Origin of the sequence: Kocuria nitroreducens (assembly GCF_042879195.1) — a bacterium.
GTDB lineage: Bacteria > Actinomycetota > Actinomycetes > Actinomycetales > Micrococcaceae > Kocuria > Kocuria nitroreducens.
Genome location: NZ_JBHZTC010000011.1, coordinates 56,403 through 112,518 on the forward strand (window position 1 = coordinate 56,403; position 56,116 = coordinate 112,518).

Below are 56,116 nucleotides of genomic sequence, written 5' to 3' on the forward strand. Positions count from 1 at the left end.
CCGCGTCTCCGTCCGCGCCGAGGCCGCCGCCCGGCAGGTCCGCGAGACCGGATTCCCCCGGGCGGCGATCGTCTGATGTCCCCCTTCCCCCGAACGGAGAGCAGCACCGTGCCCGCACGCACCCTCTACACCCACGCGACCGTCTTCACCGCCGACGGCGCCGATGCCGAGGCCTTCGTCGCCGAGGGCGACCGTTTCCTGTACGTCGGGGACGAGGCCGGTGCCCGGCGCGCCGCAGGACCCGGCGCCGCCGAGGTGCACCTGGGGGGCGGCTTCGTCCTCCCGGGGATCATCGACGCCCACACCCACCTGCTGATGACGGGCCAGTCCCTGCAGAAAGTGGCGCTGCGCGACGCCGCGGACCTCGCCGAGATCCAGCGGCGGCTGCGCCGGGCGGCCGAGGAGAACCCGCACGCGCCCCGGATCCTCGGCACCGGCTGGCTCCACAGCGCCCTCGGCGGCGCCGCACCGACCCGGCAGCTGCTCGACGACGCCGTCCCGGACCGCCCCGTCTACCTCGACGCCAACGACCTGCACTCGGTGTGGGTCAACAGCGCGGCCCTGGCCGAGCTGGGCATCGAGGACACGACCCCGGACCCGATCGGCGGGCGGATCGGCCGCGACCCGGTCACCGGGGCGGCCGACGGGATGCTCCTCGAGACTGCCGCCCAGCAGATCGTCTGGCCCGCCCTGGCCCGGGCGGCCACCGACGCCGACCGCGACGCCCAGCTGGAGTCGGCGTTCCAGCACTACCTGGCCGTCGGGGTCACCGGCGCCGTGGACATGGCCGTCCAGGACGACGACCTCGCCGCCCTCCGCCGTGCCGTCCAGCGCCACGGCGGCTCCCTGCCGCTGCGCGTGAAGGGCCACTGGCTCGTGCACCGCCGCGGCAACGACGCGCAGAACCTCGCCCAGGTCGCCCGGGCGGCGCAGCTGGCCGAGGAGCTCTCCGGGGAGTGGCTGCGCATCTGCGGGATCAAGCTCGTCGTCGACGGCGTCATCGACAGCTGCACCGCGGCCATGAAGGAGCCCTACGCCGACGGCAGCACGTGCGAGCCCATCTGGGACCGGGAGTCGCTGACCCCGGTGGTGGTCGCCGCCGACGCCGCCGGGCTGCAGATCGCCCTGCACGCGATCGGCGACGAGGCCTCCGAGATCGCCCTGGACGCCCTCGAAGAGGCCCACCGGCTCAACGGTCCGCGGGACCGCCGGCACCGGATCGAGCACCTGGAGACGGTCACCGAGGCCGGCGTGCGCCGCCTGGCCGCCCTGGGCGTGGTGGCCTCCGTGCAGCCGGTCCACGCCGACCCGGCGATCCAGGACAACTGGCGTTCCGTGCTGGGCGATCACCGTGTCGAGCGGGCCTTCCCGTGGACCGAGTTCCTCGCCGCCGGCGCCACCCTGGCCATCAGCACCGACGCTCCCACCGCCCCCCACCAGCCGCTGCCCAACCTGTACGTCGCCACGACCCGGAAGTCGGCACTGGACCCCTCGCTGCCGGCCAACCTGCCCCGCTACGCCCTGGACCTGGCCGACGCCCTGTGCCACGCCACCCGCGACGCCGCCTTCTCCTGCCGCGCCGAGCAGCGGGAGGGCCGCATCCGCGCCGGCCACCTCGCCGACTTCACCGTCCTGGACACCGACCCCTTCGCCGCCGAGGCGGCGCAGCTGCTGAGCAACCGGGCGCGGCTCACCGTCGTCGGCGGCCGCACCGCGTTCGCGGCCTCCACCGGCACGCTCGCCGCCATGACCAGCTCGCCCGCCGCCGCGACCGGCGCGGTGACCGGTGCCCCGGTCGCCCCCTGAGCACCACGTCCCCGACCCCTGTCCATCCGACGACCCGAGGAACACCGACCATGCACCCTGCCCCCGAGACGACGACCGGCAGCACCACCGGCACGGCCACCGTGATGCCCGCGGAGTGGGACCCCCACGAGCGGACCTGGATGGCCTTCCCGCCCCCCAACGACACCTTCGGCCCTGCCGGCGGCGAGACCCTCGCCCGCGCCCGGCACGCCTGGGCGGCCGTGGCCCGCACGATCGCCCGGCACGAACCCGTCACCGTGGTGGCGGCCCCCGCCGACGCCGACGCCGCCCGCGCCGCGCTGGGAGAAGGGATCGAGGTCGTGACGGCTCCGCTCGACGACGCCTGGCTGCGCGACTCCGGGCCCACCTTCGCCCACGACCCCGCTGGGGACCTGGTCGCCGTGGACTGGGTGTTCAACGGCTGGGGCGCCCAGGAGTGGGCCGCCTGGGACAACGACCAGCACCTCGGCCGCTTCGTGGCCGAGCAGACAGGGGTGGAGGTGCGGCCCAGCTCGCTGGTCAACGAGGGCGGCGGCTTCCACGTCGACGGCGAGGGGACCGTCCTGCTCACCGAGACCGTCCAGCTCGACCCCGGGCGCAACCCCGGCGCCACCAAGGAACAGGTCGAGGCCGAGATCCACGCCCGCCTGGGCACCACCAGGGCCGTCTGGCTGCCCCGCGGGCTGACCCGGGACTACGACGAGTTCGGCACCCGCGGCCACGTGGACATCGTCGCCGCCTTCGCCGGACGGGGCACCGTCCTGGTGCACCGCCAGGACGACCCGGCCCACCCCGACTTCGAGGTGACCCGGCAGATCCGCGCCGTGCTGGAGGCGGCCACCGACGCGAAGGGCCGCCGGCTGCGCGTCGTCGACGTCCCCGCCCCCACCGTGCTCGACGCCGGTGACGGGTTCGTCGACTGGTCCTATCTCAACCACTACGTCGCCAACGGCGTCGTCGTGCTGTGCGCCTTCGACGACCCGCACGACGCCGTCGCGGCCGGGATCCTCGCCGAGGTGTACCCGGGCCGGGCGGTCGAGCTGGTCGACGCCCGCGACATCTTCGCCTTCGGCGGCGGCATCCACTGCATCACCCAGCAGCAGCCGGCTGTCCGCCGGCCCGCCACGGGCGAGGAGGGCCTCCGGTGAACGCGTTCGGCAGCGGACGGGGCAGCGACCCTGCCGGCATGCCCGCCACCGTGGCAGGGGCCGGGGGTGGCCACGGGTTCGACGTCGTCGAGGCCGGCATCGCGGAGCTGCGGGCCGCTCTGGAGTCCGGCCGGACGACCAGCGAGGAGCTCGTCACCGCCTACCTGCGGCGCATCGAGACCTACGACCGGGGCGGGCCGAAGCTCAACGCCGTCGTCGTGGACAATCCCGCGGCGCTGGAGGAGGCCCGCGCCTCCGACGCGCGCCGCGCCCGCGGGGAGGTGCTCGGGCCGCTGGACGGGATCCCGTACACCGCCAAGGACAGCTACCAGGTCCGTGGCCTCACCGTGGCGGCCGGCTCGCCCGCGTTCGAGCACCTCGTGGCCCAGCACGACGCCTTCACGATCGAGCGGCTGCGCGCGGGGGGCGCGGTGCTGATCGGGCTGACCAACATGCCCCCGATGGCCAACGGCGGCATGCAGCGCGGGGTCTACGGCCGGGCCGAGAGCCCCTACAACGGCGACTGTCTCACCGCGGCCTTCGGCTCGGGCTCCTCCAACGGCTCGGGCACGGCCACGGCCGCGAGCTTCGCCGCGTTCGGCCTCGGCGAGGAGACCTGGTCCTCCGGCCGCGCCCCGGCCTCGAACAACGCCCTGTGCGCCTACACCCCCTCGCGCGGTGTGATCTCGGTGCGCGGGAACTGGCCGCTGGTGCCCACCATGGACGTCGTCGTCCCGCACACCCGGACCGTGGCCGACCTGCTGGAGGTGCTCGACGTGGTGGTCGCCGACGACCCCGAGACCCGCGGCGACTTCTGGCGCGTGCAGCCCTGGATCGAGATCCCGGCCGCATCGTCGGTGCGGCCCGCCTCCTACCCGGCGCTGGCCGTCCCGGACCGCGAGGCCGCCGCGGGCGTCCTGGCCGGCACCCGCCTGGGGGTGCCGCGGATGTACGTCAACGCCGACCCCGAGGCCGGCACCGCCGAGTCCCCGGGCATCGGCGGGCCCACCGGCCGGCGGATCGAGACCCGTCCGTCCGTGATCGCGCTGTGGGAGGCCGCGCGCCGCGACCTCGAGGCCGCCGGCGCCACGGTGGTCGAGGTCGACCTCCCGGTGGTGAGCCACTACGAGGGCGACCGGCCCGGAGCGCCCACGATCGCCACCCGCGGACTGGTGAGCCCGGAGTACCTGCACCGGGAGATCGTGGACCTCTCGGCCTGGGCGTGGCACGACTTCCTCGACGCCAACGGCGACCCCGCCCTGCACCGGCTCGCCGACGTGGACGGCTCCCGGATCTTCCCCCACCCGGCCGGCGCCCTGCCCGACCGCTACGACGGGTTCGACGACGACATCGCCGACTACCCGGATTTCGTGCGGGAGCACGGCGTCCCGGTCCTGACCGGGATCCCCTGCCTGGAGGAGGGCCTGCGCGGGCTGGAGGAGACCCGCCGCACCGACCTGGAGCAGTGGATGGACGGGCTGGGCCTGGACGCCGTCGTGTTCCCGGCCGTCGCCGACGTCGGGCCCGCCGACGCCGACGTGAACCCGGCCTCCGCGGAGCTCGCCTGGCGCAACGGGGTGTGGGTCGCCAACGGCAACCTCGTGCCCCGGCACCTGGGCATCCCCACCGTCACCGTCCCGATGGGCACGATGGCCGACACCGGGATGCCCGTCGGCCTGACGATCGCCGGGCGGGCCTGGGACGACACCTCGCTGCTGCGCCTCGCCGCGGCCTTCGAGGCCACCGGCGAGCGCCGAACCGCCCCGCCGCGCACTCCGCCGCTGAGCGGCTGAGCCCGCCCCCCGGACCGGCCGGCGAGGTGGCACGCGGCGGCCACTGCGACCGCTCATGGTCACGTGGTCGTTGCCACCTCGCCGAGCGGGGAGGGTGGGGTCACCAGATGTTCACGCGCTCCTCGGGGGGCAGCCACAGGCCGTCACCGGGGCGGGTGCCGAAGGTGTCGTGGAACGCGAACATGTTCTGCACCACCCGGTTGCAGCGAAACTCGTCCGGGGCGTGCGGGTCGGTGGCCAGCCTGTTGACCAGCTCCTGCTCCCGGGCGGTCGAGCGCCACAGCGCCGCGTAGGCGTAGAAGAAGCGCTCCGCGCCGGTCAGCCCGTCGAGCACCGGCGCGCCGTCCTGGTCCAGGCCCCGCTCGGCCAGGGACATCCGGTACGCCACCAGGGCGATCTCCAGACCGCCCAGGTCGCCGATGTTCTCGCCCACGGTGAAGGCCCCGCTGACGCGGTGCCGGGCCGGGTCCAGCCCGCGCGGCGTGCAGCCGTCGTACTGGGCGACGAGCGCGGCGGTGCGCCGGGCGAACTCCGCGCGGTCCTCGTCGGTCCACCAGTTCTCCAGGTGGCCCCGGGCATCGTACTTGGCGCCCTGGTCGTCGAAGCCGTGGCCGATCTCGTGGCCGATCACGGAACCGATGGCGCCGTAGCACACGGCGTCGTCGGCGTCGATGTCGAAGTACGGCGGCTGCAGGATGCCCGCGGGGAAGACCACCTCGTTGAGCACGGGGTGGAAGTAGGCGTTGACCCAGTGGGGATAGAGGAACCACTCGCCGCGGTTCACGGGGGTGCCCATCTTCCCGACGGTGCGGTCGTGCTCGAGCGCCAGGCCCGCCCGGACGTTGCCGAGCAGGTCCTGGGGCTCCAGCTCCAGGGAGGAGTAGTCCCGCCAGGTCTCGGGATAGCCGACCTTGACCGTGAACGTGGACAGCTTCTCCAGGGCGCGGGCCCGGGTGGCCTCCGACATCCACTCCAGCCGGGAGATCCGCTCCCGGTACGCGGCCAGCAGGTGCGTCACGAGCTGCTCCATCCGGGCCTTGTGGGCCGGCGGGAACCAGCGGGCCACGTACTCGCGCGCCACGTCGTCGCCCAGGACCCGGGTGACCAGGAACTCGGCCCGCTTCCACCGCTCGCGGGGGCGGGTGATCCCGGACAGGGCCGTGCTGTAGAAGCGGAAGTTCTCCTCGACGAACGGCCGGGGCAGGAACGGGGCGCGCCTGGACACGATCCGCCACGACTGCCAGATCCGGATCTGCTCCTCGGACCACTCCTGCCACAGCCGGCCCAGCTGCGCCACGAAGGAGGGCTGGCGCACGATGACCCGGTCGAAGATCGCCGCGCCGCGCTCCGGGGCGGTGCCCTCGAGCCACGCCGTCCACGGGAAGCCGGGGGCCATGGTCTCCAGGCCGGGCGGGTCCACGGGGTTGTACATCTCCTCGACGTCCCGCGCGGAGACGGTGTCCCAGTGGGCGGCGGCGAGCTGCGTCTCCATGGCGAGCACGGTCGCCGCGGCGTCCCCCGCGGGCACGCCCCAGCGCGCCGGCAGACCGGCCAGCTCGAGCATCGCCTCGACGTGGGCGGTGAACGCCGTGCGCAGCCGCTCGTGCAGGGGGTCCGTGTAGTAGCTGTTCGTGGGCAGGGACAGCCCGTCCTGGCGCAGGAAGAACGAGTAGCGGGAGGAGTCCCGGGAGTCGTTCTCCACGAAGAAGGACAGCGGCCCGTCCACGCCGGTGCGGTGCAGGGCGGCCGAGGCGCGGGCGAGCCCGTCCTTGCCCCGGGCGGCGTCGAGCACCGCGAGGTCAGGGTCCATGGCGGCCCGGCCTCGGCGCTCGATCTCGTCCTCGTCGAGGAACGAGCGGTACAGCGCGCCCATCCGTGACCCGGGGGCGGCCTCCTGCACGATCTCGTGCACCCGCTGCGTGTTCCGGTCGGTGAGGATCGCGGAGGCGCCGTCGAACGCGCGGTCGTCCGGCAGCTCGTGCGCCTCGATCCAGCCGCCGTTGACGTGGCGGTACAGGTCGTCCTGCGGGCGGACGCCGGGATGGACGTGCTGCAGCTCGAGGCCGGAGTCGGTGGTCACGGGAGCTTCCCCTGTCGTCGTGGCGGGGCGGAAGGCGCCGGACGGTGGCGTCCGCCCGGCTCCAGCCTAGGGACGACGGCGCCGTGGCCCGCCTCGCGGGAGCCACGGCGCCCGTGTCGCTCGCCGCACCCGCCGGGCGGGCGCGGCGACGGGTCAGCTCGCGGCCGGCTCCGGGCTTGCCGAGTCCCCGGTGCCCTCGGAGTCCGTGGTGCTCAGCCACTTCGCCTCGAGCTCCGCGATGGTGCCGTCCTCCTTCATGGCCGCCAGCGACTCGTCGACCCGCTCCAGCAGGGCCGTGTTGCCGGTCTTCACTGCCAGGCCCAGCTGTTCGCCGGTCTCGATCTCCTCGACCAGCTCGAGTTCGGGGTTGTCCTCGATGGCGGGAATCGTCACGGAGACGTTGGCGACCACGGCCTGCACGTCACCGGTGCTGAGGCCCTGGATCATCAGGGCCGAGTCCTCGTACTGGACGATGTCCGCCCCGTTGTCCCGGGCGAAGGCCTCGCCGGTGGTCGCCTGCTGCGCGCCCACGCGCCGGCCCTCGATGTCGGCCACGGACTCGATGCCGGAGCCCGGTGCCACGAGCAGTCCCAGGTTGTCCGCGACGTACGGCTCGGAGAAGTCCATCACGGACTCGCGCTCCTCGTTGATGGTCATCCCGGAGGCCGCGAGGTCGCACTGGTCGGTGTCCAGTGCGGAGCCCGTCTCGATGGCCTCGAAACCTGTGGTAATGACGTTCGTCCCGACCCCGAGGTCCTCGGCGATGCCGTTGACCAGGTCGATGTCGAAGCCCACGGTCTCGCCGTTCTCGACGTACTCGAAGGGCGCGTAGGGGATGTCCGAGCAGACGGTGAGGGTCCCCGGGCTGATCAGGCTGACCTCGCCCTCGGCCGCCTCCTCGCCTCCTCCGGTGCTCGTGCACGCGCTCAGGGCCAGCGCGGAGACGGCCAGCACGGACAGGGTCGCTGCCCCGTGGAACCTGCTCTTCATGGATCTGTCCTTCCCTCGGGAGGTGGCGGGCCGCCGCTGCCGGCACGGCGTTGTGCCCGGTGCGCGTCCCGCCGGTGAATGTGCCCCAGTGTAGGTGCTGACGGGTTGCTGGGATGTTGCACACCACTGATGGGTAGCCAGTTCCTCGTCCCCACTCCGGGCGACACTTCCGGCCGCTCACCCGGCGAGGCGCCCGGCGACGCGCGGGCGGCCGCGGCGCACCGCCCGGCGTCCGTCGCGTTCCGCGGATTCGGCACAATGGGCCCATGACCCGCACTGACGCCCCGCACCGCAGCACCCGGGAGGAACGATGACGGCACCGCAGAGCCCCGTGAGCGTGCGCGTGGACGTGTGGCTCTGGGCGGTGCGCGTGTTCAAGACCCGCTCCGCCGCCACCGCAGCGTGCCGGGCCGGCCACGTGAAGATCGACGGCACCTCGGTCAAGGCCGCCCAGCCGGTGCGGCCCGGCCAGCGGGTGGCCGTGCGCCGTCCCGGCCACGAGCAGGTCCTGGAGGTGGTGCAGCTGCTGACCAAGCGCGTCGGGGCGCCGGTCGCCGCGAAGGCGTACGTGGACCACAGCCCGCCCCCGCCTCCGGCGCTGCACGCGGCCGTTCCGCGGCGGGACCGGGGCACCGGCCGGCCCACCAAGAAGGACCGCCGGGAGATGGACCGCCTCCGGGGGCTGTGAGCCGCCCCGGCGCGCGGCGTTCCGTGCGCTCTCCCAGGAAGGCGCAGAATAATCCCCACTGCACGTGTGCCGTGGGTCACCCCGCCGTCCGGTGGTCCGACGCGCGGCCGGAACCGGAGGAGCTCGACCCATGGCACTGCTGGACACACCGGAGTGGACCGGAAAGATCTACGTCAACGGATGGCGCGACGGCCGCGGCGGCGCCGAGGACGTCACGAACCCGTCGACGGAGGAGACGCTCGGGCGGATCGGCTTCGCCTCGCCCGAGGACGTGTACGAGGCGGCCGAGAAGGCCGCGGCGGCCCAGAAGGGGTGGGCGGCGCTGAAGCCCTCCGAGCGCGCCGGGGTGCTGCGCCGCGCCGGCCTGCTGTTCGAGGAGCACGCTGAGGAGGTCGTGGACTGGGTGGTCCGGGAGACCGGGGCGATCCCGCCCAAGGCCGGGCTGGAGGCCTCGGTCGCTGCCGCGGAGTGCTACGAGGCCTCCGGGCTGCCGACCCACCCGCACGGGGAGTACCTGCCCTCCGACGCCCCGCACTGGTCGCTGTCCCGCCGGGTGCCGGTCGGGGTGGTCTCGGTGATCTCGCCGTTCAACTTCCCGCTGATCCTCTCGATCCGCTCCGTGGCGCCGGCCCTGGCCCTGGGCAACGCGGTGCTGCTCAAGCCGGACCCCCGCACCTCGGTCACCGGTGGTGCGCTCATCATGCGCGTCTTCGAGGAGGCCGGGCTGCCGACCGGCGTCCTGCAGCTGCTGCCCGGCGGCGGTGACGTCGGGGCCGCCGCGGTCGAGGCCCCGCAGGTGGACGTCGTGTCCTTCACCGGGTCCACGGCCGCCGGCCGGCACGTGGGCGCGGCCGCGGCGCAGCACCTCAAGCGCGCCCACCTGGAGCTGGGCGGCAACAACGTGGTCATCGTGCTGCCCGGTGCGGACGTGGACCTGGCCGCCGGGGTGGGGGCGATGGGCTCCTTCTTCCACCAGGGCCAGATCTGCATGACCACCGGGCGCCACCTGGTGCACGAGGACCTGCACGACGAGTACGTGGACAAGCTCGCGAAGAAGGCGGAGGCCCTGGTGGTCGGGGATCCCTCCGGCGGGCCCGTGCACCTGGGCCCGATCATCGACGAGCGCCAGCTCAAGGCCATCGACGCGATCGTGCAGGAGACCGCCATCGCCGGCGCCCGGGTGGTGGCCGGGGGCTCCCACGACGGACTGTTCTACCGGCCCACGGTGCTCGCCGAGCTGACGCACGAGATGACGGCGTGGAAGGACGAGATCTTCGGGCCGGTGGCGCCCGTGATGAAGGTGACCAGCGCCGAGGAGGCGGTGGAGTTCGCCAACGCCTCCGAGTACGGGCTCTCGGTGTCCATCATCGGGGACGTCGGCGAGGCCATGAAAATCGCCGACAGGATCCGCTCCGGCAAGATCCACATCAACGAGATGACGGTCGCCGACGAGGCCAACGCCCCCTTCGGGGGCATGGGCGCCTCCGGCACCGGCTCCCGGTTCGGCGGGCCGACCGCCAACATCGACGCGTTCACCGAGACGCAGTGGATCACGATCAGCCCGGACGTCCCGCACTACCCCTTCTGAGCACCGCCGCGCCCGGACGCCGTCCCGTCCGGGCGTGCGCCGCGGGGGCGGGGAGTCGTCGGTAGCCTGGACCGGTGACGACGACCTCCCGCCCCCGCGGCCTCAACCGGCAGATCCTGGTCCTGGCGGTCCCCGCCTTCGGGGCGCTCGTGGCGGAGCCGCTGTTCCTGCTGGCGGACTCCGCGATCGTGGGCCACCTCGGCACCCCCCAGCTCGCCGGCGTGGGAGTGGCCGCGGCCGTCCTGCAGACGGTCGTGGGGCTCATGGTCTTCCTCGCCTACAGCACCACCCCGGCGGTCGCCCGGCACCTCGGCGCCGGCCGGCTCCAGGAGGCCGTGGCGGTGGGCCGGGACGGGCTGTGGGTGGCCGCGGGCTTCGGTGTGCTCCTGTCCGCGGCGGGGTGGGCGCTGGGCCGCCCGCTGCTGGCGCTGATGGGCGCGCGCGGAGAGGTCCTGGAGCACGCCGTCGTCTACCTGCACTGGTCCCTGCCCGGGCTGACCGCCATGCTCCTGGTGCTCGCTGCCACCGGCGTGCTGCGCGGGCTCCAGGACACCCGCACCCCGCTGCTCATCGCGGGGATCGGGGCCGCGGCCAACGCGGGGCTCAACCTCCTGCTCGTGCACGGCGCGGGCCTGGGGGTGGCCGGCGCGGCGATCGGCACGAGCGCCGTGCAGTGGGCCATGGCGCTGGCGTACCTGCGGATCCTCCGCCGTCTCGCCCGCGAGCACGGCGTGGGGCCCGCGACCTCGTGGCTCCGGCTGCGCTCGCACCTCACCGTGGGCTCCTGGCTCATGCTGCGCACCGTCTCCCTGCGGGTGGCGATCCTCGCGACCGTCCTGGTCGTCACGGGACAGGGCGCCCAGAACCTCGCGGCGCACCAGCTCGTGCTGACGGTCTTCAACTTCCTGGCCTTCGCCCTCGACGCCCTCGCCATCGCGGCGCAGGCGCTACTGGGCCGGGACATGGGGGCGCGGGACGTCGAGGACCCGGCGGCGCGCCGGGCGATCCGGGCCCTGATGAACCGGCTGGTCCTGTGGGGACTCGGCTTCGGCGTGCTGACGGGCCTCCTCGTGGCCCTGATCGGCACCCGTCTGGGCTTCCTGCTCAGCCCCGACCCCGCGGTGCAGGCCCTGTTCGCGGCGGCCCTGCTGGTGGTGGCGGTCGGCCAGCCCCTGGCCGCCTACGTCTTCGTCCTGGACGGCGTGCTCATCGGGGCCGGGGACGCCCGCTACCTCGCGGTGGCCGGGGTGCTCAACCTCGCGGTCTACGCCCCGCTGCTGCTCCTCGTCGCGCTTCGCGCCGGGGCGGGGACCGGAGGGTTCGTGTGGCTGTGGACCGCCTACGCCGGCGGCTATCTGGGGGCCCGAGCCCTGACCCTGGGACTGCGCGCCCGCGGCGACTCCTGGCTGCTCAGGAACGCTGGGTAACAAGCCGGAGTGCACCCTGGGGATGTGGGGTGGATCACCTACGATTCAAGCATGAACAGTGATTCCCGCGCAGAGAACCAGTCCGTCGCCGGCTCCGGGCGAAATGTCGTGCTCGTCGGCATCGACGGCTCCGACCAGGCCCGTCACGCGCTCGAGCGCGCCCTCGACGAGGCCCGGGCACAGGATCTGACCGTGCGTCTGCTGGGCGCCTACCCGGTCATCGGGGTCGGGGACCCCGGCCTCGAGATGCGGTTCACCGAGGCCGTGATGAAGGAGAACGCCGACCACCTGGCCGAGGCCCGGCAGGCCGTGGAGCAGGCAGGACTGCCCGTCGAGGTCGTGGAAGCAGGCGGGGACGCCGCCAAGGCCGTCGTGGAGCAGTCGGGCGAGGCTGCGCTCGTGGTCATGGGCAAGCGTGGTCGCGGCGGCGCGCTGCGCGGCCGGTTGGGCTCGGTCTCCGCAGCGGTCGCGGCGCACGCCAAGTGCCCGGTCATCATCGTCCCCGACGCCGCGGAGATCCGGCACTCCGAACGGCGCGGCGGCAGCGCGGGCGACTTCGCGCTCGAGGCCGAGGGGCCGGTCCAGGCGGACCAGATCGACTTCACCGGCCGGGTGGTCGTGGGCCTGGACGCGCTCGGCTCGCGCAGCCCGGCGCTGGGGAAGGCCGTGGCGTACGCCCAGGAGCACGGCAAGGTCCTGGCGCTGGTCTCCGTGAACGGCGCCCTGTCCGGCACCCCGTCCTGGTTCCAGGACGAGTTCAACCAGGCGCGGTACTTCCACGAGGCGGACCAGAAGCTCACCGAGATCTCCGACGAGATCGCCGCGGAGCACCCCGAGCTGACGGTCGAGCACCACATCTTCGTGGGCCGACCGGCCCGCATCCTGATGAACGCCACGCACTCCGCTGACCTCGTCGTGGTGGGCTCCCGCGGCATCGGCGGCTTCCGGGGCCTGCTGCTCGGCTCCGTGTCCCAGGGGGTGCTGGAGAACGCCACCGGCCCGGTCATGGTGGTGCCCGCGCACCGCTCCTGAACCCCACCCCACGGCGAGATCAGGAAGCGGCGCCACATGACGGAACAGATCGTCGTCGGCTACGACGGCTCCGAGAACAGCGAACGAGCCCTCGACTGGGCGATCCAGGAGGCCGGCGCCCTCGCCGGCGAGCTCAAGGTGGTGGTCTCCATGGGGCGGCCCGTCGCCGTGGACCCCAGTCTCTACGGGCCGTTCCTGGAGGCGATCGAGCAGGAGGCGGACAAGATCGCCGCCGCCGCCGTGAGCCGGGCCCAGGACGCCGGCGTTCCGGCGGTCGCGGTGGTCGAGCGCGGTGACGCGGCCGGGGTGCTCGTGCACGAGTCGGAGAACGCCTCGTCCCTGGTGCTCGGCCGCCGTGGCCGGCGCGGGGTGCGCGGACGCCTCGGGTCGGTCACGGCCGCGGCCTCGGCGCACGCGACGTGCCCCGTGATCGTCCTCCCGGACGGCTGGAACCCGCAGGCACGGGCCGCCCGTGGCGCGGCCGGCGCCTTCGGGGGCCGCGTGGTGGTCGGCGTGGACCGGCTCGGCCGGGACAACCCGGCCGTCCTGGCGGCCGTGCGGTACGCCGCCCGGCACGGCGCGGGTCTGGCGCTGATCACCGTGGTCCCGGAGGCGCTGACCATGCCGACGGGCTCCGACGACCTGGACCGGGCCGTGCGCGAGCAGCTCACCGAGCCCGCGCGCTCCCTCGTGGACCGGGTCGCGGAGTCGGTCCGGGCGGACCACCCGGACCTGGACGTCGAGACCTACGTCTTCTCCGGTCTGCCCGCGGACCAGCTCGTGGAGGCCGGCCGGTCGGCGGAGCTCGTGGTGGTCGGCAGCCGCGGCTACGGCGGGTTCCGGGGACTGCTCATGGGCTCCGTCTCCCAGGCCGTGCTCACCGAGGGCGAGGGCCCCGTGATGGTGGTCCCGACCCGCAGGAAGAACTGACCCGTCCGCCCGCAGGAGGAGCCCCCGGCCGTCCGTGGCCGGGGGCTCCTCCTGCGGGCGGATCCGCCGACCGGGGTCGGCGGGCCATCCTGGGGACGAGCCCGCGGACCGGCCGCGGACGGACGGGAGCACACCGTGGAGCGCAGAGCACCCGCCGTGACCGCTCTGGCCCTCGCCGCGCTCACCGGGTGCTCGGGTCCCGTCGAGATCCCCGAACCGCCGGCCGGGTCCAACGTCCTGGACTCCGCCGGCGTCCTGACGGAGACGCAGGAACGGCAGCTCGACGCCCTGATCGAGGAGCGCAACTCCGGCACGGACGCCGCACGCGTCGCCGTGCTCACGGTGGAGGAGGCGGACGGGTCGATCGAGACCTACGCCCGCGAGGTCGCCACCGCGTGGGAGGTGGGCGACGCCGGGGCGGACAACGGCGTGCTCGTGGTCGCCGCGACCGGGGACCGGGAGCTGCGGATCGAGTCGGCGGACGGGGCGCGCGAACGCTTTTCGGACGGCGAGGCGGAACGGGTGGTGGAGGACGTGCTGGCGCCGGCCTTCGCGGACGGGCGCTACGCGCAGGGCCTGGGCGAGGCCGTCGAGCAGATCTACGTCTACGCGCAGGGCGGGAAGCCACCGCAGGAGCCCTTCGACCGGGCACTGTTCGGCTGGGTCGCGGGCGGCTTCGGCCTGGTCGGCGTGCTGGTGGCGTGGTGGATCGCCGCGGACCTCCGCCGCCGGCGCCGGATCGCCGACGAGGAGCTGCGGGCGGCCCGCCGGCGCGACCCGGAGCTGCGGCTCACCGAGGAGCAGGGCGCGGCGTGCCGGACCTACCGCTACCACCACCGCAAGCCGGACGCGGTCACGAACCCCGCCGTGTGGCTGCCGCTCTACCTGGCCAACCCCGGGCTCTACTCCGGCGGCTCGGGCGGAGGCACGAGCGGGGACGGGCAGGGCGGCTCCTCGTTCGGCGGCGGCGGCGGCTTCACCGGCGGCGGGGCGTCCGGCAGCTACTGACCGTCCTGCGCGCCCGGGGCCGGAGGCCACCGGGCGCGCGAGACCGTCCACGATGGTGCAGATTCGCTCGGTCGGCGCGGGACCGCTCAGGCGGGGAGCCCGCGCCGGGCGGCCACGAGCGAGAGCAGGTGCCGGTGCACGGTGGTCTCCCCGGTCAGCTCGGGGTGGAACGAGATGCCGAGGACGGCGCCGCTCGCCACCGCGACCACCTCGCCCCGGTGCCGGGCCAGGACCTCGACGCCCTCGCCGACGCGGGTCACCGCGGGGGCCCGGATGAAGGCCGCGCGCACCACGTCCCCGCCGCCGCCCCAGGCGAGCGTGACCTCCTCGGAGGCCGTCTGGGGGCCGAACGCGTTGCGGGCCACCGTGACGTCCAGGACCTCGAGGGACTGCTGGCCGGGGGCGGGGTCCTCGACGCCGGACGCGAGCAGGATCAGTCCGGCGCACGTGCCCAGCGTGGGCAGGCCGCCGAGGACGGCGTCCCGCAGCGGCTCGCGCAGCCCGAACAGGCGCAGCAGCCGGTCCACCGTGGAGGACTCCCCACCGGGCAGGACGATCGCGTCCAGCCCGGCGAGCTGCTCGGCCGTCTTCACGAGCACGGGCTCGGCGCCGAGCTCCCGCAGCATCGCGGCGTGCTCGGCGACCCCGCCCTGCAGGGCGAGGACGCCGACGCGGGGCGCGGAGGTCACCAGCCGCGCTCCGCGAGCCGGTGGGGGGCCGGGAGGTCGCCCACGTTGATGCCGACCATCGCCTCGCCCAGCCCGCGGGAGGCCTCGGCGATCTTCTCCGGGTCGTCGAAGTAGGCGGTGGCCTTGACGATGGCCTGCGCCCGGGCCGCGGGATTGCCGGACTTGAAGATGCCGGAGCCCACGAACACGCCGTCGGCGCCGAGCTGCATCATCATGGCCGCGTCCGCGGGGGTGGCCACGCCGCCGGCGGTGAACAGCACGACCGGCAGCTTCCCGGTGCGGGCGACCTCGAGCACGATGTCGTAGGGGGCCGCGAGCTCCTTCGCCTTCACGTAGAGGGCGTCGGGGGAGATCCTGTGCAGGGCCTGCAGCTCGGCGATCTGCCCGCGGATGGTGCGGATGTGCTTGGTGGCCTCGGAGACGTCGCCGGTGCCGGCCTCGCCCTTCGAGCGGATCATCGCGGCGCCCTCGGCGAGCCGGCGCAGGGCCTCGCCCAGGTTGGTGGCACCGCACACGAACGGGACGGTGAAGCGCTGCTTGTCGATGTGGTTGACGTAGTCGGCGGGGGAGAGCACCTCGGACTCGTCGATGTAGTCGACCTTCAGGTGCTCCAGGACCTGGGCCTCGACGAAGTGGCCGATGCGCACCTTCGCCATGACGGGGACGGAGACGGCGGCCTGGATGCCCTCGATCAGGTCGGGGTCGGACATGCGGGCCACGCCGCCCTGCGCGCGGATGTCCGCCGGCACGCGCTCGAGGGCCATGACGGCCACGGCGCCGGCGTCCTCGGCGATGCGGGCCTGCTCGGCGGTGACGACGTCCATGATGACGCCGCCCTTGAGCATGTCGGCGAGACCGCGCTTCACGAGCGGGGAGCCGGTCAACGGCGTCGCGTCCGAGCCGGTGGTGCGGGTGGAGTTCTGGGCAGGGGTGGTCTGCAGATCGGTCATGGGGTCCATCCTGCGGCCGCAGGTGGTCCACCGACAGGTCCACCATCGATAGAATCTGTTGGACCACAGGAATTCCGGGAGCACGAGGAGCAGCCCAGTGCGGCACCCCCACGACGTCGAGCTGCCCGTGCGCGTGGACCGGTCCGATCCCGCGCCGCTGCCCGCCCAGCTCGTCCAGCAGCTGCGGGCGCTGGTGGTCTCCGGGGCCCTGCTCCCCGGGGACGCCCTGCCCTCCACGCGCGGGCTCGCCGGCCGGCTCGGGATCTCGCGCGGCTCCGTGGTCACCGCCTACGACCAGCTCCACGGCGAGGGCTACCTGCACGCGACCCACGGGGCCACAGTGGTCCACCCCGACCTGGCCCGCTCCCGCGCGGAGCCCCCGGCGGCCCGGCCCGGTCCCCGCCCGCCCGCGGCGCCGCCGCGCCGGGCCCGGGAGCGGCCCATGATCGACCTCACGCCCGGGCGGCCCGACACCGGCCGGCTGGCCACCCCGCAGTGGCGCGCGGCGTGGCGGGACGCCGCGGCCGCCGCCGGGACGGGGGCGCCTCCACCCCAGGGCTCGGAGCCGCTGCGCGAGCAGATCGCCGAGCACCTGCGGCTGATGCGCGGCGTGGTCCGGGACCCCGAGGACCTCTTCGTCACGGCGGGCGCGCGGGACGGGCTCCAGCTGCTGCTCGCGGTCCTCGGCGGCCACGCCGCCCGCGGGCTGCGCGTCGCCGTCGAGGACCCCGGCTACCCCTCGCTGCGCAGGGTGCCGGAGCGGCTCGGCCACGAGGTGCTGCCCGTCCCGATCGACGACCAGGGACTGGACCCCGCCCGCCTTCCGTCCGGCGCGTGGGCCGGTCCGGGGAAGTGGGAGATCGAGCGGCCCCCGGACGCCGTGATCGTGACCCCCAGCCACCAGTACCCCCTCGGGGCGTCGATGCCCGCCGCCCGCCGGCTCGAGCTGCTCGGCTGGGCGCGCGCCCACGACGCGCTGATCGTGGAGGACGACTACGACTCCGAGCTGCGCTACGTGGGCGAGCCGCTCCCCGCGCTGTCCTCCCTCGACCACGCCCCCGGCGCCGTCCCGGAGCCCCCCGCCCCGGGACGGCTGCTCGGCGCCGGCGGCCACGTGGCCACGCTGGGCTCCTTCACCAAGGTCCTGGCGCCCGGGCTGGGGGTCGGCTACCTGCTGGCCCCGCCGGCTCTTCGCGAGGACCTGCTGCGGCTGCGCACCGACCTGGGCAACCCCGCCTCGGTGGTCGCCCAGGACGCCATGGCCCGCTTCCTGGCCGGCGGCGGACTGCGCCGGCACACCGCCCGGATGCGGCGGGAGTACCGGCGCCGGCGGGACCTGCTCACCGCGGCCCTCGCCGGGGTCCGCGGGGTGCGGGCCGTGCCCATGGACGGGGGGCTGCACGCCGTCCTCGAGTTCACCGGGGAGGTGCCGCTGGAGGAGCAGGACGTCGTGGACCGTGCCGCGGCCGCGGGGGTGCGGGTGGCGGCGCTGGGCTCGTACTGGGCGCACGGCGCGCGGGGCGGCCGCCGCGGCGTCGTCGTCGGCTTCGGGGCCACCGGTGCCGCCCCGGAGGGCGAGGCCCTGCCGGACGCCCTCGCGGTCCTGGCCCGGGTGCTCTCGGCGCCCGGCCACGGCTCCGGTCGCTAGACTGGCCCGTGCCCCGCGGGCCTCCCCGCCGGCACGTTCCCCGAAAGGCGCACCGTGAACCCCGACCCGAGCACCGGCATCCACCGCGACCTGTTCGCGCCCACGCTGCTGCGCGCGCTCGTGGCCCTGGTCCTCGGCGCCGTGACCGTGTTCTGGCAGCAGCCCACGCTGCCCGTGGTGGCCTGGGGCGTGGGGCTGTACCTCGTGCTCACGGGCGCGGCCAGCGTGCTCCTGCAGCTGCGGCTCAACGGCAACGACCACGTGGACATGGGTCCCGCCCGGCAGATCCCGCAGTCCTACGGCGTGCTGTACCTCCTGGGCGGGGTCTTCACGATCCTGGGCGCCGACACCCCCGCGTGGCTCGTGGTCTACGCGGCGTCCATCATGGGCCTGGCCGGGCTCACGGAGCTGGCCCTCGGGCTGAGGTTCCGCACGACCTTCCCGCTGGGCCGCGACTGGACCATCGCCGGACTGGTCACGGTCCTCGCCGCCACGGGCCTCGTGCTCGTGGTGGACCTCGGCCCCAAGGCGCTCTTCGGGGTGGTGGGGGCCGCCGCGGTGGTCATCGGCGTCACCCACCTGCTGGCCGCCCTCACCCTCCGGCACGAGGACCGCCGGGGACGGACCCCCTCCGGGACCGCGTAGACTGGGCTATCGCACGGCGGGCCCCGGCCTGCCGGGGACATCAGCTCACGAGGAGGACCAGTGGCACAGCGCAAGGGCTCGAGAGGCGGCTCCCGGGCCGACGTCAAGGGTCCCCTGATCCTGTCCGCCGTGCTCTCGGCGATCGCGTTCGCCGCCGTGGGGATCTTCGCCAGCGGCGGCACGGACAACGCCCTGCGCCTGGACCTCGCCTTCATCGCCGCCGGCATCGTGTTCATCGTGACGCTCGTGATCAGCGCCACGCTGATGATCGTCGAGAAGCCCAACGACCCCCACCTCGGCGCGGGCACCGGCGTCAACCGCTCCTCGGCCAAGCTCTACGCCGAGGCCCGGGCCCGTCGGCAGGCCGCCGCACGGCCCCCCGGCGAGGCCGAGTTCGGCCAGCGCGTCCGGCCCGACACCGAGGGCGAGGACCTCCTCGGCCGGCGCTCCGCCGACGGCACCGGTCCGGCGGACAGCACGGACGACGACGGCGCCGCCCCGCGCGCCTGAGGCCCCGGCGCGTCCGAGGCCCCGCTCGCCGCGGGTTTCCTCGTTCCGGGGCCCCTCGTTCCGGGACCCCCGCATCCGGGGGAGGCCCGTCCGGTGAACAGCCCTATCGCGTCCGTCCGTCCGCTCGGTAAATTGGGACGGCACCTGAGCAGCAGGGCCGGACCCCGCGCCCTGCTCGAGACCGGACGACGGGAACCAGCATGAGCCAGCAGCCGGAACTGCCCACCGAGGGCGACGACGAGTTCGAGCGGAAGGTCCAGCAGCGGATGACCGACAAGCGGGAGGGCGACGCCGACCGCGACCCCACGGACGTGGCGCAGGAGGACTACAAGTCCGAGCTGCCCGAGCTCGAGGAGAACGAGGACAGCCCGGTCGACCCCGGCCAGGCCGGCGCCTGAGCGACACCTCGCCGAACGCGACGACGCCCCGGGAAGGACCTCGTGGTCCTTCCCGGGGCGTCGTCGCGTTCGGCGGGCTCAGCGGCCGAAGCCCCGCAGCCGCAGGGAGTTCAGCACCACGAACACGGAGCTGAAGGCCATGGCGGCGCCCGCGATCACGGGGTTGAGCAGCCCTGCGGCCGCCACGGGGATGGCCACCGTGTTGTAGGCGAAGGCCCAGAACAGGTTCGACTTGATGATCGACAGGGTCCGGCGGGACAGGGCGATGGCCGTGGGCACCGAGCCGACGTCGCTGCGCACCAGGGTGATGTCCGCGGCCTCGATCGCCGCGTCCGTGCCGGCGCCCATCGCGATCCCGAGGTCGGCCTGCGCCAGGGCCGCGGCGTCGTTGACGCCGTCGCCCACCATGGCGACCACGCGGCCGTCGTCCTGCAGGTCACGGACCACCGCGACCTTGCCCTCCGGGCTGACGTCGGCGACGACGTCCTCGGCGGCGATGCCGGCCTCCGCGGCGACGGCCCGTGCCACGGGCCCGTTGTCGCCGGTCAGCAGCATGGGCCGAAGGCCCAGCTCCTTGAGCCGCCCGACCGCCTCGCGGGCGTCGTCCTTGACGGTGTCGCGCAGGTCGACGAAGCCGACGAGGGCCCCGTCGACGGCCACGAGGATCGTGGTGAACCCGCCCTCCTGGGCGCGGCGCAGGGCGTCGAGCTGGGCGCCGTCCAGGCGGACGCCGTTCTCGGACAGCCAGGTGGTGCGCCCGACCACCACCGAGCGGGAGTGCATCCCGTCCGCCACGTGCGCGCGGACGCCGCCGCCGGGGGCCGAGACGAACCCGGAGACCGGGAACCGGTGCGGGGTGGCCGCGGCCACGGCCCGCGCGATGGGGTGCTCGGAGTGCTGCTCCACGGTGGCCGCGAGGTCCAGCACCTGGTCCCGGGAGTACCCGGCCACGGGCGTCACGGCCGCCACGGACAGCTGCCCGCTCGTGACGGTGCCCGTCTTGTCCAGCACCACGGTGTCCACGGTGCGGGTGTCCTCGAGCACCTCGGCGCCCTTGATCAGGATGCCCAGCTGCGCGCCGCGCCCCGTGCCGGTGAGCAGGGCCGTGGGGGTGGCCAGTCCGAGGGCGCAGGGGCAGGCGATCACGAGCACGGAGACCGCGGCCACGAAGGACGCGTTCGCGTCCCCGGTCAGCAGGAGCCAGCCCACCAGGGTGGCCAGGGAGATCACCAGCACCACCGGGACGAAGACGCCGGAGATCCGGTCGGCCAGCCGGGCCACGGGGGCCTTGCTCGCCTGCGCCCGGGACACCATCCGGCCCATCTGGGCCAGGGTGGTGTCCGCGCCCACCCGGGTGGCCTCGACCAGCAGGCGGCCGTTGGTGTTGATCGTGGCGCCGGTGACGGCGTCGCCGACCTCCACCTCCACCGGGAGGGACTCGCCGGTGAGCAGGGAGGTGTCCACGGCGGAGCGGCCGTCCACGACCACGCCGTCGGCGGCGATCTTCTCGCCGGGGCGCACGACGACCAGGTCCCCCGGGCGCAGCTGCTCCGCGGGCAGGCTCGTCTCCACGCCGTCCCGCAGGACCACCGCGTCCTTCGCGCCGAGCTCCAGCAGTGCGCGCAGCGCCTCGCCGGAGCGGGCCTTGGCCCGGGCCTCGAGGTAGCGGCCCAGCAGCAGGAACGCGGTGACGAGGGCGCCGGTCTCGAAGTACAGCTGGTGCCCGCTCATGGCAGAAGCGTGGCCGAGCATCGCGCCGGCCGTCATGCCGGGCTCGCGCAGCAGGTTCCACAGCGAGAACAGGTACGCGGCGGACACGCCCAGGGACACGAGGGTGTCCATGGTGGAGGTCAGGTGCCGGGCGTTGATCGCCGCGGAGCGGTGGAACGGCCACGCCGCCCACGTCACGACCGGCAGGCTCAGGACCGCGACCACCCAGCCCCAGTGCGGGAACTGGAAGCCGGGCAGCATCGAGATCACGAACACCGGGACGGAGAGCGCGGCCGCCACGAGAAGGCGCCGGCGCAGGGATTCGGGCGAGCGCAGCGAGGACGCCTCGCGCCCGGCGACCTTCGTCATGGCGTCCGAGCTGCCCGAGGCGGCCGCGTCGTCGTCCCCGGGCGCGTTCGTGACGACTGCTCCGTACCCGGCCTTCTCGACCGTCTCGACGACCTGCTCGTCGGTCACGCCCGCGGGCACGTGCACGGTGGCGGTCTCGAGGGCGAGGTTGACGGACGCGTCGACACCGTCGAGCCTGCCCAGCTTCTTCTCGACCCGGCTGACGCACGAGGAGCAGGTCATGCCCGTGATCTCGAGCTCGAGGGTGCGCAGCGGCCCGGCGACCTCGGTGGGAACGGCCGTGCGGGTCTCAGGCAACGCTGTACCCCGCTTCCTCGACGGCCTTCTCGATCTCGTCCTCCGACAGCTCGCGCGTGGACGTCACGACGACGGGGGAGACCCCGCCGGCCACGAGGTCGACGTCGACGGACTCGACGCCCTCCAGCTCGGTGAGCTCCTCGGTGACGGACATGACGCAGTGGCCGCAGGTCATGCCGGAAACGTTGACGGTGGTTCGCACGGTGGTCTCCTCGGGGGTTCGGTGGGCTGGTTCAGCGGGGCCGCGGTGGGGCGGGGTCAGCTCTTGAGGAGGCGCGCGATGGCCGCGGACGCCTCCTGGAGCTTGTCGTCGACGCTGGCGACGTCCCCGGACTCCCGGGCGGCCTCGACGGCGCCCACGACGCAGTGGTTCAGGTGCTCGTCCAGCAGGCCTAGGCTCACGGCCTTGAGCGCCGACTGGATCGCGGAGACCTGGGTGAGGATGTCGATGCAGTACTTGTCCTCCTCGACCATCCGGTGGATGCCCCGGACCTGGCCCTCGATGCGCCGCAGGCGCTTGAGGTACGCGTCCTTGTCCTGGGTGTACCCGTGCGGCGGCAGGGTCTGGGTCATGGCTCCTCCTCGGTCGTCCTGTCGTCACCATATACCCCTTGGGGGTATCTTTCAAGCGTCCGCCCCGGGACCGGCCGGCGATGTGCCAATCTTGAGGCATGGCTTCACTGATCGAGGACTACGCCCTGCTCTCGAACATGCGCACGGGTCCGCTCGTCTCCCGCACCGGGTCCATCGACTGGCTGTGCGCGCCCCGGTTCGACTCCCCTTCGGTCTTCGGCGCCCTGCTCGGGGAGCCCGACCACGGGCGGTGGCTGCTCGCCCCCGCGTGCACGGTCGCGGAGGGGGCCGACGGCGAGGTCCTCGACGAGGAGGAGAGCGGGGCCCAGGTCGCCGAGCGGTTCTACGTGGAGAACACGTTCGTGCTGCAGACCGTGTGGGTCACGGACTCCGGGTCCGTGCGCGTGACCGACTTCCTCCCGCTGACCTCCCGCACGGACGTGATCCGCCGCGTCGAGGGCCTCACGGGCGAGGTCGAGATGTACCACGAGCTGCGGGTGCGCTTCGGCTACGGCGCGGTGGTCCCCTGGGTCAGCCGCTTCGAGGGGGAGGAGGACCCGGGGGGCGGCGACCCCGCGCCGCCCATGCTCGTGGCCATGGCCGGCCCGGACGCCCTCGTGCTGCGCGGGGAGCCCCTCCCCGAGTCCACGGAGGACGACGACGAGCGCCGCCACGGCGGGACCTTCACGGTCTCCGCCGGCCAGACGCGGGACTTCGTCCTCACGCACTTCCCGTCCCACCGCACGCCCCCGGCGCCCGTCGACGTCAACGAGCAGCTCACCCGCACCGTGGAGCTGTGGCAGGACTGGTCCGGGCTGTACTCCCCGCCGGCCGCCGGGGAGGACGAGCCGGTGCACATCGTCCCGGTCCGCGGCCATGCCGTGGCCCGGCGCTCGGACGTGGTCCGGCGCTCGCTGCTCGTGGTGCGGGCGCTGATGCACCAGGAGACGGGTGGGCTCGTGGCCGCCCCCACCACGTCCCTGCCGGACGTGGTCGGCGGGGAGCGCAACTGGGACCACCGCTTCTCCTGGCTGCGGGACGCCGCGATGGCCCTCGAGGTCATGCTCGACCACGACCACGACCGCGAGGCCGCGCAGCTGCGCAACTGGCTGCTGCGCGCCGTGGCGGGCGACCCGCACGACCTGCAGAACATCTACGGGATCGCCGGGGAGCGCCGCGGGCGCGAGCACCAGCTCGACCTGCCCGGCTACGAGCGCTCCCGGCCGGTCCGCGAGGGCAACGGCGCCGCGGGCCAGCACCAGACGGACGCCGTGGGGCACGTCATGATGGTGTTCGAGAAGCTCCGCCGGCGCGGCGCCGTGGAGGACCACCTCTCCTGGCCCCTGCAGCAGGCGATGCTGCGCTCGGTCGTGGACGACTACGAGGTCACGGACCAGGGACTCTGGGAGATGCGCGGGGAACGGCAGTACTACACGCACTCGCGCGTGCTGATGTGGGCGGCCCTCCAGTGCGGCGTGGACGCCGTGCGCGTGCACGGCCTGCCCGGCGACGCGCAGCTGTGGGAGCAGCTGCGGGACGCGCTCGCCGAGGAGATCTGGACGAGCGGCTACGACCCCGAGGTCGGCTCCTTCGTCCAGTACTACGGGGCGAAGGCCGTGGACGCCTCCCTGCTCCAGCTGCCGCAGGTGGGGTTCGTGGCCTACGACGACGAGCGGATGCTCGGGACCGTGCGGCGGATCGAGGAGGAGCTGCGCCACCCCAGCGGGCTCATCCACCGCTACCGCAACGTCCTGGGCCCGGTGGACCCCGACGACCCCGACGCGTACGCGGGGGTCATCGGGGTGGACGGCTTCCCGGGTCAGGACAACCCGCACCTGGGCGCGTCCCTGTGGCTCGCCGCCCAGTACGCGCGGTCGGGCCGCACGGACAGCGCCCGGAAGGTCGTGGACCTCGTGCTGTCCCGCGCCAACGACCTCGGGCTGCTCTCCACCGAGTGGTCGCCCGAGCACCGGCGGATGACCGGAAACTTCCCGCAGACCTTCACCCACCTCGCCCTCGTGCAGGCCCTGGACGCGCTCGACGCCGCCCAGGGACGCGGCGCCGCGGCCGCGCCGCACGAGACCGTGGCCGGGGCCGTGGGAGAGCCTGTGGGTGCGCCCGGGCCGGGCACGGGAGGGTCGTCCGCCGTCGCCGCCGGAGGCGCCTCATGAGTCACACGGCGCCGGCCGACTGGCGGTCCTCGCCGGCGGTCCGGATCGGGCTGTCCGTGTCCGTGGCCACCGGGCTGTACGGCCTCTCCTTCGGCGCCCTGTCCGTGGGGGCGGGCCTGACCTTCTGGCAGACCGTCGCCCTGTCCGCGCTCATGTTCACGGGCGGCTCCCAGTTCGCCTTCATCGGCGTGGTCTCGGGCGGCGGGGCCGGCGCCTCGGCGCTGGGCGCCGCCACACTGCTCGGGATCCGCAACGCCGTCTACGGGATGAGCATGAACGCCATCGTCCGCCCGCGCGGCTGGCGCCGGCTCCTCGCCGCGCACGTGACCATCGACGAGTCCAACGCGGCCGCGTCCTCCCAGGTCCACCCCGTCGAGGAGCGGCGGGGCTTCTGGACCACGGGCCTGGGCGTGTTCCTGCTCTGGAACCTGTTCACCGTGCTGGGCGCCCTGCTGGGCAACGCCCTGGGGGATCCCGCGCGGTGGGGCCTCGACGGCGCCGCCGTGGCCGCGTTCCTGGGCCTGCTGTGGCCCCGGCTGAGCGCCCGGGAGCCCGTGGCGGTCGCGGTGGTCTGCGGGATCGTCACGGCCCTGACGATCCCGGTGCTGCCGGCGGGACTGCCGATCCTCGTGGCCGCCGTGGTCGCGGCGTTCCTCGGCCGCTCCCGCCGCCCGGGCTCGGCCGGGGCCGCGCCCGGCACCGGCGCGGCGCCCGGACCCGGCGAGCAGGGGGCGGGGGCGTGAGCATGTGGTTCTGGGTGCTCGGGGCGTGCGCGCTCGCCTACGCCCTGAAGCTCGTCGGCTACCTCGTGCCGGACCGGGTGCTGGACGACCCGCGCGTCGGGCGCATGGCGGCCACGGTCACCGTGGGCCTGCTCGCCGCGCTCGTGGTCATGAACGCGTTCGGCTCGGGCCAGGCGCTGGTACTCGACGCCCGGCTGGGGGCGCTGCTCGTCGCGGGAGCGGCGCTGGTGCTGCGGGCCCCGTTCCTGCTGGTCGTGGTGCTGGGGGCGGTCGCGGCGGCGGTGCTGCGGCTGCTCGGCGCGCCCTGACCCCGGGGCTCAGCCGCGCCCGGGGGCGCCCGCGGTGCTCGGCAGGATGTTGTGGTTGAGGCGGAACAGGTTGCCGGGGTCGTAGCGGTTCTTCAGCTCGACGAGACGCCGGTGCGTCCGCTCTCCGTAGGCCTGCCGTGCCGCCTCGGTGGTGACCGGCCCGTGCTCGGCGCCGAGGAAGTTCACGTACAGGCCCGCGTCGGCGAACGGTTCCACGGCGGCGTGGGCCTTGCGGGCGAACGCCGTGAGGCGTACGTCCTCGGCGGCGTCCGGCCAGAAGCCGTAGACGTTGAGCCAGTACCGCGCGGACCGGTGGGGGAAGGCGGTGGCGCCGGCGGGCACCCGCCCGAAGAACCCCTCCATGTGGTGGACGTCGATGCCCGTGCCGTACCAGGTGATCTCCGAGGCCACGCCGAGCAGGGCGTCGACCACCTCGTCGTCCAGGCGGGAGAACGAGGCGTTCTTCCAGTAGCCGCGCGCTCCCTTGGGGAAGAGCTCGTCCATGGCCGACTGCCACTCGGTCCACTGCACGGGGCCGACCTCCTCCTCGTCCGGTGGGGCGTCGGCCCGCAGCTGTTCGACCAGCCGCAGGCCCTCGGCGTGGTCGGGCGACATCCAGGCGAAGCCGATGAGCAGCAGGGGCTCGTCGCCCGCACCGAAACTGGGCGGCAGCCGGAGGATGGAGAGGATGCCGTTCATCTCGTCCGGCAGGTCGGCCGTCCAGCGGGCGAACGCCTGCAGGGCCGCGCGCCACTTCTCGCGACCGTAGATCAGGTTTCCGCCCAGCACGGACGGGGCAGCTCCCGGGCCCGGAACGTGAAGGAGGTCACGACGCCGTAGTTCCCCCCGCCGCCGCGGATGCCCCAGAACAGGTCCGGGTTGTGCTCCGCGTCGGCGTGCAGGTGCTCCCGGGTCCCGGTGATCACCTCGGCGTCCACGAGGTTGTCGAGGCTCAGGCCGTTGCTGCGCGTCAGCCAGCCGACGCCCCCGCCCAGGGTCAGTCCCGCGACCCCGGTGGCGCTCACCACGCCGAGGGGCACCGCCAGCCCGTGCGGGACCGTCGCGCGGTCGACGTCGGCGAGGGTCGCTCCCGGCTCGACCGTCACGCGACGGGTCTGCGGGTCCACCTCGACCCGCCGCAGCGCGCCGAGGTCCAGGACGAGTCCGCCCTCCACGGTGCCGTGGCCGGCCACGTTGTGCCCGCCGCCGCGGACGGCCAGCGGCAGCTCCGTGTGCTGCACGGCGGCCAGCACCGGGTCGATGTCGGACACGGCACTCGCCCGCACCACGGCTCGGGGTCGCACGTCGACCATGCCGTTCCAGACCCGTCGCGCGTCGTCGTAGAGCGGGTCGTCCGGCTCGACCAGCGTCCCGGTCAGACGGGCCCGGAGCTTCTCGAGCTCTCGGGCGATCTCCTGCTCATGCTCCCCGCGGTCCACGGCATTCATGGGACTGGCTTCCTGTGGTCGGGGGCACGGGCCCCCGGGCTGCTGCTCGTGCTCGGCTCCGGTGCGCAGACCGTCGTCGGCGATGCCGGAAGGGTCTCGGGCGGACTCGGAGCGGTCCGGGCGCTCGGCCCCGCCGGGGCTGGAGTTCCGGTGCGGAGGGATGCGGAACGGCGCGGAGTGGTGCTTCCACCAGGTTAGGAGCGTCCTCGGCGCCGTACAACGGTCCGAACGCAACGGTTGGGCAACCGATCGACCGGGCGGGGGTCCGTCAGGTCCGTCCGTGACCGGACGGACGGATCGGCCAGGTGCTCAGCCGAGAGGCAGCACCGGCGGGATGATCCCGTCCTCGATGGCCCGCTTGTACAGCTCGAGCTTGGTGCGGGCCGGCCGGTCCACCACGGCGTACTTGCGACGGATCCGCTTGAGGTGCTCCTCCACCGTGGACTCCGCGATCTGCAGCAGCCCGGCCACCTCCTGCTCCTGGAGGCCGTCCACGTAAAGCGCAAGGACCTGGCGCTCCCGGGCGGAGAGCTTCGCCGGAGCCCTGCTGGGCAGCTCGGCCAGGGCCGACTGGAGCACGTCGCTCACGAAGTGGCCCAGCTGCCGGGAGAGGCGCATGGTCCGGAAGACGGTCCGGATGGGCTCCCACTTGCCCACGGCTCCGGCCGCCCCGCAGGCGAACGCGGACCGGACCCGGACGAGGTCGTCCGGCGGCACCAGCATCACCACGGTGTGCTCCTGCGCGGTGAGGTCCGTGATGTTCTGCACGAGGCTGCGTCCGTCCAGAGTGTTCAGGCTCAGCAGGACCACCATCTCCTCGGCCGGGTTCTCGGCCAGGAAGTCCGGGACGTTCGCGGCCACGGCACTCACCCGCACGCCGTGCTCGGGGTGCTCGACGGCTTCGCGCTGCATCGCAATGCGCGTCATGGGCTGGGGACTGATCACGGCGGCGTTCAACATGATGGGGCTCCTCGACGTCTCCCGCAATGAGGTGGGCGGGATCTCCGCGGCAGGGGATCGCCGGCCCGCTGCGGCAGCGGAAGGTCCGGGGCCGGAACGGATCCCGCGTCCACCATCCATATGTTCTTTTCGGAATATACGGGGGCGTGGCGGGGGCCTCGGAGCACGGGATCCTCCGGGCGGGCGCCGCCGGCGGAGATGGTGCAGTGTGTTCCTCCACAGTGGCGGACCCGCCCGCGCGCGGGCAAGGCGATTTCGTGCGGACCTGCAACTCCGCACACCGCACACCGCCGGGCGGCGCCGTGCCAGGGGCCCGGGCGGCGGCCGGTCCGCTCGTGCCGGGGGCGGCCGGAAGAGCAGGCGGCTGGAAGAATGGGGGAGCACGCATCCGTCGAGGGAAGGTCCGTTCCGTCATGCACATCGACGTCTCCCCGGGAACGGGCGGACCGGGGCGCCGAGCGGGAACCCAGCGCGAGCTCCGCGGACTCCTCGAGGAGCTCGCCCTGCGCGGCGTCGCCGCCCGGCTCGTCGGTCCGGCGGCGGATCCGGTGCCCGCGGCGCCCGGAGAGGGCCGCACGGAGCCCGGAGGCAGCGTTCCCGCACGGCAGCCCGACGCGGAGGCGCTCCTGCTGGTGGGCCTCGGGGCGGACGCCCCTGCGGACGACGCCCAGCTCATCTCCTGGCTCGACCGGGCGCGGACCGCCGCGGCGGCCGGCCGGCCCGTCGTCGTCAGCGGGCTGGTCCTCGGCGCGGGCCCCGTCCCGGAGGAGGCGGTGCGCCGGCTACTCGCGGACGCCACCCTGGTGGGACTGCGGGACGAGGCCTCCCTGGCGGTGGCCCGCCGGCTGTGCCCCGGGCACGCGGGCCTGCGCGTCGGCTGGGACGACGCGCTCCTCCTTCCGCGTCCCGCCGCCGCGGCACCATCGCCCGGGCAGGACAGGCCGACGGAGCGCCGAGGGGAGCAGGACGGGCCGGCCGACCGTCAGCCGGAGCAGGACGGGGTGTCCGAGCAGCGCCGGGAGCCGGCGGAACCGGAGGCGCCGCCGCGGATCGTCGCCGCCGTGGAGCGCCCGGCCGGTCCCTTCCCGCCCGAGCAGGTCGCCCCGGTGCTCGCCGGCCTGCTGGACGCCCTGGTGCACCGGACGGGAGGAACGGTGACGCTCCTGGCCTGCGGGGGCACCTCGGCCGACGCGGAGTTCGCGGCGGACGTGGCCGCGCTGCTCCGGGACGACGTCCGCCGGGTCCTCGCGAACCCGGAGGAGACGGCCGCGGCCGCGGTCCGGGCGGACTGGGTCGTGACCACGTGCTCCCGGGGTGCGGTCCTCGGGCTGGCAGCCCGAGCCGTCGTGCTCGCCGTGGGCCCGGACAAATATTCCATGGACAGCATGAATGGCGTCCTGAGCCGCTGGGGACTGGGGAACGGCGTCGTGCCCCTTGCGGCCCTGCTCACCCCGGGGGACGTGGCCTGGGATACCCGCGCGGCCGTCCAGCAGTGGGCGGCGGAGGCCGTGCAGCACCGGGGGGCGGTGCGCGCCGCGCTGGCGGACGCCGAGCCGGAGGTCCGGGAAGCGGCCGCTCGGTGGTGGGACGACGTGGCCGGGGCGCTCCGCGGGCTGAGGCCGCCGCCCGCGCCGGGAACGGCGGTCGCGCCGCGCGGGGTCGGTGCGCCTGTGGTGCGTGCCCTCCGCCGCCGCTACGCCGCTCCCGACGTGCCGCCCGAGCGACCCACCGTCGTGATCGTGCTGCGGCACCGCGACGGTCCGGCGCGCCTGGACCGCGCCGTCGGCGGCCTCCTGGCGCAGACCTTCACCGACTGGCGGCTGGTCGTCGTCGACGACGGCGGCGATCCCGCCGAGGTGGACGAGGCCCTGGCGCCCCGGCGGGACGAGCTCGCGGGACGCGTGACGGTCCTCCACCACCGCAGGGCCCTCGGCTCCGGGGCGGCCGCCAACCGGGGGCTGCGGGCAGGGGGGTCGGAGCTCGTCGTCCGGCACGACGGGGCCGCGCCCTGGCCCCCCACGCTCCTGCAGCGCGCCGTGGCGCATCTCGAGGACCCGCTGGTGTCCGACGACGGGGTCGTGGTGCGGACCGAGGAGCCGGCGGGGACCGGCCAGGACGTGCTGCCCGGCCGGCCGGGGCCGCACCTCGTGCGGCCGGACCGGGAGGTGCTCACCCTCACCGACGTGCTGGACGGCGACCGCACCGCGGTCGAGTCGCCGTTCCTGTACCGGCGGGCGGTGCACGGGGTGCTGGGCGACTACGACGAGACCCTCGGCGCCGCGGAGGAGTGGGAGTTCACGCTCCGTTTCCTGGAGACGTTCACCGTGGGCCTGCTCCCCGCGCGCCCGCCTGCGCAGGGGGGCCGGGCGGACCGGTCCTCGGCCGCGGGGGGCGAGCTGGCGGTGCGCGATCGCCACCTCAGACAGTGGAGCGCGGAGCACGGGATCGGCCTGCCGCTGTACCTGCGCCGGGCGGCCGCAGAAGACGCCGGTGCCCTGCACCGGCGTCTGAACTCAGCCGAGGAGCTCGCGCACGAGCTCCTGGACGTTGTCCGCGCCCAGTCCCGGCAGATCGAACGGCTCGAGCAGGTCGTGGCGGAGAAGGGCTTCGTCGCCTTCTGCCGGCGTGCGTGGCGGTCCCTGCGCGGGGGGTGAGCGCCCCGGCCCGGCGGGTCCGGTCGGCAGGTTGCTTCCCATTTTTCTCGTTGATGTGACATGCTTCACCCTTGGGTGCCGGGCCGGGACGTGCGAGGTCCGTCCGGGGCGCGCCCCTCGCGCAGTGTCCGCACCGGATGAGACCAGATGAGGAGTCAGGGCATGGGATGGCTTGATCGGCAGCACTCGGTGGCACCGCCGGGATTCAACCGCTGGCTCATACCGCCGGCCGCCCTCGCGGTGCACCTGTGCATCGGTCAGGCCTACGCGACCAGCGTGTACAAGAACGCCCTGGTCGCGCACTTCGACGCGAGCCTCACCCAGATCGGCATCATCTTCTCCATCGCCATCGTCATGCTGGGCCTGTCCGCCGCCGTCTTCGGCACGTGGGTGGACACCGGTGGGCCGCGCAAGGCGATGTTCGCCGCGGCGCTGCTGTGGTCCGGCGGCTTCCTGGTGGGCGCGCTCGGCATCTTCACCGAGCAGCTCTGGCTCGTCTACCTGGGCTACGGGTTCATCGGCGGCATCGGCTTGGGCATCGGCTACATCTCGCCCGTCTCCACGCTGATCAAGTGGTTCCCCGACCGTCCCGGCCTCGCCACGGGCATGGCGATCATGGGGTTCGGCGGCGGCGCGCTGATTGCCAGCCCCCTCTCCGCGGCCCTGCTCAACTTCTACGACCCCGCCTCCGGCACGCCGGGCTGGGTCGCGAGCGGGGACGCCGTCGGGAAACTGTTCCTGACCCTCGCGGTCGTCTACCTCGCCTACATGCTCTTCGGCGCGTTCACGATCAGGGTCCCCGCCGCCGACTGGAAGCCCGAGGGGTTCGACCCGTCGAAGGTCAAGTCGAAGGCCCTCGTCACCAAGAACCACGTCTCGGCCCGCAACGCCATCCGCACCCGGCAGTTCTGGCTGGTGTGGATCGTGCTGTTCTGCAACGTGACGGCCGGCATCGGGATCCTCGAGCAGGCCGCTCCGATGATCCAGGACTTCTTCCGCCAGCCGGACGGCGTCTCCCTCGTGACGGTGGCCGTGGCCGGCGGCTTCGTGGGGCTGCTGTCCATCGGCAACATGGGCGGGCGCTTCGTGTGGTCCACCACCTCGGACGTTCTGGGCCGCAAGCGCATCTACATGGTCTACCTCGGCGTCGGGGCGGTCCTCTACACCGTGCTGGCGCTGTTCGGCTCGACCTCCACGCTGCTGTTCGTGCTCCTGGCCTTCGTCATCATCTCGTTCTACGGCGGCGGCTTCGCCACGGTGCCGGCCTACCTGCGGGACCTCTTCGGGACCTTCCAGGTGGGGGCCATCCACGGCCGCCTGCTCACGGCCTGGGCCGCCGCAGGCATCGCCGGGCCCCTCATCGTCAATGCGTTCCTCGACGCCCAGGGCACCCCCGGGGAGCTCACGGCGCAGGCCTACCAGCCGGCGCTGCTGACCATGGTCGGCCTGCTGGTCGTCGGCTTCGTCGCCAACCTCCTGGTGAAGCCGGTGGACGCCAAGTACCACGAGCCCGAGCACCAGGCCGCACCGACCGACACCGAGCTCTCCAAGAAGGAGGCATGACATGACCCGTGCACGACTGGCACTGGGATGGGTCCTCGTCGGGGTCCCGCTCGCCTACGGAGTGACGGCGACCCTCATGCGGGCGTCCGCGCTGTTCTGAGGGATCCGTCCGGCCGCGGAGGCGTCCGGTTGCGGGCCGCGGCAGTCCCAGGCGCCCTCCGCGGAGGAACGGACGTCGCCGTGGCAGGAGAAGTCGGCCAGCGCGTGGTTTCACCACCGTGGTGACGGGAGAGGCGAAGTGCTCCCGCGCGGCGCGCAGCATCTCGGCCACCGGCCCGGGGTCGGTCACGTCGGCGGGCGGGCCACCGCCCGGCCGGCACGCAGTGCCGCTGCGGACGACGACAAGCATCTCGTCCCCGGTGCCGCCCGTCCCTCCGCGGCGGCGGGTCATGCCGAGCCGCGGTCGTCCCCGGGGGCGCCGTCGTCCTCGGGCTGCCCCCCGTGCCCGAGAAAACCGCGCAGCAGCGCGGCCGTGCCCTCCAGGTGCGCGAGGGAAGCGGCCCGTGCGGCGGGGGCGTCGCCTGCCAGGACGGCGTCGGTGAGCTCGCGGTGCTGGCGGTCGGAGTGCTCGAGGTTGACCGCCAGCACGGGGATCCGGTCCAGCAGGTCGCTGGCCCGCGAGCGCACCTCCGCGACCGCGCGGACCAGGCTCGGGCACCCGCCGAGCTCGGCCACCGCGATGTGGAAGCGGGCGTCGGCGGGGCGGTAGTCCTCCGGGGGGCTCTCCTCGACCTGCCGCAGGCACGTGAGCAGGTGCTCCCGGGCGGCCGCACTGAGGGACGCCGCCGCGGCCAGCTCCGCCGCGGCGGGCTCGACGACGGCGCGGAACACGAGCACGTCCTCGACGTCCGCGGGATCCGCCGGGGGGAGGGTCTCGTCCGGCAGGGCGGTGCGGCCGGTCACGATGGTCCCGCCGTACCTCCCGCGCACCACCTCCAGGACTCCCGCGGCCTGGAGCTCGTGCAGGGCCTCCCGCAGCGTGGCGCGGGAGATCCCGAGCATCGCCGCGGTCTCCCGCTCGGGCGGGAGCCGCTCGCCCATGCGGAACAGGCCGAGCCGGATCGAGTCGAGGATCCGCTCCACGGCCTCCTCGAAGGCGTTGCCCTGGCGCACGGGCCGGATGCGGGGGTGCTGGACGGGATCGCTCACGGTGGCGCTCCTCCCTGAGGGGCGACGTGCGCCCATCGTGCCACGGTCCCCGGGGTCCGCCGCGGGCGTCGTGCCGCGGCCCCCGCCGGAGGCCCCGCCCACCGTGCCGGGCGGCGCCACGAGCAGGAGCGGCGCGCCGCCCGGTCCGGGCAGCGCGCCGCTCCTCCCGGCCGGGGCGGCCGGGAGGAGTCCTCGCCGAGGGTCCTAGTGGGTGAGGTCGATGGCGACCACGCCCACCGCGATGATCAGGGCGGCGGAGACGAGGAAGCCCGCCGTGATGGCGATCAGGGCCCAGGAGCGGGCGGGGCCGGAGCGGTCGGGTGCTGATGAGCTGGTCTGGTTCATGCCCACCATTCTGCGGCATCCGCAGGACCGGCTCCACCGCGACGCGGTCCTGTGCGCCGTTCGGCGATGGCCAGGCCGCGGGCCGTAGGGTCTTGACGGGGCACGGGGCAGCCCACAGACTGTGACCACTCAAGCCAAACGTCTGTTTTCAGACCTTTGTGGCACTCCGGAGGCATCGTCCCATGCCCGAATTCCCGGCACAGCCGACCCGCACCGACGAGGACGTCCCGCACCCGCGCAACAACCGGATGCTCACCGTCGAGCAGCTGCGGGAGCACGTCGCCGACGGGCTCGTGGACACCGTGGAGCCGGCGGCCTTCGAGGCCGCCGTCACCGACGGGGAGCTGCGCCGTGGCTTCGAGCACCTCTGAGCCGGGCGGCACCGGGTACCGGCCGCGGATCGCCCTGACCACCTACTACCAGGAGGGGTCCTGGGGGGTCTGGACCTCCGTGGCGGCCATCGTCCCGGGCGCCTACGTGGAGGCGGTCGCCGCGGCCGGGGGCACGCCTCTGCTGCTGCCCCCGGTGGGCACGGACCCTAGGGTTCTCGAGCTCGTGGACGGGCTGGTGGTCATCGGCGGAGTGGACGTGGACCCGCGGTTCTACGGCGCCGAACGGCACGAGCTGACCTCGTCCCAGCCCTCGCGCGACCAGCACGACCTCGCTCTGACCCGCGCGGCGCTGGAGCGCGGGGTGCCCCTGTTCGCGATCTGCCGCGGCGCACAGATCCTCAACGTGGCGCTCGGCGGCACGCTGATCCAGGACCTGCCGGACGTCAACGAGGGCGCCGCGCGCTACCAGCCCGGGCCGGGCCGGTACGGGGAGGTCGAGTTCGCCACCGCGCCGGGCAGCCGCTGCCGCGAGCTGCTCGGCGAGACGGCGTGGTCCCCGTGCTACCACCACCAGGCCCTGGAGACAGTGGCCGAGGGGCTGGTGGTCACTGCCCGCGCGGCGGACGGGACGGTCGAGGCCGTCGAGACCACCGGGGCGGCTGGACGCTCGGCGTGCAGTTCCACCCCGAGGAAAACCGGAAGGACCCCCGCCTCTTCGAGGGCTTCGTCCGCGTGGCGCACGGCTATGCGCAGGACCGCGTCCGCCAGGACCGCCCCGGGAAGACCGGCCGGGCAGACCACGCTCTGCAGCGAGAGGACACCCGCATCCCATGACCACCACGCAGATCATCGACCCCGCCACGGAGGAGGCTGGAGCCCGCCGTGCGGGACTTTGCCTGCGGGGACCCGTGGCGGAGGGTGCAGGAGGTCGACCTCACCAGCGTCTTCCACTGCTGCAAGCACGCGATCCCGTACATGCGGGAGCAGGGGAAGGGCTCCGTCAGCAACACCGCGTCCTTCGTGGCCGTCATGGGCACGGCGACCTCCCGGATTTCCTACAGCGCCTCCAAGGGCGGCGTGCTGTCGATGAGCCGGGAGCTGGGCGTGCAGTTCGCCCGGGAGAGGATCCGGGTCAACGCGCTGTGCCCGGGCCCGGTCTCCTGGCCGGTCAGCCGTGCGACCGCCGTCCCGGCCGGGTTGTCGACGGTGCGGCCGCGGACGCATCTGTCCGGTGGCGCACCGGTCTTCTCACGACTGCGCGCCGTAGAGCGCGGCGACGTCCTCGGACCCGAGCCACCCGCTGTAGGCGGGCGACTGCGGCCAGCCGCCGGGGGAGTCCTGCCACTCCTCCTGGCGTCCCCAGGGCAGCAGGTCGATGAGGGGGAAGGTGTGGCTGACCTGCTCGACGCCGCGGCCGCTGCTGTGCCAGGTGCGGTAAACGGTGTCACCGTCCCGGAAGAACACGTTCAGGGCGAAGCCGCCTCCCGGAGGTGCTCCGACGTCGGCGCCGAACGGGCTGCCGGCGGTCGAGTACCAGGTCATGCGGTTGCCGACGCGGCGGCGGTAGGCGAGGGCTTCGTCGATCGGGCCCTGGGTGACGACCACGAACCGGGCGTGGTAGTTGTCGAGGAAGTCCAGGCGGGTGAACTGCGAGGTGAAGCTCGTGCACCCCCCGCACTGCCAGGTCTCGCCGGGGAACCACATGTGGTGGTAGGTGATGAGCTGCCGCCGTCCGTCGAAGACGTCGGCGAGCCGCACCGGCCCGTCCTCGCCCTCCAGCGTGTAGTCCGGCAGCTCGACCATGGGCAGCCGGCGGCGCTGCGCCGCGATGGCGTCCAGCTCGCGGGTGGCGGCCTTCTCCCGGGCGCGCAGCGCGTCGAGCTCCCGCTGCCAGGTGTCCTGATCGACGACGCGGGGTCGTCCTCCGTCGTTCATGGCATGACCTCCTATGCTCGGCCTCAGGCGGGCCGGTACGCGGCGTAGGTGACCCCGGACCCGAACGACCGCGCGTCGAGCAGCCGGAGCTCCGGGATGGCATGACCGTCCGGGAACAGCCGCCGCCCGCGGCCCTGGACGGCGGGGTAGGTGAACAGCCGGTACTCGTCGACGAGCCCGGCAGCGATGAGGGCGTGGACCAGGGTGATGCTGCCGGTGCAGACGATGTCCTGGCCGGGCCGGTCCTTCAGGGCGCGCACCTGCTCGAGGGGGTCGCCGGCGAGGACCGTCGAGTTCTGCCACTGCGGTTCCGTCATGGTCGAGGACACGACGTACTTCTGCACCTGGTCGAGATACTCGGTGATCCCCGTCGTGTCGTCGCTCTGCAACGGCCAGTAGCCGCGGAAGTCCTCGAACGTCTGCCGGCCGAGGAGGCAGGCGTCGGCCTCCTGGTCCTGCTGACGGGTCAGGGCCAGATACTCCGGGTCCGGCTCCCCGGAGGGATCGAACCAGTCGTCGAGCATCTCGACCGCGCCGTCGAGAGTGACGTTCTGCGTGATGACCAGGGTCCGCATGCCGGGACTCCTTCGTCCGTGCCCAGGCGGTGCGCCGACGTCAAGTGGACACCGTGAACAAGTAGAGTGTCTACACCGTACACACCGGCTGGCAGGAGGGTCAAGGGTGCCGCGCACACGGGACACCTACCACCACGGCGATCTTCGCAGAGCGCTGGTCGACGCCGGTCTCGCCGCGACGCGGGGGCGGGGAGCGACGGCCCTGGGCCTGCGGGAGGTCACGCGGCAGGTGGGGGTCTCGCCGAACGCCGCGTACCGGCACTTCGCCGACCGGCAGGCCCTCCTGTTCGCGGTCGCGCGGGAGATCCAGGACCGGATGGCCGAGCAGATGCGGGCGCGGATGCCCGCTCCGGGGGACATCGCTCCCCGGGATCGGGCACGGCTCCGGCTCCGCGCGGTGGGACTCGGCTACATCGCCTTCGCCGTGGCCGAGCCGGGGTGGTTCGAGACGGCCTTCTTCGGGCCCGGGGGAGAGCCGGAAGGCGTGCTCCGGGACGCCCATGACCGCCTGCCGCCGCCGTTCGCGCTGCTCGTGGAGGGGCTCGACGGCTTGGTCGAGGCGGGAGGGCTCTCCCGCGAGCGACGCGAAGGCGCGGAGTGGGCGTGCTGGAGCGCCGTGCACGGCTTCGCGGAGCTCGTGGTGCACGGCCCCCTGCGCGGGCAGCGCCCGGAGCAGATCGACCGGTGGGCGGAGCGGGTCGTGGACGACATCATCTCCGGGATCGCCTGAGCCCGTCGGGGGAGGACCCCGGGGCCTGCGCCACCCCGCGGTGACGCCCCTCGGTCGGCCTGACCTCCGGCGGCGTCCCAGGATCAGCGGGCGGCGACCATGCCCTCCCGCAGCGCCGCCACGAACCCGTCCACGTCCTCCTCGGTGGTGTCCCACGAGCACATCAGGCGGACCTCGCCGACGGCCGGGTCCCACACGTAGAACGGCCAGCGCTCCTGCAGCCGGGCCGTGGTCCCGGCCGGGAGCACCGCGAAGACCGCGTTGGCCTCGGGGGTCTGCGTCACCCGGGCGCCGGGGACCTCCGCGATGCCGGCCGCGAGCCGCCGGGCCGTGGCGTTGGCCCGGCGGGCCGCCTCGAGCCACAGGTCCTCCGTGTGCAGGGCCAGCAGCTGCGCGGACACGAAGCGCATCTTCGAGGCCAGCTGGGTCGAGAGCTTGCGCACGAACCGGGGCTGGCGCACGGCGTCCGGGGTGAGCACCACGACGGCCTCCGCGCCCATCAGCCCGTTCTTCGTCCCGCCCCACGAGACCACGTCCACGCCCGCGTCGGTGGTCAGGGCCCGCAGCGGGACGTCCAGGGCGGCGGCGGCGTTGGCGAGCCGGGCACCGTCCAGGTGGACCGTCAGGCCCAGGCCGTGCGCGTGCTCGCAGACCGCGCGCAGCTCCTCGGGCGTGTAGACCGTGCCGAGCTCGGTGGACTGGGTGACGGTGACGACGCGCGGCTGGGCGTGGTGCTCGAAGCCGAAGCCGTGCGCCTCCCGGTCGATCAGCTCGGGGGTCAGCTTTCCGTCCGGCGTGGGCACCGCGAGCATCTTCACGCCGGCGAGCTTCTCGGGGGCACCGCACTCGTCCACGTGCGCGTGCGCGGTGGCCGTGCAGATCGCGGCGTCCCAGCGGTCGGTCATCGCCGCGAGCGCCACGACGTTCGCGCCCGTGCCGTTGAACAGGGGATAGCACTCCGCCTGCTCTCCGAAGTGCCGGCGTGCCACGTCCTGCAGCGCCTCGGTGTAGGGATCCGCGCCGTAGGCCCCCACGTGGCCGCCGTTGGCGGTCGCGAGGGCCTGGAGCACCTCGGGGTGGACGCCCGCGTGGTTGTCGCTGGCGAAGCCCTTCCGGGCGGGGTCGTGCAGGCGGGACAGGACGGAGTCGGTCACGGGTGGCCCTTCCGGTGGGTGGCGGTGTGCTGGGCGGCTCTCGCACTCTACTCGTGCCCCTGCACCGCAGGACCCGGCGCGGGCCCCGATAGGGTCGGATCATGCGCATCGTCCGGGCCGCCGCGGCGGTGGTCGTCCGGGAGGACGGCCGGCTGCTGCTCGTCCGCCGGGGCAGGGAGCCCCAGCGCGGGCGCTGGAGTGTGCCGGGAGGGAAGGCGGAGCCGGGCGAGACCGTGGCGCAGGCGGCGGTCCGCGAGACGTTCGAGGAGACCGGGGCCCGCGTGCGCGTCGAGCGGGAGCTCGGGACGGTCCGCGTTCCGGGTGGCGCGGAGATCGTGTACGAGGTGCACGAGGTCGCGGCCACCTTCCTCGGCGGGACGCTGCGCCCGGGCGACGACGCCGACGCCGTGCGCTGGGTCGCCCCGGAGGAGCTGCCGGGGCTCGAGACCACCGACGGCCTGCTGGAGCACCTCGCACGGTTCGGGATCCACGCGGCCTGAGTTCCCCGGCCCTGCCCGGGCGCGTGGTCCCCGGACCCGCCCGGGCGGGAGCACCGTGCGCCGCGACCGGGCGCACCCGGCCGGACCGGATCGCCGGAGTCCGTTCCCGCCCGGTCTCTCGTCCGGGCCCGGAGCGCGTGCTTGGATAGGGGCATGGCACAGACGCGGGGCTTCTACGTCGACACCGTGGAGCGCACGACCACGGCGGACCGGGACGCGGTGTGGGCGGTCGTCGAGGGCATCGGCGGCGAGCGCGGCTGGTACAGCACCGACCGCGTCTGGGCCGCCCGCGCCACGGCCAACCGCCTCGGTCTCCCGCCCGGGCGGCTGCGCCACCGCGAGGACCCTGACCACCTGTCGGCCGGGGAGCGCCTGGACTGGTGGACGGTCGAGGCGCTCGAGCCGCCGCGGCGGCTCCGGCTGCGGTCCGTCGTGCGGATGCCGGGAGACGCCTGGCTGGACATCTGCCTGGAACCGGGAGCGGACGGCGCCCTCGTCTACCGCCAGACCACGGTCTTCCGCCCGGCGGGCGCGGCCGGCCGGGCCTACTGGTACGCCATGCTCGCGCCGCACAAGGCCGTCCTGGGCCGGCTCGCCACGGACATCCTGCGGCAGGCGGGCGGATAGGGCTCTTCCGCCGCGACCGCTCCGGCCGTAGCGTGGACTCACCGGCCAGCCTGACGCCCGGTGGACGCGGCCGGTGGCCGAGGGAGTGCCTCGGCACCGCTGCCGGGCGGAGCCTCCAGGAGAGTGCCGCCATGACCGCCGACGCCCCGTCCGTCCCCGACTCCCGCGCGCTGGCCGACGATGCCGTCGCCCTGGTCCGCGAGTGGCTCGTCCGCGCCGCCGAGGGCCGGCGGCACCGCGACGGCGCCGCCGACCGGCTCGCCACCGTCCTCCAGGACCCCCACGGGCTCGAGTTCACCGTCGGCTTCGTGGACCGGGTGGTGCGCACGGAGGACGTGCGGGCCGCCGGGCGGGCGCTGCATGCGCTCGCCGAGATCGTGCCCCGCACCATGTCCGCGGCGGACCGCACCCAGATCCGGCTCGGGGCCGCCCTCTCGGCCTCGGCGCCCCGGGTGGTCGTCCCGGCCGCCCGGACCAGGCTCCGCCAGCTCGTGGGCCACATGATCGTCGACGCCCGGCCCAAGCCGCTGGGGCAGGCGGTGAAGCGGCTGACGGCCCAGGGTCACCGGCTCAACATCAACCTGCTGGGCGAGGAGGTCCTCGGCGAGGAGGAGGCGGACAAGCACCTCGCCGACGCCGCCGCGCTGCTGGACCGGGACGACGTCGACTACGTGTCCGTCAAGGTCTCCTCCGTGGTCCCGCAGCTGTCCCACTGGGGCTTCGAGGAGACCGTGGCGAAGGTCGTCGAGCGGTTGCTGCCCGTCTACCGCGCCGCCGCCGAGGCCCCGGCCGGGAGCAAGTTCATCAATCTGGACATGGAGGTCTACTCCGACCTGCACCTGACCACCGAGGTGTTCACCCGCCTCCTGGAGCACCCGGAGCTGCGGGGCCTCGAGGCGGGGATCGTGGTCCAGGCCTATCTGCCGGACGCGCTCGCGGTGGTCCGGCGGCTCTCGGTGTGGTCCGCCGCGCGGGTCGAGGCCGGGGGCGCGGGGATCAAGGTGCGGCTCGTGAAGGGCGCGAACCTCCCCATGGAGCGCGTGGACGCCGAGCTGCACGGCTGGCCCCTGGCCACGTGGAGCAGCAAGCAGGAGACCGACACCAACTACAAGCGCGTCCTCGACTGGCTGTTCGTGCCCGGGCGGATGACGGGGCTGCGGCTGGGGGTGGCCGGGCACAACCTCTTCGACATCGCCTTCGCCCACCTGCTCGCGGAGCGCCGCGGGGTGACGGACCGGATCGAGTTCGAGATGCTCCAGGGCATGGCGGTCGAGCAGGCGCGGGCCGTGAGCGCCGACGTCGGGCAGCTGCTGCTCTACGTGCCCGCCGTGCGCCCGGCCGAGTTCGACGTGGCGGTGTCCTACCTCGTGCGCCGGCTCGAGGAGAACGCCTCGCACGAGAACTTCATGTCGGGGATCTTCGAGCTGGCCCCGGACAACGACGTCTTCACGCGGGAGGAGCAGCGCTTCCGCGCCGCCCTGGAGGCGCTCGACCCGCAGGAGGACACGGCCCCGGCGCCCGCCCGCGCCCAGGACCGCACCGCGCCCGGCGCCGGATCCGCGCACCTGCCGCTGGAGGATTCCTTCCGCAACGAGCCGGACACCGACGTGTCCGTGCCCGCGAACCAGGCGTGGGCGGACGAGATCGCGGCCCGGATCACGGACCGGCAGTGGTACGAGGCCCTGCCCGTGCCCGACCCCGTCGGCGCGGAGGACGTCGAGCGGCTCGTGCGCACGGGGCGGGACGCCGCCGAGGGGTGGCACGCCCGCGGCGCCCGGGAACGCGCGGAGATCCTCAACCGGGCGGCCGACGTCCTGGCCGCCCGCCGCGGGCACCTGCTGGCCGTGGCTGGCGCGGAGGCGGGCAAGACCCTGGGCCAGACGGACCCGGAGGTCTCGGAGGCGATCGACTTCTGCCGCTGGTACGCCCGCCGCGCCCTCGAGCTCGAGACCGTGGACGGCGCCCGGTTCGTCCCGGACCGGCTCGTGCTGGTCACCCCGCCGTGGAACTTCCCGCTGGCGATCCCCACCGGGTCCACGGTTGCGGCCCTGGCCGCCGGCGCCGCCGTGCTGCACAAGCCCGCCCCGGAGGTCCGGCGCTGCTCGACCGCCGTGGTCGAGGCGCTGTGGGAGGCCGGCGTGCCGCGGGACGTGCTCCAGCTCGTCGACTCCGTCGAGGGGGAGGTGGGACAGGCCCTCGTCTCCCACCCCGGGGTGGACCGCATCGTCCTCACCGGCGCCTACGAGACGGCCCGGCTCTTCCAGTCCTGGCGGGCGGGACGGCCGATGACCGCGGAGACCTCGGGCAAGAACGCCCTGGTCGTCACCCCCAGCGCGGACCGGGACCTGGCGGTGTGGGACCTCGTGACCAGCGCGTTCGGCCACGCCGGGCAGAAGTGCTCGGCGGCGTCCCTGGGCATCCTCGTGGGGAGCGTGGCGGAGTCCGGGCGGTTCCGCCGGCAGCTGCTCGACGCCGCGTCCTCGATGGTCGTGGACTGGCCGCAGAACCTGCAGTCCTCGGTGGGCCCGGTGATCGCGGAGCCCGGCGAGAAGCTGCACCGTGCCCTGACCCGCCTCGACCCGGGGGAGCAGTGGCTGCTCGAGCCGCGGCAGCTCGACGACACCGGGCGGCTGTGGCGGCCCGGGATCAGGACGGGAGTGGCCCCGGGCTCCTTCTACCACCGCACCGAGTGCTTCGGCCCCGTCCTGGGGCTGATGGAGGCCACTGACCTGCAGGAGGCCATCGAGCTGCAGAACGCGGTCGAGTACGGGCTGACCGCCGGGCTGCACTCCCTGGACCCCGACGAGGTCAGCACGTGGCTGGAGCTCGTCGCGGCGGGCAACCTCTACGTCAACCGCGGCATCACCGGGGCGATCGTCCAGCGCCAGCCCTTCGGCGGCTGGAAGAGGTCCTCGGTGGGCCTGGGCGCCAAGGCCGGCGGACCGAACTACCTGGTCCAGCTCGGCTCGTGGCACAAGGCCCCGTTCGAGGAGGCCCCGACCGGGGAGGGCTCGTCCGCGGAGGCCGGCACCGAGCTCTCCGAGTCGGTCGCCCACCACCTCGCCGAGCTGCGCCCCCTCGTGCCCGAGGCGGACGCCGCCTGGCTGACGGCCTGCGCCGAGCAGGACCAGGCGTGGTGGGACCGGGAGTTCGGCCGCGCCCACGACCCCACCGGTCTGCAGTCCGAGGCCAACCTGTTCCGCTACCGCCCGCGCAGCGTCGTCGTGCGCGCGGCCGAGGACGCCCCGCTCACGGACGTGATCCGGGTGGGGCTCGCCGCGGTGCGCTCCGGCGCGCGCACGGTCCTCGCCCCCGCGGCGGAGGTCCCCGCGGAGGTGCAGGGACTGTTCCGCTCCGTGCTGGACCCCTGCGGGGACGAGGCGTTCGCCCGGGTCGCCGCGGACTGGTCCGATCCGAGCGGGGCCGGGCGGATCCGGGTGGTGGGCACCGCGGCCGGCCTGGCCGAGGCGCTCGCGGAGCGGCCCGAGGTCGCGCTGCTCGCCGGTCCGGTGGTCGGCGCCGCGCGCGTGGAGATGCTGCCGTTCCTCGCGGAGCAGGCCGTGTCCGTCACGATGCACCGTTTCGGCAACCGCTCGACCGACGCCGAGTCGGTGGTGCACCGGCTGGTCGCGTCCTCGCCGGGCCTGGGCACGCCGGCGCCGACCGCCGAAATGTAGACATTGCCCCTGGTGGGGCCGGGTCCCCGGTGCCAGGCTGAGCCCATGCGCGCATCCCTGAGGTACCTCGCACTGGGTCTGGCCGGAGCGCTCGGCGTCTCCGGCACCGTTCTCGGCGGCTCCGCGGCCGTCGCGCACGACGGTCGGGAGCACGGGGGCCGGGGCTCGCCCGTCACCGCCGAACTGCCCAAGGTCCCCACCATGACCGGTGGCGGCGGCGCGGTCTCCTCCGTGGACCCCCTCGCGAGCCAGGTCGGCATCGACGTGCTCGAGGGGGGCGGCAACGCCGCGGACGCCGCCGTGGCCGCGGCCGCCGCCCTGGGCGTCACCGAGCCGTACTCCGCGGGCATCGGCGGCGGCGGGTTCTTCGTCCACTACAGCGCGGAGACCGGCGAGGTCCGCACGATCGACGGACGCGAGACCGCCCCGGCGACCTACACCGAGGACGAGTTCCTGGGCGAGGACGGCGAGCCCCTCGACTTCGCCACCGTGGTCAGCTCCGGGGCGTCCGTGGGCGTGCCGGGGACGCCGGCCACCTGGGAGGCGGCCGCCGAGGAGTTCGGCACGATGGACCTGCACCGGCTGCTGCGGCCTGCGGAGCGGATCGCCGCCCGCGGCTTCGAGGTGGACGAGAACTTCCACGAGCAGACGGCCCAGAACGCCGAGCGCTTCCGGATGTTCCCCGAGACGGCCGACCTCTTTCTGCGCGACGGCGAGGCGCCGGCGGTCGGGGACGTGTTCCGCAACCCTGACCTGGCCCGCACCTACCGCACGATCCGGCACGAGGGCGCCGGCGCCTTCTACGACGGGTCGATCGGGGCGGCGATCGTCGACGCGAGCCGCGAACCGGCCACCGCCGAGGGCGTGGAGGTGCTCCCCGGGGAGCTGACCCCCGAGGACCTGGAGTCCTACGAGGCCCTGCTTAAGGACCCGGTCTCCACCGAGTACCGCGGCCTGGAAGTCTACGGCATGGGCCTGCCCAGCTCCGGCGGGATCACGGTGGCCGAGACCCTGAACCTGCTCGAGGCCTACGACGAGCGCACCGGGGCCGGCCTCGCCGAGGTCTCCGAGACCCAGTACCTGCACCGCTTCTCGGAGGCGAGCGCCACGGCCTACGCGGACCGCAACCGGTGGATCGGGGACGTCGAGGGCGTGCCCGTCGAGGAGCTGACGAGCCAGGAGTTCGCCGACGAGCGCGCCTGCCTCTTCGACCCCGCGGCGGCCCGGGAACGCCCGCTCCCGTTCGGGGAGCCCGACGGGGACTACGCCGCGTGCGGGACGTCCGGGGCCCGTCAGCCCGAGCCCGACGGCGGGGTCTCGACCACCCACCTCAACGTGGCCGACCGGTGGGGCAACGTGGTCGCCTACACTCTCACCATCGAGCAGACCGGCGGCTCCGGGATCACGGTCCCGGAGCACGGGTTCCTGCTCAACAACGAGCTGACCGACTTCAGCTTCGCGCCCGTGACCGAGGGCGTGCCGGACCCGAACCTGCCCGGCCCCGGCAAGCGGCCCCGCTCGTCGATGAGCCCCACGATCGTGCTCCGGGACGGGGAGCCGTGGATGTCGGTGGGCTCGCCCGGCGGCGCCACGATCATCACCACGGTGGCACAGATCCTCACCGGCCACGTCGACCGGGACCTCGCCCTCGTCGACGCCGTGGCCGCGCCCCGGCTGAGCTCCCGCAACGGGCGGGAGGAGGTCGACCTCGGCCTGGCCGAGTCGGAGGTCGGCCGGCAGCTGAGCGGGCTGGGCCACGAGCTGGTCCCGCCCCCGCGCCGGTGGATCGGCAACGCCTCCGCCATCCGGATCCTCGGCGACGGCCGCTTCGAGGCGGCGGCCGAGACCGAGCGCGGCTACGGCGGCTCCGCCATGGTGGTGCACCCCGAGCCGTGACCCCGCTCCGCCGGTGACCCCGCTCCGCCGGTGACCCCGCTCCGCCGGTGACGCCGCGGGCCCCGTCCGCGCCGGACGGGGCCCGCGGCGGTCTCCGCCGCCGGGGCGGTGTCAGCGGGTCACCCAGGTCCTGCCGGTCGCGGAGGACCAGTGCACCGTGTACCCGTTGGAGAACCGCTGGCGGACCTCGGTGCCGTTGCGGATCTCGTCGGTGACGGGCATGCCGTGGACGTGCTCGCGCCCCGCCCGGATCCAGGCCCGGCCGATGGCCCCGTGGTTCTTCACGAGGTGGGTGCCGTGGCGGGGTGTCCAGTAGAGGGTGCTCTTGCGGCCGTCCCGGACGAACTCCTGGTAGGCCCCGCCGAGGGCCAGGCCGCCCCGCTCGGCCGTCACGGGCTCGCCGAGGGCAGCGGCGCCGCCCAGCTGCCGGTACTTCCTCGCGATGCCGCCGGCCACCGGGTGGCGCCCGTCCGGGTTCCGGGCGGAGGTCAGGGCCGCGGAAAAGATCGCGGCGTGGTCGTAGGCGTGGTGGTCCGTCCGGGCGGGCACCTGCAGACCGGTGCGGGTGAAGCCCGCCCGCGCGAAGGCCCGCTGCCCGTGGCGGGCGTCGGCCAGGGCGGACCAGGAGGCGGGCTCGGTGGCGCCGGCGACGTCGTCCGCACCGGTGACCCAGCGGACGGGCAGGGATCGCACGGCATGCGACGGGGCGGTCTGCATGTCCCGGGCACCGCCACCGCCGATCACCACGGCACCGCCGCCGCGGATCCAGTTCTGCCGGTCGGCCAGCACCTCCTTGGTGATGAACTGGGCGCCGCCGGAGTAGCCGGCGAGCCACACGTCTGCGGTGTTCAGGCCGTAGCGCTGGACCAGGTGCGCGGCCAGGGAACGGAACCAGTCGCCGTTGGCGTCGATGTCCTCCCACCAGGTGCTGGTGCCGCGCCGGTCGGGGGCGACGGGCACGACCAGAACCATGTTTCGGTCCGCCGCGTGCCGGGCCATGCTCCGCACCACGGAGCTGTCGGGGCGCTGGGCCCAGTACTGGCCGTCGCCGTCGAAGTAGAAGGCCACGCCCACGGGCCGGGAGCGGTCGATGCCGTGGGCGTGCAGGTGGTAGGTCGAGCTCAGGCCGTTCGCCGCGGTGTGGCTGCGGGAGAACGCGGTGGTCGGCGTCTCGCTCGCCCCGGCCGGTCCGGGGGCGAGGAGCAGGGAAGAGAGGGTCAGGGCGAGGACGGCGGCGAGCGCACCGAGGGGCCGTGAGGCCGTGCGGAACCGCCGCGCGATGTGGGGGGCCATTGCGCGTTCCGTTCTGCGGCCCCGCGGGAAGGGGCCGTGGGGTCGAGGAGCGGGGGCCGGCATCGCTGCCCGTCCCGCTGACGGTCATCGGTCGTCCGCTCCGGGCGGACACCATCGATGTCATCAGAGCGAAGATGTCGCTGACCAGGGGCTGGACCGAGAACAGGACGATAGGCGCGAGAGTCTGGACGATCAGCTCGGAGCCCTGGCCGAACGTCCAGCCCGGTCCGGGCGAGCTGTCTCCCGTCTCCGAGTGCCGGGGTGCAGCCCTACGCTGGGACCGGACGGCGCGCCCGGTGCCTCCCCGACCCATCAAGGAGGACCCCGTGTTCAGCCATCCACCCATTGGTCCGCCCGACCCGTCCGCGGCCGTTGCCGGCGCGCCCGCGCTGGACGACCGCTGGCGGGCGGCCACGGCGGGGTGGCGCCCGTCCTCGATCCGCTCCGCCGCCCCCGACCGCGTGTGGGCCTGGGTGCGCCACGCCTGGGAGGGCCTCGACGGCGCGGGCGCCGGCCCGGAGGACGACGGCGCGGTCGGCGGGCGCGTGCGCGACCTGATGACCGTCGCCGCGCTGTTCGTCCTCCAGGAGCGCTTCCTGGCCGTCGCCGCCGGCGAGCCGGCGCCGGCCGAGGGGCCCGACCCCCGCCGGGACGGCGCGCCGCTGGGCGACGACGAGGTCCTGTCGGTGGTGCGGCAGACGTGGGAGGTCGACCCGGCGGAGGAGGGGACGGAGGGGTTCGCGGCGGAGCTGGCAGGCTTCCTGCAGGACCACCTGGACGAGCTCGCCGAGGAGGTCCGCGAGCGGCTGGTGGACCGGCGCGGTCCCACCCAGGTCTTCGCCGAGCTGTGGAGCCTCGAGCACGTGGACGAGCTCGAGCCCGCCGACCAGGACGGGGAGCCGCCGTTCCCGCTCTCCACCGACGACATCGCGTGGATCGTCAGCGGCGTCCCGGGCCCCGAGAAGCACACCGCCTGGGGGTGGCTGACCCGCTGAGCCGGACCCCGGCCACCGCGGTGCCGCCGGAACAAGCGCCCCCGCCGACGACCTCGAGGGACGCCTCCACCTCATCGGCGACGAGGAGACCCGCACGGCCATCGAGGTGTTCGGCACCGAGGTGCGCCGCTGCGTCCAGGACATGACCGCCGACCGGCCCGAGGGCGTCACCGCAGGGCCCTCACCCCGTGCCACCGGCGGAGGCACCGGGACGGGCTGCTCAGAACCGGCTCGTGACCGCGTCCTGGGGCAGGATGGCGAGCACCGTGGTCCCCACCCCCGGCTGTGACCGGACCTCCAGCTCGGCCCCCGCGGCGTCGGCGATGTCCCGCATGATCCGCAGCCCCAGGTGGCCCTCCGGTGAACCCCGGGAGTCGTCGAAGCCCGTGCCGTCGTCCCTGATCGACAGGACCGTGGCCCCGTGCTCCACGCCGAGCCGCAGGCTGACCGTGGACGCGTGGGCGTGCTTGGAGATGTTCGCGAACGCCTCCCGTGCCACCTTCAGGAACATGCCCTCCTGCTCCGGGGTGAGGAGCACGGCGGAACTGATCTGCACGGACGTGTCGATCCCCCGCTGGGCCAGCGGGTCCGCGAGGCGGGCCAGGGCCTTGGGCAGACCCAGGGTCAGCAGGTCCGGCGAGTACAGGGCGGTGGTGATCCCGCGCAGGGTGCGCAGGCTGCCCTGCAGGATCGCCCGGGACCGGCCCAGTGCGCTGCGCTGCTCCGGGACGGCCGCCGTCATCTCCTGGGCCTCCAGGGAGTAGGACAGACCGGCCAGGTCCTGGATCACGTCGTCGTGCAGGTCCCGGGCGACCCGGACCCGCTCGAGCTCGGCGGCGTCGACGGCGTGCTGGAGCAGCTGGGCGCGCGCCGTCCGGTGGTCCTGGATCCGCCGGGCGAGGCCCACGGCCGGGGCGAGCTGCGCCAGCTGGAACAGCGCCAGGGTCAGCAGGAACGCCGGGGCCATGCCCATGAGCACGGAGTGCTGCTCGTCCCGCACGATCGAGTCGTCGTAGTAGGCCTCGAACACGAGCCGCTCGCCGCCGGCGGGGACGAATCCCACGTAGACCTCGACCAGCTGCCCGGCGCCGGACTCGCGCGAGTTCTCCGCGTCCTGATGGTGCTCCATCGTGGCCACTCCCTCGCCCCGGGCCACGAGCTCCTCGTCCCAGGAGGGCGGGCCGTAGTTCTGCCCGATGAGGGATCGCTCGTCGGAGTACAGGACGGTGCCGTCCTCGTCCCAGATCTTGATGCGGTGGATGGTCCCGTCGTGCAGCCACGGCTGCAGCCGGACGTCCAGCTCGGCCGTGGCGGCTGCGTCGCCCGCCAGCAGCTCGTCGGTGATCAGGGGCGCCACGGCGTAGTTGGCCAGTCGCTGGGTGATGCGCAGGACGCTGGCGATGGCGTGCTCCTCGGCCACGGCCCGGATCCACCAGGTTGCGGGCACGGCGACGACGAGCAGCACCACGAGTCCGGTGAGCAGGAACCGCCGGACGGCGGCCCGCACCTCCGACCGGTCCGTGAGCGGCGGCGGCGGGGCCACCGGCCAGTCGGCGAGCAGTGCGGCGGTCTCGGGGCCGGGGCGGTCCGCGCGGTCCAGGATCCGCCTCATGGCCGGGCCGTCAGCAGGCCGAGTCTCGAGGCGACGGCGACCGCCTCCAGCTGGGAGTGGGCCCCCAGCTTGACCAGGATCGCCTTCACGTAGCCGCGGCAGGTGTTCGGGGTGATGCTCAGCAGCCGGGCGTTCGTGCCCACGCTGTGCCCCTGGGCCATGAGGCGGAGGACCTGGAGCTCGCGCTGGGTGAGCGCCGGCACCTCGGCGCCCGCCCGACGGTCCGAGTGCGCGGCCGCGAGCAGCGACGGGTGGACCGCCATCGTGCCGCAGCGGGCGCTGCGGACGGTTTCGAGCAGGGTCGCGAGCGAGCCGTCCTTCGGCAGGAACGCGCAGATCCCGGTGCTCGCCGCGGCCTCCATCACGTGCTGCGTGGGGTCCCCGGTCAGCATGATGATCCGTGTCCCCGGACGGTCCCGGAGGATCCGGGCGGAAGCCGTCACGCCGTTGCCGCCGGAGAGGTGGTAGTCCATGACCACCACGTCGGGTCGCAGCACCGCGCACAGGCGGACGCTCGACTCGACGTCGTCGGCGACGCCGACGCTGTGCAGGTCCGGCTCCTGGCTCAGCGCGCCGGTCAGCAGCTCCGCGAACGTGGTGTGGTCGTCGACCACCAGTATCGAGGTGCGCGTGTCGCACGACCCGTCCGCCCCACCCGACATCTCCGACCTGCTTCCCGGCACACCCTGTACTTCGTACCGGTAGTATGCCGATTGCAAATCATGGACATCAAGCGGGCGGATGTCACCTTTTCGGAGGTTGACAAGGAGGCATTCCATTCGGAAACGCCGTCGGCTGCACCCTCTCACGCCTCCACCCCCTAGGCGGCCGGGCTCAGGGACCGCCCCAGGAAGGACTGGAGCACCGAAGCGGCCTCCTGGCGGGCGAGCGGAGCGCGGGTCCCCAGCACCCAGTCCGTGTCGCCGAGCCGGCCGTGGAGCACCAGCAGCGCCGTCAGAGCCTGCCCCAGCTCGTCGCCGGTCGCGGCAGTAGCCCGCAGCATGCGGGTGTAGGCCGACTGCAGCACCCCGGACGGAGCGCATCCGAGCTCGTGGTCCAGGGTCCGCCGGCACTGCTCGTAGGCCTGCAGGCCCTCGACCGGACGCCCGGCGCCTTCGAGCCCCAGCACGAGCACGGTCCAGGCACGTTCGTTCAAGGGATCGGCTGTGAGCACCTTCCTCGCCTGGATGACCGGTTCCTCGCAACGGCCCAGCTCGAGGCCTGCCTCGGCCAGCAGCACACGGGCCTCGGTGACGCGGTCCGCGAAGGTGCTGCGCTGGGACTCGATCCACTCGCACTCCTGTTCGTTCTCCAGCAAGGAACCCGAAGCAAGGTCCAGCGCGCTGCGGAGCAGAAGATTCGCCTCCCGTGCGGAGGAGCGCCTCGCGGCGTCCAGCAACCGCTCGAAGCGGGGCAGATCCAGGTCCACCATGGAGGCGTCCATGACGTAGCCGCCGTTCGTGGTCTTCAGCGGACCGTGCTTGCCCTCCCCGGGCTGCAGGTGCCGCCGCAGAACGCTGACGTAGCTCTCCAGATTCGCCGAGGCCGCCGCGGGCGCATCGGCACCCCACAGCAGATCGACAAGCCGCTGCTTCGACACCGGCGTCCCCAGCTGCAGAAGAAGGATCTCGAGGATCCGCCGCTGCCGCGGGCCCCCCAGTTCCTTGGACGTCAGGGTCCGGCTCCCGCGCCGGACCATGAACGGTCCGATGACCTGCACCGACAGCCGGGCCCCCGTGGCACCGGCCGCGGATCGAACGTTGATGGTTGAAATATCCATGGTGATCACTCCCCCCGAAGTGACTCCAATATGGCGGGCGGTCCTCGTCGTCCAACAGCCCCGAACAGGGGGGACTGCACCCCCCAATCTGAGGGGTGTGCCATAGGGAACGGTCGGTGCACAGGTCGCCGGCCCCGGGAACACGGGCTTCGGCCGCCAGGCAGCGGCCCGCACGGACCCGGCCGCACCTTTCGATGCCACCGGCCTGCGACATGGAACGTCACGAGCACGGGATGGTTGTCCCCCGACCGGATGACGTGCGGAGGAGCTCGGTCTGCATCGCAATGTTTCTCCAAGGTCCCGTGCCGACCGTGGTGTCATGACCACTCAGGAAGCAACAGCCGTCGCCGACACACCACCGGTCCGGCGGAAGCGCCGACGGTGGATGCTGCCGGCGCTGTTCCTGGTGGCGATCCTCCTGGTGCTGGGGCGCGGCGTCTTCTCCACGGAGCAGGAGCCGAGCACGATGCTCGGCGCCTCCGGGTCCGTGCCCGGAGGGCTCGCGCGTCTCAACGGGGTCATGCCGTACACGCAGTTCGTCGCCCAGGAGGGACGGGACGTGCCGGCAGAGCTCGGCGGAGACGTCCCGAACGGCGCCCACCTGGTGATCGTCCTGCTGGAGCTCACCGCCATGGAGTCCGAAGGACTCCGGTTCGACGCCGACGACTACGTGGTGGAACGGCTCGGGGGACGCACATCGCAGGTCGTCTGGGCGTCGCCGTCCGAGGCGCCGCTCGCGCAGAACGAGACCATTCAGGCGGAGCTGGTCTTCGAGGTGCCCGACAAGGCACTCGAACTGACCCTCGAGGGAGCCGGCGACGTGCGGCTCTCGATGGGCACCGAGCACCACAGCGGCGGCAGTGGACGCTGACCGCACAGAACGACCCGGTCGGGGGACAGGTCGTTCCACCACACGTCTTGTCAAGAACGCGGGACCACGCGCAGTGCACCGGTCCTGATCCAAGGGGGAGCAACATCATGGCCGTCTCGAGAAGAAACGTCCTGCTGCTGGGCGGGCTGGGAGTCGCGGGGGCGGCTCTGGGCGTGCCGACGACAGCCGTCAACGCCAAGTCGGCGAGCGCGCTCGCCGACTCCCTGATGCCGAGGCCGTTCCGCACCGAGTTCGTCCAGGCGCCGGTCCTCGGCGCGGACGACCCGCTCGGTCGACCCACGATCGATCCCGTGGACGGGAAGCCGATCAAGTACTACACCGTCACGGAGCAGGCTGCCTCGGCCCAGATCCTGCCGAAGGCGGGTCTCCTGACGCCCATCCTCGGCTACAACGGCATATTCCCGGGCCCCACGATCGACGTCTACCAGGGCACGAAGGTCGAGCTCACCGTGGTGAACAAGCTGCCGCGCCAGCACGCCCTGGACGGTCACAGCCTGGACACGTCGACCCACCTGCACGGTTCGGCGTCGCTGCCCCAGTACGACGGCTATGCCAGCGACATCACCCGGCCGGGGTTCCAGAAGACGTACAAGTACCCGAACTTCCAGGGCGCCAGGACCCTGTGGTACCACGACCACGGGGTCCACCACACCGCGCTCAACGCCTATTCGGGGCTGGCGGGGCAGTACCACATGCATGACGCCCACTCGGAACGGCTCCTGCCGCGGGGGAAGTACGACGTCGCGCTCACGGTCTCCGACGCGATGTTCGCCGCCAACGGATCCCTGGGCTACGACGACAACAGCCAGTCGGGCCTGTGGGGGGACGTCGTCCTGGTGAACGGGCGGCCCTGGCCCGTCATGAAGGTGCAGAAGCGGGTCTACCGGTTCCGGTTCCTCAACTGCTGCATCTCCCGGTCCTTCCGGCCCAGGCTCAGCACGGGGGACCCGCTCGTCATGGTCGCCACGGACGGCGGGCTGATGCCGAGCGCCCAACCGGTCCGTGAGTACCGGCACGCCAGCGCCGAGCGCTACGAGTTCCTCGTCGACTTCAGCAAGTACAGGACGGGACAGCGGGTCGAACTGCAGAACCTGTCCAACGACAACAACGTCGACTACGACTTCACGAACAAGATCATGGCCTTCGACGTCGTGGACGAGCCCGTGGACACCGCCGATCCCACCTGGAACCGGATCCCCACGACGCTCGTCGGCAGCGAGGTGATGGACCTGCAGGAGAGCCGATCGACCAGGACGCGGCGTTTCCGGGTGAAGCGTGAGAACGGCATGTGGACGATCGACGGGGTCACGTGGGAGGACGTCATCGCCAGCAACTACCGCAAGGTCGCCGCGGAGGTGCCGCTGGGCGCCACGGAGATCTGGGAGTTCGAGAACGGCTCCGGCGGATGGTTCCACCCCATGCACATCCACCTGGTGGACTTCAAGATCCTGGGCCGCAACGGCAGAGCTCCGTTCGCGTACGAGAAGGGACCGAAGGACACCGTCTACGTGGGCGAGGGCGAGACCGTCCGGCTGCTCATCAAGTTCGGCCCCCACCAGGGCCGGTACATGGTGCACTGCCACAACCTGGTCCACGAGGACCACGACATGATGGTGCAGTACCAGGTCGGCGAGTCCGTGGACCCGGACCCCAACGACCCGATGACGGCGGCACCGGCGGTGCCGGCGGGAACGAGCAGCACCACCCCTTCCCCCACGCCGTCCGCGGCGCCGACGGAAACGGCGGCGCCGACGCCGTCCGCCTCGCCGTCGCCCACGCCGTCGGTCTCATCGTCACCGTCCTCCTCATCGTCACCGTCCTCCTCACCGTCACCCACGTCCACGCCCACCAGGACCTCCAAAACGAAGACGCAGACCAAGGATCCTCGTGCCACCAAATGACGGGAACCCGTTGTCGCAGCCGTACGGGCGCAGCAGACCTGCTGTCCCGGGAAGAGAGGATGAGCTGACATGGTGCAGCTGAGCCCGGCCCCCGTCCCGACCCGGAAGAAGCCGGACCGGACACGTCGCCGGCCCATCGGGTCGCGGACGGTCTGGGCGGTCCTGCTGGGCCTGGCCCTGGTCCTGGCCGCCCGGATCTGGCTGGTCGAGCCCGTGGTCGTCGCCTCGGACAGCATGGAGCCCACCATGGGGAAGGGGAGCGTCGCCCTGCTCCTGAAGCCGGATCCCGACCCCCACACGGTGTCCGCGGGAACCACGGTCGTGTTTCCCCATCCCGAGGACGGCAGCACGACCGTGAAGCGGGTGGTGGCCACCGGTGGACAGACCGTGGCGATCGAGGACTCCGTCCTCGTCGTCGACGGCAGGACGGTCGCCGAGCCGTTCGTGGACCACAGCCGGATCGACGGCACCTATTTCGGCCCGGTCACCGTCCCCGACGGACATGTCTTCGTCATGGGTGACAACCGGGGCGTGTCGGTCGACTCCCGGCACTTCGGAACCGTCCCGGCCGAGGACCTGGAGGCCAGGGTCCTGCTGCCCTGGACCTAGATCCGCCGCCCCGCGGCACACGGACCAGCGGGCCCGGGACACCTCACTCCCCTCGTCCCGGGCCCGCTCTCCCCTGGCACGAACAGGACCCCAGCAAGGTATTTCCAAGACCAGCATCGTTCCCTGAGTCACACAAGCACACCTCGGGGGAGAGGAACATCCGATGAGAGCCACGAAGAAGACCTGCGGGCCGGAGGGGAGCACAGTGTCCGGGGGCGTCTCGCGCCGAGGCGTCATCACCGGTGTGATGGCCGGTCTGGTCACGTTGCCGATCGCCGGCCAGGCGCAGGCCGCGCCCAAGGTGCCCTCGCCCAAGGCACCCGGTCCTGGACGCGCGTCCTCTCCTTTGCTGAGTGCGGCCCGGTCGGGCCACGGCGTGGGGGCCCCGCGCGGCGCCGACATCGCAATCACCGCGGGCCGGACCAAGGAAGGACGCTTCGGCGTCATGTTCAAGAAGCTCCCGGCCTTCGCACCGGACGACGACCTGCTGGCGGACCTCGCGCAGCAGATGGTGGACCGCACCCCGCCGCTGGCCGACGTCTCGCTCAGCAACGACGGGTTCGACAACCCGGACATCCCTGCCGGCTATGCCTATCTGGGGCAGTTCATCGACCACGACATGACGCTCGACAAGACCCCCATGCCGCAGCAGGACATGGACCCGAAGGGCCTGACCAACTTCGACACCCCGTTCTTCGACCTGGGGTCCGTCTACGGCCGGGGGCCGGAAGCGGACCCCCAGCTCTACGATCCCGCCGATCGGCGGCGGATGCGCATCGGCCAGAACCTCGACGGCTTCCCCGACCTGCCGCGCAACGCGGACGGCACCGCGATCATCGGGGACCACCGCAACGACGAGAACCTCATCGTCGCCCAGTTCCACCTCACCTTCCTGCAGCTGCACAACCAGTTCGTGGACGAGGGCAAGACGTTCCAGCAGGCGCAGCAGCTGACCCGGTGGCACTACCAGTGGCTGATCGTGCACGACTTCCTGGCCCGCATCGCGGGCGAAGCCCTGGTGGACAGCATCCTCAAGCCCCGCAGGGGCGGGCCGACCGGGGTGGACTGCAGGTTCTACAAGCCCGCCAACCCGACGCGGCCCATGATGCCCATCGAGTACTCGGTGGCCGCGTACCGCTTCGGCCACAGCATGATCCGCGCCGAGTACGAGATGCACGACGCGGTCACCATCCCCTTCTTCGGGAACCCGTCGAACGACCTCCGGGGGTCCCGCCCGCTGCCGACCATCGCTCGGGCCGACTGGAACTACTTCTTCGACATTCCCGGCATGAGCGAGCCGGACGACCGCAACATGACCCGGCTGATCGACACCAAGCTGGCGCTCCCGCTCGACGAGCTGCCTCCGACCGTGGTGCAGCACGTCGACGGCGCGATCCTCTCCCTGGCCCACCGGAACCTGCTGCGGGGCAAGCGACTCGGCCTGCCGGCCGGTCAGGACGTCGCCAGGGCCATGGGGGTGGCTCCCATCCCCAACGCCCGGCTCGGGCTCACCGACCCCCGCTGGAACGGCAGGGCACCGCTGTGGTTCTACGTGCTGAAGGAGGCGGAGCTGCTCGGCGGACGACAGCTGGGCCCCGTCGGCGGGCGGATCATCGCGGAGGTGATCCTGGGGATCCTCGCCCTGGACCGCACCTCGTTCCTCAACGCCCCGGCCGGATGGGCGCCGGAGCGGACCCCCTTTGCCTACGGGGACTTCCTGGAGAGGGCCGGAGCCCTCGAGAACATGCCGGTCGGCGGCGAGGACGAGGGCGCCGAGGAGGAAGCCGAAACGGAAGAGACCGGGACGGAAGAGCCGCACGAGGACGAGGCGGAGGTCGAGTCGGTCGGCTGACCCTGTCGGCTGCGGCGGACACCAGGACCGCGGAACCGGAAAAGGACCGTCCTGCCCAACCGGGCAGGACGGTCCCGTGCGTGGTGGGTGTTCGACCGGCGCCCTGCGGGAGGCGCGTGCCGTGGCCTCCGAACGC

Annotated in this window: 50 protein-coding genes and 2 pseudogenes (1 of these 52 running past the window's edge); 33 read left to right on the plus strand and 19 right to left on the minus strand. The window is 73.6% G+C overall.

All coding sequences use genetic code 11. The features are described from left to right. The 4 genes in view from ACFYE1_RS09250 to ACFYE1_RS09265 are tightly spaced (at most 50 nt apart) and all read left to right on the plus strand, a layout consistent with a single transcriptional unit that may run on beyond the window. Positions 1–76, plus strand: partial view of an MFS transporter gene (locus tag ACFYE1_RS09250; protein ID WP_387742077.1) — the 3' end only. It extends 1,166 nt beyond the left edge of the window; only the last 76 of its 1,242 coding nucleotides appear in the window; its start codon lies beyond the left edge, outside the window; it ends in the stop codon at positions 74–76. 32 nt (positions 77–108) lie between these two features. Beyond that, on the plus strand, positions 109–1,806 hold the full coding sequence (locus tag ACFYE1_RS09255; RefSeq protein ID WP_449274637.1) for an amidohydrolase: 1,698 nt from the start codon (positions 109–111) through the stop codon (positions 1,804–1,806). A 50-nt stretch (positions 1,807–1,856) separates the two neighbouring features. After that, complete coding sequence (locus tag ACFYE1_RS09260) at positions 1,857–2,954, plus strand: agmatine deiminase family protein (protein ID WP_387742081.1); 1,098 nt, start codon at positions 1,857–1,859, stop codon at positions 2,952–2,954. A 38-nt stretch (positions 2,955–2,992) separates the two neighbouring features. Continuing rightward, positions 2,993–4,747: an amidase gene (locus ACFYE1_RS09265; RefSeq protein ID WP_387742200.1), complete on the plus strand. Its 1,755-nt coding sequence runs from the start codon at positions 2,993–2,995 to the stop codon at positions 4,745–4,747. A 100-nt stretch (positions 4,748–4,847) separates the two neighbouring features. On the opposite strand, the gene ACFYE1_RS09270 is transcribed toward ACFYE1_RS09265, so the two are convergent. Both ACFYE1_RS09270 and ACFYE1_RS09275 read right to left on the minus strand, forming a co-directional pair. Next, complete coding sequence (locus tag ACFYE1_RS09270; RefSeq protein WP_387742082.1) at positions 4,848–6,827, minus strand: M13 family metallopeptidase; 1,980 nt, start codon at positions 6,825–6,827, stop codon at positions 4,848–4,850. A 153-nt stretch (positions 6,828–6,980) separates the two neighbouring features. Next, on the minus strand, positions 6,981–7,817 hold the full coding sequence (locus ACFYE1_RS09275; protein WP_387742083.1) for an ABC transporter substrate-binding protein: 837 nt from the start codon (positions 7,815–7,817) through the stop codon (positions 6,981–6,983). Positions 7,818–8,127: 310 nt separating this feature from the next. Between ACFYE1_RS09275 and ACFYE1_RS09280 the strand changes: the two genes are divergently transcribed. The 6 genes from ACFYE1_RS09280 (at position 8,128) to ACFYE1_RS09305 (ending at position 14,490) form a co-directional block, all read left to right on the plus strand. Continuing rightward, complete coding sequence (locus ACFYE1_RS09280; protein WP_387742084.1) at positions 8,128–8,505, plus strand: RNA-binding S4 domain-containing protein; 378 nt, start codon at positions 8,128–8,130, stop codon at positions 8,503–8,505. A 130-nt stretch (positions 8,506–8,635) separates the two neighbouring features. After that, the gene (locus ACFYE1_RS09285) at positions 8,636–10,093 is read left to right on the plus strand and encodes a benzaldehyde dehydrogenase (protein ID WP_387742085.1); all 1,458 of its coding nucleotides are present in this window, start codon (positions 8,636–8,638) and stop codon (positions 10,091–10,093) included. A gap of 74 nt (positions 10,094–10,167) precedes the next feature. Further along, the gene (locus ACFYE1_RS09290; protein ID WP_387742087.1) at positions 10,168–11,520 is read left to right on the plus strand and encodes an MATE family efflux transporter; all 1,353 of its coding nucleotides are present in this window, start codon (positions 10,168–10,170) and stop codon (positions 11,518–11,520) included. A 51-nt stretch (positions 11,521–11,571) separates the two neighbouring features. Beyond that, complete coding sequence (locus ACFYE1_RS09295; protein ID WP_387742089.1) at positions 11,572–12,552, plus strand: universal stress protein; 981 nt, start codon at positions 11,572–11,574, stop codon at positions 12,550–12,552. 36 nt (positions 12,553–12,588) lie between these two features. Continuing rightward, complete coding sequence (locus ACFYE1_RS09300) at positions 12,589–13,482, plus strand: universal stress protein (RefSeq protein ID WP_387742091.1); 894 nt, start codon at positions 12,589–12,591, stop codon at positions 13,480–13,482. Between the two features lie 135 nt (positions 13,483–13,617). Continuing rightward, positions 13,618–14,490: a TPM domain-containing protein gene (locus ACFYE1_RS09305; protein ID WP_387742093.1), complete on the plus strand. Its 873-nt coding sequence runs from the start codon at positions 13,618–13,620 to the stop codon at positions 14,488–14,490. A gap of 86 nt (positions 14,491–14,576) precedes the next feature. Here ACFYE1_RS09305 and pdxT read toward each other — a convergent pair whose 3' ends face one another. Continuing rightward, positions 14,577–15,179, minus strand: coding sequence for a pyridoxal 5'-phosphate synthase glutaminase subunit PdxT (pdxT, locus tag ACFYE1_RS09310; RefSeq protein ID WP_387742095.1), 603 nt, complete (start codon positions 15,177–15,179; stop codon positions 14,577–14,579). Further along, positions 15,176–16,129, minus strand: coding sequence for a pyridoxal 5'-phosphate synthase lyase subunit PdxS (pdxS, locus tag ACFYE1_RS09315; RefSeq protein WP_387742097.1), 954 nt, complete (start codon positions 16,127–16,129; stop codon positions 15,176–15,178). Before pdxS ends, pdxT begins: the two co-directional genes overlap by 4 nt. A 97-nt stretch (positions 16,130–16,226) precedes the next feature. On the opposite strand from pdxS, the gene pdxR reads away from it, so the two are divergent. The 4 genes from pdxR (at position 16,227) to ACFYE1_RS09335 (ending at position 19,330) form a co-directional block, all read left to right on the plus strand. Further along, on the plus strand, positions 16,227–17,777 hold the full coding sequence (gene pdxR, locus ACFYE1_RS09320) for a MocR-like pyridoxine biosynthesis transcription factor PdxR (RefSeq protein WP_387742099.1): 1,551 nt from the start codon (positions 16,227–16,229) through the stop codon (positions 17,775–17,777). 54 nt (positions 17,778–17,831) lie between these two features. After that, positions 17,832–18,422, plus strand: coding sequence for a DUF308 domain-containing protein (locus ACFYE1_RS09325; RefSeq protein ID WP_387742101.1), 591 nt, complete (start codon positions 17,832–17,834; stop codon positions 18,420–18,422). Between the two features lie 60 nt (positions 18,423–18,482). Then, entirely contained in the window at positions 18,483–18,932 is a 450-nt protein-coding gene (locus ACFYE1_RS09330; RefSeq protein ID WP_387742103.1) for a hypothetical protein, read from the plus strand. A 200-nt stretch (positions 18,933–19,132) separates the two neighbouring features. After that, entirely contained in the window at positions 19,133–19,330 is a 198-nt protein-coding gene (locus tag ACFYE1_RS09335) for a hypothetical protein (protein WP_387742105.1), read from the plus strand. A 78-nt stretch (positions 19,331–19,408) separates the two neighbouring features. Here the strand turns inward: ACFYE1_RS09335 and ACFYE1_RS09340 are convergent, their stop codons facing one another. The 3 genes from ACFYE1_RS09340 to ACFYE1_RS09350 all read right to left on the minus strand — a co-directional run bounded on the left by ACFYE1_RS09340 (position 19,409) and on the right by ACFYE1_RS09350 (position 22,279). Beyond that, the gene (locus ACFYE1_RS09340; protein WP_387742202.1) at positions 19,409–21,631 is read right to left on the minus strand and encodes a heavy metal translocating P-type ATPase; all 2,223 of its coding nucleotides are present in this window, start codon (positions 21,629–21,631) and stop codon (positions 19,409–19,411) included. 67 nt (positions 21,632–21,698) lie between these two features. Further along, entirely contained in the window at positions 21,699–21,908 is a 210-nt protein-coding gene (locus ACFYE1_RS09345; protein WP_387742107.1) for a heavy-metal-associated domain-containing protein, read from the minus strand. Positions 21,909–21,964: 56 nt separating this feature from the next. Next, positions 21,965–22,279, minus strand: coding sequence for a metal-sensitive transcriptional regulator (locus ACFYE1_RS09350; RefSeq protein WP_387742109.1), 315 nt, complete (start codon positions 22,277–22,279; stop codon positions 21,965–21,967). A 98-nt stretch (positions 22,280–22,377) separates the two neighbouring features. Between ACFYE1_RS09350 and ACFYE1_RS09355 the strand changes: the two genes are divergently transcribed. From ACFYE1_RS09355 to ACFYE1_RS09365, 3 genes are read left to right on the plus strand one after another with little or no spacing between them, the layout of a single operon-like run. Then, complete coding sequence (locus tag ACFYE1_RS09355; RefSeq protein ID WP_387742111.1) at positions 22,378–24,450, plus strand: glycoside hydrolase family 15 protein; 2,073 nt, start codon at positions 22,378–22,380, stop codon at positions 24,448–24,450. Further along, a complete protein-coding gene (locus ACFYE1_RS09360) occupies positions 24,447–25,193 on the plus strand; it encodes an AzlC family ABC transporter permease (protein WP_387742113.1) in 747 nt (248 codons plus the stop codon). Before ACFYE1_RS09355 ends, ACFYE1_RS09360 begins: the two co-directional genes overlap by 4 nt. Continuing rightward, a complete protein-coding gene (locus tag ACFYE1_RS09365) occupies positions 25,190–25,501 on the plus strand; it encodes an AzlD domain-containing protein (RefSeq protein ID WP_387742115.1) in 312 nt (103 codons plus the stop codon). The genes ACFYE1_RS09360 and ACFYE1_RS09365 overlap by 4 nt, the downstream gene beginning before the upstream one ends. 9 nt (positions 25,502–25,510) lie before the next feature. Here ACFYE1_RS09365 and ACFYE1_RS09370 read toward each other — a convergent pair whose 3' ends face one another. The 3 genes from ACFYE1_RS09370 to ACFYE1_RS09380 form a co-directional block, all read right to left on the minus strand. Further along, complete coding sequence (locus tag ACFYE1_RS09370) at positions 25,511–26,290, minus strand: BBE domain-containing protein (RefSeq protein WP_387742117.1); 780 nt, start codon at positions 26,288–26,290, stop codon at positions 25,511–25,513. Continuing rightward, on the minus strand, positions 26,272–26,949 hold the full coding sequence (locus tag ACFYE1_RS09375; protein ID WP_387742119.1) for an FAD-binding oxidoreductase: 678 nt from the start codon (positions 26,947–26,949) through the stop codon (positions 26,272–26,274). The genes ACFYE1_RS09370 and ACFYE1_RS09375 overlap by 19 nt, the downstream gene beginning before the upstream one ends. A gap of 309 nt (positions 26,950–27,258) precedes the next feature. Further along, positions 27,259–27,909 (minus strand): helix-turn-helix transcriptional regulator, encoded by a 651-nt coding sequence (locus ACFYE1_RS09380; protein ID WP_387742121.1) that lies wholly within the window; start codon positions 27,907–27,909, stop codon positions 27,259–27,261. Positions 27,910–28,322: 413 nt separating this feature from the next. On the opposite strand from ACFYE1_RS09380, the gene ACFYE1_RS09385 reads away from it, so the two are divergent. From ACFYE1_RS09385 to ACFYE1_RS17525, 3 genes are all read left to right on the plus strand, one after another. Beyond that, positions 28,323–30,563 carry a glycosyltransferase gene (locus ACFYE1_RS09385; RefSeq protein WP_387742123.1) on the plus strand — a complete coding sequence of 747 codons (2,241 nt, stop codon included), beginning with the start codon at positions 28,323–28,325 and terminating at the stop codon, positions 30,561–30,563. A 162-nt stretch (positions 30,564–30,725) separates the two neighbouring features. Beyond that, positions 30,726–32,126: an OFA family MFS transporter gene (locus ACFYE1_RS09390; protein ID WP_387742125.1), complete on the plus strand. Its 1,401-nt coding sequence runs from the start codon at positions 30,726–30,728 to the stop codon at positions 32,124–32,126. A gap of 1 nt (position 32,127) precedes the next feature. After that, positions 32,128–32,226 (plus strand): MFS transporter small subunit, encoded by a 99-nt coding sequence (locus tag ACFYE1_RS17525; protein ID WP_449274638.1) that lies wholly within the window; start codon positions 32,128–32,130, stop codon positions 32,224–32,226. 287 nt (positions 32,227–32,513) lie between these two features. Here ACFYE1_RS17525 and ACFYE1_RS09395 read toward each other — a convergent pair whose 3' ends face one another. Continuing rightward, positions 32,514–33,275 (minus strand): FadR/GntR family transcriptional regulator, encoded by a 762-nt coding sequence (locus tag ACFYE1_RS09395; RefSeq protein WP_387742126.1) that lies wholly within the window; start codon positions 33,273–33,275, stop codon positions 32,514–32,516. A 204-nt stretch (positions 33,276–33,479) separates the two neighbouring features. Next, complete coding sequence (locus ACFYE1_RS09400; RefSeq protein WP_387742128.1) at positions 33,480–33,620, minus strand: hypothetical protein; 141 nt, start codon at positions 33,618–33,620, stop codon at positions 33,480–33,482. A gap of 182 nt (positions 33,621–33,802) precedes the next feature. Here ACFYE1_RS09400 and ACFYE1_RS09405 point away from each other — a divergent pair, with 182 nt between their 5' ends. The 3 genes and pseudogenes from ACFYE1_RS09405 to ACFYE1_RS09415 all read left to right on the plus strand — a co-directional run. After that, positions 33,803–33,991, plus strand: coding sequence for a hypothetical protein (locus ACFYE1_RS09405; RefSeq protein WP_387742130.1), 189 nt, complete (start codon positions 33,803–33,805; stop codon positions 33,989–33,991). Between the two features lie 79 nt (positions 33,992–34,070). After that, positions 34,071–34,550, plus strand: a pseudogene (locus ACFYE1_RS09410) (gamma-glutamyl-gamma-aminobutyrate hydrolase family protein); the annotation flags it as partial. Positions 34,551–34,855: 305 nt separating this feature from the next. Beyond that, positions 34,856–35,122 (plus strand): annotated as a pseudogene (locus tag ACFYE1_RS09415) (SDR family NAD(P)-dependent oxidoreductase); the annotation flags it as partial. 78 nt (positions 35,123–35,200) lie between these two features. On the opposite strand, the gene ACFYE1_RS09420 reads toward ACFYE1_RS09415, so the two are convergent. Together ACFYE1_RS09420 and ACFYE1_RS09425 are read right to left on the minus strand one after the other, a co-directional pair. Next, entirely contained in the window at positions 35,201–35,887 is a 687-nt protein-coding gene (locus ACFYE1_RS09420; protein WP_387742132.1) for a DUF899 domain-containing protein, read from the minus strand. Between the two features lie 23 nt (positions 35,888–35,910). After that, a complete protein-coding gene (locus tag ACFYE1_RS09425) occupies positions 35,911–36,462 on the minus strand; it encodes a dihydrofolate reductase family protein (RefSeq protein ID WP_387742134.1) in 552 nt (183 codons plus the stop codon). 106 nt (positions 36,463–36,568) lie between these two features. On the opposite strand from ACFYE1_RS09425, the gene ACFYE1_RS09430 reads away from it, so the two are divergent. Continuing rightward, positions 36,569–37,192, plus strand: a complete 624-nt coding sequence (locus ACFYE1_RS09430; protein WP_387742136.1) for a TetR/AcrR family transcriptional regulator — start codon at positions 36,569–36,571, stop codon at positions 37,190–37,192. An 83-nt stretch (positions 37,193–37,275) separates the two neighbouring features. Here ACFYE1_RS09430 and ACFYE1_RS09435 read toward each other — a convergent pair whose 3' ends face one another. Then, positions 37,276–38,346 carry a threonine aldolase family protein gene (locus ACFYE1_RS09435; RefSeq protein WP_387742138.1) on the minus strand — a complete coding sequence of 357 codons (1,071 nt, stop codon included), beginning with the start codon at positions 38,344–38,346 and terminating at the stop codon, positions 37,276–37,278. Positions 38,347–38,447: 101 nt separating this feature from the next. On the opposite strand from ACFYE1_RS09435, the gene ACFYE1_RS09440 reads away from it, so the two are divergent. From ACFYE1_RS09440 to ggt, 4 genes are all read left to right on the plus strand, one after another. Beyond that, positions 38,448–38,846, plus strand: a complete 399-nt coding sequence (locus ACFYE1_RS09440) for an NUDIX hydrolase (RefSeq protein WP_387742140.1) — start codon at positions 38,448–38,450, stop codon at positions 38,844–38,846. Between the two features lie 153 nt (positions 38,847–38,999). Continuing rightward, positions 39,000–39,473, plus strand: coding sequence for a DUF2867 domain-containing protein (locus ACFYE1_RS09445; RefSeq protein WP_387742142.1), 474 nt, complete (start codon positions 39,000–39,002; stop codon positions 39,471–39,473). A 131-nt stretch (positions 39,474–39,604) separates the two neighbouring features. Continuing rightward, positions 39,605–43,150 carry a proline dehydrogenase family protein gene (locus ACFYE1_RS09450; RefSeq protein WP_387742144.1) on the plus strand — a complete coding sequence of 1,182 codons (3,546 nt, stop codon included), beginning with the start codon at positions 39,605–39,607 and terminating at the stop codon, positions 43,148–43,150. A gap of 45 nt (positions 43,151–43,195) precedes the next feature. Next, positions 43,196–45,046 carry a gamma-glutamyltransferase gene (gene ggt, locus ACFYE1_RS09455; protein ID WP_387742146.1) on the plus strand — a complete coding sequence of 617 codons (1,851 nt, stop codon included), beginning with the start codon at positions 43,196–43,198 and terminating at the stop codon, positions 45,044–45,046. 111 nt (positions 45,047–45,157) lie between these two features. On the opposite strand, the gene ACFYE1_RS09460 is transcribed toward ggt, so the two are convergent. Further along, positions 45,158–46,339: a hypothetical protein gene (locus ACFYE1_RS09460; RefSeq protein WP_387742148.1), complete on the minus strand. Its 1,182-nt coding sequence runs from the start codon at positions 46,337–46,339 to the stop codon at positions 45,158–45,160. 326 nt (positions 46,340–46,665) lie between these two features. Between ACFYE1_RS09460 and ACFYE1_RS09465 the strand changes: the two genes are divergently transcribed. Next, positions 46,666–47,334, plus strand: a complete 669-nt coding sequence (locus ACFYE1_RS09465) for a hypothetical protein (protein WP_387742150.1) — start codon at positions 46,666–46,668, stop codon at positions 47,332–47,334. 220 nt (positions 47,335–47,554) lie between these two features. On the opposite strand, the gene ACFYE1_RS09470 is transcribed toward ACFYE1_RS09465, so the two are convergent. The 3 genes from ACFYE1_RS09470 to ACFYE1_RS09480 all read right to left on the minus strand — a co-directional run bounded on the left by ACFYE1_RS09470 (position 47,555) and on the right by ACFYE1_RS09480 (position 50,726). After that, a complete protein-coding gene (locus ACFYE1_RS09470; protein WP_387742152.1) occupies positions 47,555–48,946 on the minus strand; it encodes a sensor histidine kinase in 1,392 nt (463 codons plus the stop codon). Beyond that, a complete protein-coding gene (locus tag ACFYE1_RS09475) occupies positions 48,943–49,560 on the minus strand; it encodes a response regulator (protein WP_387742154.1) in 618 nt (205 codons plus the stop codon). The genes ACFYE1_RS09470 and ACFYE1_RS09475 overlap by 4 nt, the downstream gene beginning before the upstream one ends. 206 nt (positions 49,561–49,766) lie before the next feature. Then, positions 49,767–50,726, minus strand: a complete 960-nt coding sequence (locus tag ACFYE1_RS09480) for an AfsR/SARP family transcriptional regulator (protein ID WP_387742156.1) — start codon at positions 50,724–50,726, stop codon at positions 49,767–49,769. Positions 50,727–51,045: 319 nt separating this feature from the next. Between ACFYE1_RS09480 and ACFYE1_RS09485 the strand changes: the two genes are divergently transcribed. From ACFYE1_RS09485 to ACFYE1_RS09500, 4 genes are all read left to right on the plus strand, one after another. Beyond that, positions 51,046–51,597, plus strand: coding sequence for a hypothetical protein (locus ACFYE1_RS09485; RefSeq protein WP_387742158.1), 552 nt, complete (start codon positions 51,046–51,048; stop codon positions 51,595–51,597). 107 nt (positions 51,598–51,704) lie between these two features. Beyond that, positions 51,705–53,519, plus strand: a complete 1,815-nt coding sequence (locus tag ACFYE1_RS09490) for a multicopper oxidase family protein (protein ID WP_387742160.1) — start codon at positions 51,705–51,707, stop codon at positions 53,517–53,519. A gap of 69 nt (positions 53,520–53,588) precedes the next feature. Next, a complete protein-coding gene (lepB, locus tag ACFYE1_RS09495) occupies positions 53,589–54,128 on the plus strand; it encodes a signal peptidase I (protein WP_387742162.1) in 540 nt (179 codons plus the stop codon). 163 nt (positions 54,129–54,291) lie between these two features. Next, on the plus strand, positions 54,292–55,980 hold the full coding sequence (locus ACFYE1_RS09500) for a peroxidase family protein (protein ID WP_387742164.1): 1,689 nt from the start codon (positions 54,292–54,294) through the stop codon (positions 55,978–55,980). Positions 55,981–56,116: the final 136 nt, after the last annotated feature.

Bases quoted from the DNA above. Each gene is read 5' to 3' on its own strand.
- ACFYE1_RS09405 (WP_387742130.1), top strand. From the start codon at position 33,803: ATGCCCGAATTCCCGGCACAGCCGACCCGCACCGACGAGGACGTCCCG.
- ACFYE1_RS09500 (WP_387742164.1), top strand. From the start codon at position 54,292: ATGAGAGCCACGAAGAAGACCTGCGGGCCGGAGGGGAGCACAGTGTCC.
- ACFYE1_RS09450 (WP_387742144.1), top strand. From the start codon at position 39,605: ATGACCGCCGACGCCCCGTCCGTCCCCGACTCCCGCGCGCTGGCCGAC.
- ACFYE1_RS09420 (WP_387742132.1), bottom strand. From the start codon at position 35,887: ATGAACGACGGAGGACGACCCCGCGTCGTCGATCAGGACACCTGGCAG.
- ACFYE1_RS09425 (WP_387742134.1), bottom strand. From the start codon at position 36,462: ATGCGGACCCTGGTCATCACGCAGAACGTCACTCTCGACGGCGCGGTC.
- ACFYE1_RS09460 (WP_387742148.1), bottom strand. From the start codon at position 46,339: ATGGCCCCCCACATCGCGCGGCGGTTCCGCACGGCCTCACGGCCCCTC.
- ACFYE1_RS09295 (WP_387742089.1), top strand. From the start codon at position 11,572: ATGAACAGTGATTCCCGCGCAGAGAACCAGTCCGTCGCCGGCTCCGGG.
- ACFYE1_RS09280 (WP_387742084.1), top strand. From the start codon at position 8,128: ATGACGGCACCGCAGAGCCCCGTGAGCGTGCGCGTGGACGTGTGGCTC.
- ACFYE1_RS09350 (WP_387742109.1), bottom strand. From the start codon at position 22,279: ATGACCCAGACCCTGCCGCCGCACGGGTACACCCAGGACAAGGACGCG.
- ggt (WP_387742146.1), top strand. From the start codon at position 43,196: ATGCGCGCATCCCTGAGGTACCTCGCACTGGGTCTGGCCGGAGCGCTC.
- ACFYE1_RS09355 (WP_387742111.1), top strand. From the start codon at position 22,378: ATGGCTTCACTGATCGAGGACTACGCCCTGCTCTCGAACATGCGCACG.
- ACFYE1_RS09440 (WP_387742140.1), top strand. From the start codon at position 38,448: ATGCGCATCGTCCGGGCCGCCGCGGCGGTGGTCGTCCGGGAGGACGGC.
- lepB (WP_387742162.1), top strand. From the start codon at position 53,589: ATGGTGCAGCTGAGCCCGGCCCCCGTCCCGACCCGGAAGAAGCCGGAC.
- ACFYE1_RS09470 (WP_387742152.1), bottom strand. From the start codon at position 48,946: ATGAGGCGGATCCTGGACCGCGCGGACCGCCCCGGCCCCGAGACCGCC.
- ACFYE1_RS09360 (WP_387742113.1), top strand. From the start codon at position 24,447: ATGAGTCACACGGCGCCGGCCGACTGGCGGTCCTCGCCGGCGGTCCGG.
- ACFYE1_RS09380 (WP_387742121.1), bottom strand. From the start codon at position 27,909: ATGTTGAACGCCGCCGTGATCAGTCCCCAGCCCATGACGCGCATTGCG.
- ACFYE1_RS09265 (WP_387742200.1), top strand. From the start codon at position 2,993: ATGCCCGCCACCGTGGCAGGGGCCGGGGGTGGCCACGGGTTCGACGTC.
- ACFYE1_RS09445 (WP_387742142.1), top strand. From the start codon at position 39,000: ATGGCACAGACGCGGGGCTTCTACGTCGACACCGTGGAGCGCACGACC.
- ACFYE1_RS09285 (WP_387742085.1), top strand. From the start codon at position 8,636: ATGGCACTGCTGGACACACCGGAGTGGACCGGAAAGATCTACGTCAAC.
- ACFYE1_RS09335 (WP_387742105.1), top strand. From the start codon at position 19,133: ATGAGCCAGCAGCCGGAACTGCCCACCGAGGGCGACGACGAGTTCGAG.
- ACFYE1_RS09390 (WP_387742125.1), top strand. From the start codon at position 30,726: ATGGGATGGCTTGATCGGCAGCACTCGGTGGCACCGCCGGGATTCAAC.
- pdxS (WP_387742097.1), bottom strand. From the start codon at position 16,129: ATGACCGATCTGCAGACCACCCCTGCCCAGAACTCCACCCGCACCACC.
- ACFYE1_RS09385 (WP_387742123.1), top strand. From the start codon at position 28,323: ATGCACATCGACGTCTCCCCGGGAACGGGCGGACCGGGGCGCCGAGCG.
- ACFYE1_RS09400 (WP_387742128.1), bottom strand. From the start codon at position 33,620: ATGAACCAGACCAGCTCATCAGCACCCGACCGCTCCGGCCCCGCCCGC.
- ACFYE1_RS09480 (WP_387742156.1), bottom strand. From the start codon at position 50,726: ATGGATATTTCAACCATCAACGTTCGATCCGCGGCCGGTGCCACGGGG.
- ACFYE1_RS09490 (WP_387742160.1), top strand. From the start codon at position 51,705: ATGGCCGTCTCGAGAAGAAACGTCCTGCTGCTGGGCGGGCTGGGAGTC.
- ACFYE1_RS09260 (WP_387742081.1), top strand. From the start codon at position 1,857: ATGCACCCTGCCCCCGAGACGACGACCGGCAGCACCACCGGCACGGCC.
- ACFYE1_RS09485 (WP_387742158.1), top strand. From the start codon at position 51,046: ATGACCACTCAGGAAGCAACAGCCGTCGCCGACACACCACCGGTCCGG.
- ACFYE1_RS09275 (WP_387742083.1), bottom strand. From the start codon at position 7,817: ATGAAGAGCAGGTTCCACGGGGCAGCGACCCTGTCCGTGCTGGCCGTC.
- ACFYE1_RS09340 (WP_387742202.1), bottom strand. From the start codon at position 21,631: ATGACCTGCTCCTCGTGCGTCAGCCGGGTCGAGAAGAAGCTGGGCAGG.
- ACFYE1_RS09300 (WP_387742091.1), top strand. From the start codon at position 12,589: ATGACGGAACAGATCGTCGTCGGCTACGACGGCTCCGAGAACAGCGAA.
- ACFYE1_RS09375 (WP_387742119.1), bottom strand. From the start codon at position 26,949: ATGAATGCCGTGGACCGCGGGGAGCATGAGCAGGAGATCGCCCGAGAG.
- ACFYE1_RS17525 (WP_449274638.1), top strand. From the start codon at position 32,128: ATGACCCGTGCACGACTGGCACTGGGATGGGTCCTCGTCGGGGTCCCG.